The following is a 57,671-nucleotide window of genomic DNA, read 5'->3' as shown; positions in this document are numbered from 1 at the left end:
CCTAAAACTTTGCAAACATCTTCCATTAAAGGTACATATTTCAAAAAACAGGAATTGAGGAAGATATAATCTACTTTTACACCCCATTTTAATAAAAGCTCTTCAATGTTTCTATATTTGAAACAATAATAAAAACTTCTAAACGACTTTTTTGATACGATCAACCTCTTCTCCCCACGTCTTAAAAGAAGAAAAAAAGATCTTACCTCCCCCACTTTGATTTAAAACTTATATTTCATATCTATTTAACAAAGAAGACATGATCTTGTTCATATATTCAATACAGCCATTAGAATAATTTTTTTAAAGGATTTATCTTTATTAAGAACTGAAGATATTGAATTTGATGTTAAAAGTGTTCAAGCTTTACCACTTTTCTCATTATCCACCGACAATAATGCGATCGATACGAACAGCTTCAAAAACGCTTTTTGCAAAATTTTAAAGCATAAAAATACGCATCATCCACGAAACGATCGAGCTGTATATTGTACATATCTCCTCCTTTGCTTAACAGCAAAAGCTTTTAATCAACAGTCAATATCTCCCTGCCTTTCATGATTGATATCAGCGACCTCAAACGCCAGTACTTTACAGCATGATCGGATAATAAGGCTACTATTTTAAAAAGCTGATGACAAACACATCCCCAATATTTATAGTCAAAATAACACAAATAGATTCACAGTCCCATTATCAATTTTTTTGAAGCACTTAAGCTCCCCTATCAACCAGATAAAAAAATAAATCAACGTGATCCTTCCATACTTATTAAAACACATGATAGCATTATTAAAAGAAGCAATTAAAATTCTGCACCATCAATGGTTTAAATCCCGACAATAAAATAAAACTTTAAAAATTACATTTATTATTTTTAAAAAGATTTATTAAAAATGATAGCGCAAACCACCAGAGAAATGAACTCCAGAAAAACCAGCCTTGGTTAACCTATGCTGATAGCTAAGATCACTGTGAAGTGTAACTTTAGAAGAAAACTGCGCATTGATACCCAAACCTGTTTCTAAGGAAGACCCGAAAGAACCCAACTGGAAAACATCTTTAAAATGAACAAATTGTTCTTTATCAAAACAATGAGCAAGATGAATAGTGCTATAAAAAGAAATGATACGATCCTTTTCAGAGGCTGTAAATGTTTTACTTAAACGCCCACCAACACGCATAAACCATTGATCTATTTTTTTCATCTCAACATCAAATCCGTCAATATCAAGAAACTTATCAAATTGAAGATGTTGATAAATAAGCTGAAATTGCGGATCAAAAATAAGACCTTCACGTCCTATCATAGACACTTTACCAGCAGAAAAAGAAACGTTGAGAGGTTTTGCTTTTAATGTCGCCGTCTTACCCCAAACACGGCTATGCACATCCCCTTTAAACAAGCCATAAGATAAAAGACCGTCTACGTAAAAATCAGTGTAATGTTTCACACTAGCATATGCCGTAAATGACCATTTATTAAATGTACTCTTTTGACTTTGTTCCACATTATGAGGTTGTAAGGAAAGTTTTCCATAGGTTCCCATAATCCCAAAAGATGTCGTATTATGTGCACTCTCTACCGTTTTAAGCAAAAGATCTGTTTCTATAGCGTTATAATCAACATGTCCATCGTACCCATATTTAAGTGTAGAAAGATCTGAGACATAACGATAACGTCCACCATAACTCTGAACAGATAAAGCAAAATTCCCTTCAACTTTTAATAATTTACGAGGCATAGACCGCCTAACTTGCAACTGCTTTTGTTGATGACTAATATCCATGAGCCCAACATGAAACAAAGCATTTGGTACCAGAAGGTAAGTGGGAACCTGTGGAACAACCTCCCTGATCTTTAACTCAGAAGGGGGAATAGCAGACACCTCTAAAGCAGGCTGAATATATTTACTTTCAAGGCGGAAATCCCAAAAATCTCCATCTCCTTCAACCAATCTTTGAGAAGTTTGTGCATTTCCAAGAGCAGAAGCTGGACCATAAGCATGAAGATAATATTGGTAAGGCAAACCCTCTAATGCGATATAAGCACGATTTAACTGAAAAGAATCCTCTGCCGCTTTTCCAGAAACCTGAATAAGTGAAATACTATGAGCATTTTCACCGGTTGCTATCTCACCCTGATTTCCTGAAACAAATTGCACATAAACTGTCGTTTTTCCAGAAACATCACCATGTATCAAAAGCCGATCAGTTTTTTTATTATCGAGCAAACCATCACTACTGAGATGTGTATTGAGATAAATATCTGCCCTATCTTGCGCACTATAAACTTCTTTTTCTCCCTTCCCAATATAAAGTGTCTGATACTCCTGAAACATTGGAATCTCAAAAGCAATAAAACTATCAGAAACTTTCACAAATGAAATAGACGAACTTGTACGGTTTGCAACTTGCAAATCTATCCCTTTTCTTTTTGTCAAAAACCATTTTGATCCCCCTGTTAAATAAAGTTCAGCAATAGAATCATCGGCAACACGAGTCCCTCCTATCAATGAAGAGGAATCAGCCAAAATCGCTACAGTCCCCCCCTTTTCAGCTGTTAATAATAAATCACCAAAAATTTTTGTACCTTCTGTTACTCCAATATAACTACGACTTTTATTACTATGAATAGCTGTTCCGTCTGGAACCTCAAAAATTGTCCTTTTCAAAAAGACAAGTCCCTGTTCATACGCATCATTTTCCCCATCCCTCTCAAAATACATACCATGTTTGTTACCGATTGCTTTAATTGTTGAATCTTCAATATTAACCCGTGAAATTAAAATATTTCCTTCCCTGCCATTATTGGATGGTGTGTTAGAATCTTGTCCAACTGTTAAAACATGAACATCCGTAGAAATAATATTCGTATTTTTTACATAAACAGAACCATGATGTTTTACATTGAAAACTGTATGTGTAATTTTTTCATTTGTATTTTCTTTGTCTTCTGTTTTTTGATATTTTGAAGCAATGGTAACACCATCTAAAGTCGCACTACCCCCTCTCCCCACATAAAGCGCAGCAGCATCATTCACATCAATAAATCCACTTTTCATCTGAATACTCGCATCAGCCCTAACGAAAAGAGCACTCTCTTGACCGATACCCAAACCTTCCACTTTAATTTCTGTATCCGTTAACGTAACAGATGCTCCTAGATTCTCTGCATAAGCAGCAATCTGAGAAGCCTCAATTGTTCCACGATTAACCTCAATCATTCCACTATCAGCTTTAAGACCTATTGATACATTTTTAAAAGCTGAATCGCTCAAAACAATTTTGCCCCCTTGTGATACCAAAACACCATAAATATCTTCTATACCTGCAGTAGCTTCAACCTCTACACGCATTGCCTGAATAACTGTATTTGGCTCCTGCACTACTATAGCAGCAGGTAACATGAGAGACCGCCCCTCCCCATTCTTTTCTTTAACAGGTGCCGTGAATTTATATACTTTATCACTAATTGTATGCTTTGAACCATCACTGCATTCATAAGGTAATTTGTTTTTGTCACATGACAGTGATGTATATGAATGAGAATGTGCCTCAATATTTATATTTAACAAAAAAGAAAAAATAGCTGCTGTAAAAACGCACGAATACAAGTGATTGTTAGATACCTTGACTATCATTGTTTTTCAAAACTTTCTTTTTTCAACAAAAAAATGCTGGCAAAAAAATAAACCACAAATTAAACATAACAAGAATGAAACAAACAAAATTATTTTATTTTTTATGATAAATTACAGCATTAAATAATATGTTTTGTGTCTTATGTAAAGAAAGAACAAAAAGTTTAAAAATACCATTTAGGATGACAATCCCTTTAAAGAAGGCATCTCAAAAACCGCTGAAAACTGCAATTACAAAGTGCCGAAAAACCAATCTTTTAAAAAACGTGAAAAATGCGAACTTTGAAGAGATCCAATATTCAATTTATCTCACCACCGAAAAATTAAAATACAACAAAATGAGAATAACTTTTAAGATTAAACGATTAAAACGTTTTAATAAAACACAGCACAAATAAGATACAGTATACGCAATCTATAACCGCATTATTCCTTCAACCACAACAAAAAAACAAGAAATTGCACACTAATGTATAAGCTAATCTACATAATTTCTATATTAGAAATGCTAAACATCTAACAAAAAAATTTGAATTAATAAATGTAATATTTTAGATCTTTTGATAAAATCTAAATACAGTAAAACACTCACCATTCTGAAATTAAAAAACACCAAAATAAAATTTCATCAAAATCAGCTCTATGAAAGCTATCTGTTGATTATCGTTAAAGCAGATATTTTAGCAAAGCTATTATTTTCCATTCTTTATATTGAATAAATTTCTCTAAACAACAACTCACTATCCACCGCTATCATCATCTGACAACAACACTATTGCTAATCTCGTAGCTGATGAATATAACTACATTGGAGACAAAAGACCGATATTTCTCTCTTCTCCCGTTTAATATTTTTATTCAATTATTGCTTTAAAAATCAACGTTCTACTATTGGCGATCACTTATGCAAATCTTTTTTTATTTTCTGGCGCTTTTTATCATTTTCAAAACGTAACATCAAATCTCGCTCTTGTTTTGTCGAATTGGTTACACCAAAAGTATCATTGTCCATAACCTGCTGATACCCTGCTACCATTAAATTGACTAAAAATGAATCACTTCGCGGCGCTGATGAAAAATAGATTCCCTTTGAATCTTGTAATTTGTACCGATAACCTGCTTTAGTCATGCACTCATAAACTGCTGCAAAATCACTTGCACGCGAATCCATATTTTCAGAAGAAGCGTAGATTGGTTTCCAACCACATTTTGACAGTGCTTGTTGGACCATGGACTTATTGACACCGGGCTTTTCCCATAATTCTAATGTCGATGGGGGAGGTTTGCTAATACACCCAGCAGTGCTTAATAAAATTATAGCACTCAATAATTTCAATGTTTTTTTCATTCCCCCTCCTTCAATATTTACGATAGAAAGACTGATAAGTCTTCTAATATTTGCTCACACGCAAGATGACTCTTGTTAGCATATAGATATTGAAGAAACAATCCCACCCATCCCATGCAAAAACAAGAATGTAAGGATTTTTGATTACAGCAGTCTCAATACTTAAGGTTGACATTCAGGTTGTTCTTCATGCTCTTTACAATGAGGACTATTCAAACGCCTCTCTACACTTCGCTGAGGAATAACTGCATCAGGCTGACAAATTGGAAGATTTTCATATTTCTCACACCACTTCATTCTTCCCAATTTATCTTGAAAACCTGCTTGGATCATACATGCATTCACAGACTCCTCTGCATTGAATTTTTCATCCATACTTGTTTCTGTATCAAGACGACCATCAAGATGCTGTATTCCACATTCTAACAGGGCTTTTTTTATCTCAAGCTGATCTGCACCGGATTTTTCCCATGCATCTACAGCTGTTCGAGAAGGCTGCTCTGGGTAACATCCTGCCATAACAAATAAGGTTATCCCGCTTAATAATTTTAAAATCTGCTTCATTTTCCTATCCTTGAGTAATTTTGATATTACGAAACAATCTATAAACTATTATACATGCTGTTTTTTATTTCCAAAACAATGATGAACATTAGCAGCCTATATTATTTTATCTTTCCGAAGATTATGCCATAATTATTATAGCAAAAATACGGTAAAATTATTACTAAAACCATATTCTATCAACGATATGCTTATAATTATTATCAATATTTTGATTACAACCAAAATAGATATTTTATATCATTGCGCCAACAGTTGTGGTCCCCATAAATAATTAGCATTGACATGCTGAATTAAGCCATCCCCGCACGAGCGTGAGAAACATGAAGGTAGAAATTGTTATCGTCACAAACAACAAAACTTAAGGTTTGCATTCAGGTGCATTTTTATATTTTTTACAAAACGGGCTGTTCAAGCGCTTCTTGACACTGGGCCTCGGGATCACAGCGCCTGGACGACAAATGGGTAAGTTTTCGGCTCTAAAAGTATAACATGGCCCACCCGCTCTTGCTACTTCTTCATCTTTATAGCGAAAACCTGATTGAAGCATGCAAGCATAAATTGTTGCTTTTGCATTGATGCTCTGCTTTCTATTTTCTGGATCGACATCATAAGGTGTTGGCATGCCACATTCTAACAGGGCTTTTCCTATCTCAGTAAAATCTGCTCCTGGCTTTTCCCACGCACTCAAATACCCTCCAGGAGTTTTATTAAACTGACATCCGGCTATACTCAATAGAGTTATCGCACTTAATAATTTTAAAGTTTATTTCATTTTTTACTCCATAATCTAATTTAAGGCTTTTGTTCTAAATGAGATGTGCCATAAAACTTTTGGCATTTATAACCCACATCTCCAAGACAAGTATAGGAGCTTATGGGATTCATGATCACTCTCCACCATTCTGTCCACCAGTTGCTACCAGCAGGTATTGTCGCGTAGGTATAGCCATTACCGCCAATCCATCGGCTTACAAAGTCATATCTATGCCCATCAAAAAACCTGTTTCATGCGTCTGTGAATGGCTGCTATGATGGTCTGTCATGCCAACAATCGTCATACTTTCTCCCATTACATTGATATCTTGACCGGAAATCAGATGAGAAGCAGAAATCTTGGCTTCTCCTTGTGCGTCTAACACGATGTTGCCCGTCGCCCCAAGGATAGAGGAGACCGTTGTGGTATGCGATTAAGAACTATCGGACGATTTCTCATGCAAAAAGCCACTTGATGACGATTGTTTTTGCTGATCGTAGTGTTCTTGAGCACCTTTTATGGTAGTATTGAATAATTTTGCACCGCAATACAGTTGCGGAGTGCATTTTGTCCGCCTCCACTTGTGATAAAAATTACTCTCGTATCAATATTATAAAAAATAAGTTTGATCCTTGCTATTGTGAGCGCAATAACAATAAGAGTCGTAACACTGTCACACGTTCATTGTTCTCTTTAATTTACTCTTCTATGAGATTTTATTGTGATACCTTGCTGCTCTTTATTAAAGTTTTTGCAAATACAATCATACAATACCTCTAATGACTTTGTTATCCACTATTTTCTACCAACGCCAATCCTCTTTGAGAAAAAATACATAAAGAACTTTATCTTCGATTCTAAAAGCAATAGTATTTTTCTAAACAATAAAATTTAAACAACCAATTTTTTAAAGAGCTTAAAGAACAATTCTTACAATAACTTCTCTTGTGGAACAGAACTTCATTAATACGTTTAGAAAAAGATATCTGCCTATAATCTTGTATCTGGTAAAATCTATTTGCACTATTAGGCATTTTTACCTGAAAGACTTAATATTGATTGCAGGGCTCACCATCAAAAAATGCCTAATATTTATATGATTTGGTCGTTACCGTAAGCAATGGCTCACAAAACTTCCAAAGCAAAATAATAACGAGCAGATTTTTTCAATCTAGATTGTTCTAACCTTTAGAGAATAACAATCAAACACCTGTTTTCCTGATGACATCAGCTATTTGTTTTGAGCTTTATCTCTATTCACATTTTATTGCTGTTTCTTTTGCTTAAAATTATAAAGTTTAAGTGCATAGAAACAAATAATAAGCCAAGCAATCCAACTAAAACCTATAATTAAAACCGGTCGTGTCTCATCAAAATACCATAACAGAATAAAAATAAAAACCATAAATAAAATAGAAAAAATCGATCCTATTGGCCAAAATGGAATGGGAAATTTTAAACCATTCTGTGCTTCTTTAGGCATCTTAATTCGCATAAAAAATTGTGAAAGTAGAATCATCATCCAAACAAAAACTGTCGCAAATGTTGCCATTGCGGCAATAAGAAAAAAAAGCTTTTCATGGTAAAAATAATTAAGGACAGCACCAAGAAGAAAGATACCGAAGATCATCAAAATAACAAAAACTGGTATACCATTTTTTGATAAATATTGAAACTTTTTTAAAGCATAACCTTCCTGCGATAAACCATGGATCATACGACAAGCACCATACATTCCACTATTCATTGCTGAAATAGCCGCTGTAACAACAACAATATTTAAAATATTTGCTGCATACGAAATCCCAAGATTTTCAAAAATAGATACAAAAGGGCTATCCATAAGACCAATCTCATTCCAAGGATAAAGAGACATTAAAATAGCTAACGTCATGACGTAAAAAAGCAAAATACGAACTGGAGTAGAATTAATTGCCTTTGAAATCGTTTGATGAGGGTTTTGAACTTCCATGACTGCCATGCCAATAATTTCTATGCCACCAAAAGCAAAAACAACAACACTAAAGCAAGCTAAAAAACCAAACCAACCATTGGGAAAAAGTCCACCATTTTTCCATAAATTATGAACAGTAACGGTAGAAAAATTTGCACCTTCACCCCACCCAAAAAAAATAATTGCTATTCCTAAAATAATCATCGCAATGATAGCGATAACTTTAATAGAAGATAGCCAAAACTCTAGTTCACCATAGACTTCTACAGCAGCTAAATTAATACCTGTGATGATTAATGTAATACTCAGTGCCCATACCCAAGGAGCAACATCAGGATACCAAAACCCCATATAAGTCGCAAAAGCTGTAATATCAGCCAAACCAACAAGAATCATCTCAAATACGTATGTCCATCCCGTTAAAAAACCTGCTAATGGTGATATGTAATTTGCCGCATAACGAGCAAAAGAACCAGGTAAGGGATTATGAAGTATCATCTCTCCTAGAGCCCGCATAACCATAAAAATAGCTAAACCAGCAATACAATAGGCAATCAAAACACTGGGACCCGCAAGCTTAATTGCCTGTGCAGACCCATAAAAAAGACCTGTTCCAATAGCAGAGCCAAGAGCTAAAAAAATAACTTGGCGCTTACTCATCCCTCTTTTCAGTTTATTTATTGCCATTTCTTTCCTTACTTTTTGAAATGCTGACAATCCACACAACGATAACAGCTTTATGATAAATAAAGCCTCATGTTTCTTTCACAAATATATTTCAAAAAACATCGAAGACCAGCCCGTCAAACACTTTGTTCTAAACAATAAAAAATACTTTTATTGCGAATTACTCAGCTTTTATAGCCTGCAATTTCGTATTATTTTATTTAAATAAAGTGATAATGAATTTTTTTATAATTGTCATTTAATTCATTTCGTATTCTCTAGTTTTTTACAGAGAAAATTAATCTTAATGTAATCTAAACTTTTAGGCTTCTATTTCCGTGCACGGAAATAGAAGCCTAAAACTTCATAACAAACGCATTAACTATGCGTACAATTAATTTTTTGTTACTTTAAGAAAACTCTCTTTGAGCCCACAAAGCAAACTTTTTACGCCAATTGAATAGCTCAATCAATGATAATACGAATCTCGCAAGCCTTCAAAAGTATGAGAAATTGTATTTACAACCCATCTTTTAAGGACTCCAACTGTCTTAAAGATAAACTTTCCAATGGAAAAAAAATATGCGCTAAAAATAGAATCTTTGACTGTTGGCCTAATGATAGTATTCTCCTTATCTTCAGGATTTTGCCCTGAGATAGCAATAAAATCTTTGTTTTTCGCTAAAATCAGAGGCTCCTTCTCTTGGGCCACTATTGTAATGAAAACTTCCTCTGGAAAGCCACCTCTCCTACAATTTGCATGAATCTCAAGAATTTGAGAGAAAAAAATAACTGTTATTGATACACATAATCTAGCACTTTTAAACATTTCTTTCTCCTTTTTTATTTAAAATATCAAAAATGAAATATAAAATTCATAAAGTATTAACAAATAAGAAGAATCTACAATAATTTTTTTATTTTTACTTAATATAATACATATATTATAATTTGTACTTATAAAAATATAATATTACAACATATAATTTGTGAATATTATTTAACTTAGATTAAAATTTCTGATAGAAATCAGAAAGTATAGGTACTTTAAATTTATAGTTTCTATAAAATTATGATGCTAAATCAGATCCCTATAAAATAATAAAATATCTAGTTGACTATAAATAACATATATATACATAATTCATTAAATAATTCAAATATAGTATTGATCTTCTATATTTTCATATGAGAAAGTTTCAAAATTCAATATCCGCCCTTCATCATTGTCCTTAAAACAAATATTATTGAAAACTTAATGAAGGAAAAATTGTTTCTGGTAAAACAGATAATAAGTGCCCTTCACGCACAAGTATATGTGCTTGATGAAGATCTGGAGCCAGATAGCGATCTTCCTTAAGAGAAGCAACATTTTTGCGTAAACATTCCATAACAGATTGCAAAAAAGTACTTGTTTTTAAAGGTGCACGATATTCAATTCCTTGTGCTGCAACAAGCGTTTCAATGCCAATAAGTGTAAAAAGATTTTCGCTCATTACCAATAACCGACGAGCTCCATGACAAGCCATTGAAACATGATCTTCTTGATTGGCTGAAGTTGGGGTTGAATCAACGGAAGCAGGATGGGCCATTTGCTTATTTTCAGACATTAAAGCTGCCGCTGTTACTTCAGCAATCATAAAACCTGAATTAAGACCCGCATTATGCGCTAAAAAAGCTGGAAGTCCATAAGAAACTGCTGGATCAACCATAAGAGCAATACGCCGTTGAGAAATAGATCCTATTTCACATAAAGCAAGAGCAATCTGATCAGCAGCAAACGCTACAGGTTCAGCATGAAAATTCCCACCTGATACAACTTCACCATTCCTTAAAATCAATGGATTATCTGTAACAGCATTTGCTTCAATAATCAGTGTTTTTGCTGCTGCCAGCAAAATATCAAAACATGCCCCCATGACCTGTGGCTGGCAACGTATACAATAAGGATCTTGTACACGCTCATCACCCCGTAAATGTGCTGCACGAATTTCTGAATCCTCTACAAGCTTTTCTAATGTTTTCGATACGGCAATCTGCCCATAATGTCCTCGTAAAATATGAATATCAGGATGAAATGGCGCCGTTGATCCCATGATGGCATCTGTCGTCAAGGCCCCTGCCAACAATCCACCACACAATGCCCGATAACCTCGAAAAAGACCGGCAAGTGCAAGGGCTGTTGATGTTTGAGTCCCATTAATAAGAGCTAGACCTTCCTTTGCCTCTAAAATAATAGGGGACAATCCCGCTTTCTCTAATGCAACAGCTCCACTCATACGAATATTTTGAAAAAATGCTTCCCCTTCTCCCATCATAACAGCCGCCATGTGAGCAAGTGGAGCTAGATCACCTGAAGCACCAACAGACCCTTTTTCAGGGATGACAGGAATGACGCCCTTTGCAAGCATATTTTCCAGCAAATTTACCAATTCTAGACGAACTCCTGAAGCTCCTCTTCCTAAAGAGATAAGCTTTAAGCTCATTATCAAACGCACAATATTTTCAGCTAAAGGTTCTCCTACCCCACAACAATGGGACAAAATAAGATTTCTCTGTAAAACAGTAACATCGTCCGCATCAATTTTAATGGAAGCCAACTTCCCAAAACCAGTATTAATACCGTACACAGGCTCACTTCCAGCAGCAATTTCAGCAATGCGCAGTGCCCCTTTCTCGATAGCTAAATGCGTGTCATTATGAAGTTTACTCACTTCACCATTAAAATAAATAGCCGCAAGTTCACTAAGCGTCACCTCGCTCGGTTTCAGTATAATAGTCATAATTTACTTTCTTTTTTTATCAAAGTATAATGTTTAGCATTATTGATGCTTCTATAAAACAAAAAAACTATAACGACTCTTTAAAGCGAGAATACTTTTTTAAAGGTATTCCTTATAATGGAGTTATTATTCAAAAGTAGAATAGTTGACGATAAATGAAAATGAAATATTGACAAACACAACTAAGGTCATGGATTTCAAAAATAGATAACGCATTAATTTATAATTATAATCTAGCTTGATTCATATTAAATGAGAGAGCGGAATATCTTAAGACTCTCTCATTCCAAATCTGTGTATGTTGAATCAATCAACACCATTCGCTTGCACGTCATAAGCGAAATTGGCGTATAGATAAAACTGTAAAAAAAAGGACTACTCCTCTTATGAGCCGTGTCAAGAGCTGTCGCAACATTGGGAGATGACAAAGTGTGTGATAGTGCAGGCTTATTCTTTTATGACGCGTAAAGATGGAGAACTCAATAGATTTATCATTAAGCTATTCCTACTAAACTTATAAAAATCTTAGACAGATAGCTGTCACAATCTATCATGATTGCAAAAATTAAACTCTATAGAAAATGAAAAAACTTATTCAACACATCACAACAGAGAAGAAATTGAGCTTTTTTGCTACTTCTAAAATTGTATTTAAAGCGCCAGATTTAAACCTAAAAAGCACATCTTCAATAAAACCACACAAGACTCGCCCTAACCCGTTATTTAAAATAAAAATAAAAGAAGTTTTCTTATATCAAAAAATTTAATTAACATATTGTTTTTATATTATATCTTTAAAAAAGAGAAATGCTCCATATAACATATTTATATTTTACTTTTTTGTTATATTGAATCTGAATTTAGAGATAATTTCAAAATGAGTTGTTTTTTAAAGGTGCTTCCAAGCCATTACCTTTTTTACTACAAATTTCTGATTATGATAATTTTTATACTTTTTCAGTTGTTTTTGTCAAAATTTATTAAAAACACTCTCATTTAATAATAAAAAACAATCATAAAAACAAAGAATTATCAAATATTTCTATTCAATCTACCTCTTCTTATTTTATAAAATAATCTGTTGTTAAACTGCAGTAAAGAAAGCGCTTCAATACTATAATGCAGTGCATAAATTTTCTATTTAAACTCTCTCATATCAAGTGAACAATGAAAATCAGACGTAATAAGATGTCAACGTGAATGCTGAAGAAAAAAACCGTCCCCCTCAAAATCTGCCTTAATAAGGCGTTAATTTCCTGAATACCGCCTACTCTGATGTGCTAAAAGAGCAAAAGTAATCATCGATATCAGATTATCCCGCATACATATAGAGCTCACTTCGATACAAAAGCTCCAAATTGCCTTGCACTTCATATTTCTTTATCAATGAGACCAATTGCCGCAAATATTCTTCCCCATAGCAAGCAATAGCGCGTTGCGCTTGCGTTGAAGAGCGGCTCATTCCAATAAAAGCTTCAGATGGGATCATCATCGTCCAATTATGCGTATGAAAAAAAATCTTTTCTGGATCTACCCCAAAGCCATCACTCATTTCCTGTAAAAAATCAAAATTACGATAATAACGGGAATAGTTCGGACTCATTTTTTCTAACAATGTCTCATAAGCCTCTAGAAATTCGCTATGCTTGAAATCGCGATTATTTTGAATAACCGCCATGACACCATTGACTCGAAGTTGATCTGAAACAGAACAAAGCAACTTGGGACGATCCATCCACTGAAACGCTTGCGCTGCAATGACAAGATCAACCTCGCCAATTTGAGGCAATAGGTCTTCGGCACGGCCCTGATACCACTGCACCGTAGGAAATTTTTTTCGCCCCTGCTTAATCATATCTGCCGATACATCGATAGCATGATATTGGTGCTCATTTCCTAAAAATTTAACAATTCCCTCTAATGCGATGCCTGTCCCAGCACCCACATCCACAATGGACAAATGCTTTTTGTTCTTAAAAGAATGGAGCATGGTTTTAAATAAAGTGAGGGGGTAGCGAGGACGATAATGATCATAATCATTAGCCAATCCATCAAACTTTTCACTTTGCCGTTGAACACCTTCTATCACAGGATTTTCCGCCTCCTTCACAATTACTACCATACATAGTTAAAAAGCCTTTTTTGTCCAATCTATTAAACATAACTTCTAAAGGAGTGAAAATAAGAACTGCCCTTACCTTCTATCTTTCCATAAGATTGATACTTACATTTTTTCCTTTTCCAATTGTGATCTGCACGTTGTGAAATACGAAAATAATATCTTTTTCTGTAATAATAATTGATATAAATATTATTGAACTTTTATAAGATGACATCTATATTACCATTATTATTTTAATATCAACGAGTCACTTAAGCGTACCTAAAACGCAAAGAGATATCAATTTATTGATAAATACGCCTGTTTATAAAGTTCAAAATACTTTCCACCAAGAAAATAAACCCTATATAATACATAATAATACATAAAATATCTGTGGAGACATCTTTATGTTAAATGTACAAACTTCTTCAATTTCAATGTTTAAAATATTAAAACAATTTTCAATTGTGATTTTTTTGGCATGGTTAGTGCCATTTTTAAGTGGGTGCGGATTTAATACGATACCAACAAATGAAGAAAAAGCACATGCAGCATGGAGTGAAGTGCTCAATCAATATCAACGTCGTACAGATCTCATCCCCAATCTTGTAGAAACAGTTAAAGCTTACGCAGCTCATGAACAAAGCGTTTTCACAAATGTAATTGAAGCACGTGCTAAAGCAACGCAAGTCAACATTAATGCAGATATGTTGAATAATCCAGAAGTTATGCAGCAATATCTCAAAAATCAAGCAAATTTATCAAGTGCACTTTCGCGACTTATGGCTGTTGTTGAAAACTATCCGGATCTTAAAGCAAACCAGAACTTTCTTGCTCTTCAATCACAATTAGAAGGAACAGAAAACCGTATTTCCGTTGCGCGCCGCGATTATATTGAAACAGTACGTGCCTACAATACTGCACTCAAAACAATGCCGACGATGATTTGGGCAAAATTATGGTTTCGTGATGCTAAACCTATGCCAACTTTTACCATCGATACTGATAGCCAACAAACACCAAAGGTTAATTTTAATTAATGAAATCATTTCGATACTCTTTGCAACGTATTGTATTTCCACAATTATGGGCTTTTATCTGCTCTCTGTATTTAGTTGCTGCATTGGGAAGTATCGCTTGTTCGCAAATAAAATTTCCTCATTTAACAGGTTATGTTAATGATGTGGCTCATTTGCTCGATAATGCAACCAAGGAAAACTTGACAAAAAAACTGGCAGCACTCGAAGAGAAAACGGGAGATCAAATTGTTCTTGTGACACTCCCTACTCTTTCGGGCAATGATATAGAAACATACAGCAATTCTCTTTTTCGTACATGGGGATTAGGCCAAAAGAAGATCAATAATGGTGTATTACTGGTCATTGCACCGAATGAACGCACAGCACGTATCGAAGTAGGATATGGTTTGGAAGGAGAGCTAACAGACGCTCTTTCCTCTGTCATTATTAATAGCTTCATGATTCCTAATTTTCGCGAAGGAAATTATCAAAAAGGAATTGCTGAAGCAGTTGATGCAATTATCAAAGTTATTACAGAAAGTAATTCTGATTTTACTTTTCGTATCAAAGAAAAAGCTAAAATCGTTGAAGAACAACGTAAACAAGCTGAAAAAGAAGAAATGGTAATCAATGCAATTATGTTTTTAGCCTTTTTTATAATGTTTGGTCTTCCTATTCTTGCAATGATTTTTGGTAAAAAAGTGGGTCCACAAAAGTATCTCTGGCTGGGGATCATCTTCACACCTTGGTTTCTTAACTTAAGTGCCGGTGGCAGATATCCTGGTGGAAGGTTCGGTGGTCCTCGAGGTGGAGGGGGCTTTAGGGGTGGTGGTGGATCATCAGGTGGGGGCGGTGCAACAGGAAGATGGTAAAAGGAACGTGGATTTTTAAGCGTAGCAAATCTTCTTAAGATAAAATTTATGAACGTATTCTCTTTTATTCAACAATTCTATACCTTACTCTGTAATCACTTTTATTGATTACAATATAAACTCAAACATCAAGATAAATATTACCAATGACATTTGAATTGAAACATACGGATCGTAATCACTTATCACATCATTTTAATGCAATTCTAGGAAATCCACCCGTTGAATGGAAGATAAGTGATCATCTAGTTGAGTATCCTGAAGCTCTGCGTTATATGCAAGAACGTGTAGAAAAAATTCTTGCAAAAACCGCGCATGAACAAGTTTGGCTTCTTGAACACCCTTCCCTTTATACAGCGGGGACGAGTGCAAATAAAAAAGATCTTTTGGCGCCTAATTTATTCCCTGTTTATGAAGCAGGACGTGGAGGTGAATTTACATATCACGGTCCAGGACAGCGTATTGCTTATATCATGCTTGATCTTAAACGCCGAAAACAAGACATTCGTGCTTTCATTAGTGCATTAGAAGAATGGATCATACAGATGCTTGCAAACTTTAATATTAAAGGCGAACGCAGAGAAGATCGCGTTGGTGTCTGGGTTAAACAATCTCATTGCCCATCAAAACAAAATGATCTTTCTTCCGAAGATAAAATTGCAGCTATTGGCATTCGAGTGCGAAAATGGATAAGTTTTCATGGAGTTTCTATCAATGTTAATCCTAATTTAGCCCATTATTCAGGAATTGTTCCTTGTGGAATTACAAACCACGGTGTAACGAGCTTTCTTGATCTAGGTTGCCCTGTAGCAATGCATGATATTGATATCGCTCTCAAACACGCTTTTGAACAAATTTTTGGTCCAACAATTGATGTTTTCTAAGTGCATTGATTTTTAAATAAAAAACAGGCATAAAATTATTTTAATAAATATTTTATTTTATGAGGTAGATAGTTAAACGCTATGAGCGATAACAAAAAGGATCTTTTTAGTGTTTTAAATAAAGCCCAATCTCGGGTAAATACAAAAGAAAACACTCTGCAGCCTCCAATGAAATCAAAAGCGATGATTTCAAGAAAAAGTGCAAAAGATACGCAAGAAGATGACTATAATGCCCTCTCTATTCGAGTTCTTGAGGGTTTAGAGCCCGTGCGTTTACGCCCTGGAATGTATATTGGTGGAACAGACAGTAAAGCGCTTCATCATTTATTTGCCGAAATTATTGATAACGCGATGGATGAAGCTGTTGCGGGTTATGCAGATTCTATTGAGGTCTCATTAGATAGGAACGGTTATATAACCGTTACAGATAATGGACGCGGTATTCCTGTCGAAAATCATCCTCAAATGCCTGAGAAATCTACTCTTGAAGTTATTATGACACAACTCCACTCCGGGGGAAAATTTGATGGAAAGGCTTATCAAACTGCAGGTGGACTTCATGGAGTAGGAATTTCTGTCGTCAATGCTCTTTCTGATGATATGGAAGTTGAAGTTGCACGAGAACGAAAACTGTACCGCCAACGTTTCTCACGCGGTATTCCTCAATCTGGATTGGAAGATCTGGGAGATGTTTATAATCGTCGTGGTACGCGCGTTCGTTTTCATCCTGATCATGAAATTTTTGGTGAAAAAGCAGCTTTTGATCCAGAAAAAATCTATAAGATGACATGCTCCAAAGCCTATCTTTTTGGTGGCGTAAAAATTCGCTGGACTTGTGATCCCGTCATACTTGAAGGCGCAAAAAATATTCCTGAAAAAGCTGTTTTTCATTTTCCCAATGGGCTTAAAGACTATTTACTTGCGTCACTAAAAGATGAATATCGAGTAACGTCAGAAATTTTTTCTGGCAAAACACAACACAATAATGGCCATGGCTCCGTTGAATGGGCTATCGCTTGGCATGGTGGTGATTCTTGTGTGCAATCTTACTGCAATACGATTCCTACAGGAGAAGGCGGAACGCACGAAATAGGATTACGTCAAGCTCTTTTGCGTGGATTGAAATCCTACGCTGAGTTAATAGGAAACAAGCGCGCAGCGATTATTACGTCTGACGATATTATGATTTCAACAGCCGCAATACTTTCAGTCTTTATCAGTAACCCTGAATTTGTTGGACAAACAAAAGATCGATTAGCAACCATTGAAGCACAGCGTATCGTTGAGAATGCAATCCGCGATCCTTTTGATCATTGGTTAGCAAATTCCCCGCAAGAAGCAACAAAACTTCTCGATTGGGTTATTGAACGTGCTGAAGAACGTGTTAGACGACGCCAAGATAGAGAAATAAGTCGAAAAACTGCTGTCCGCAAATTACGTCTGCCCGGTAAACTTGCAGATTGTAGCCAGAACCATGCTGTGGGTGCTGAACTATTCATTGTTGAAGGGGATTCTGCAGGAGGATCTGCTAAACAAGCAAGAAATAGAGCAAACCAAGCAATTTTACCTCTTCGTGGTAAAATCTTAAATGTCGCCAGTGCTGCACATGAAAAAATGAACTCAAGCCAAACAATTAGCGATCTTATCCTTGCTCTTGGATGTGGAACACGCTCCAAGTATCGTGAAAAAGATCTTAGATATGAACGTATTATCATCATGACAGATGCTGATGTTGATGGTGCTCATATTGCGTCACTGCTCATTACCTTCTTCTTTCAAGAAATGCCTGACCTTATTCATCAGGGACATTTATATCTCGCCGTCCCTCCCCTTTATAGAATATCGCAAGGAGGAAAAGTTGCTTATGCTCGTGACGACATTCATAAGGATGAATTGCTCAAAACTGAATTTACTGGAAAAGCTAAAATAGAAATCGGGCGTTTTAAAGGGCTGGGTGAAATGCGCGCAGAACAACTTAAAGAAACGACTATGCATCCTCAAAAACGTACATTGCTTCGTGTTTCTATTGATGCCGTGGAAATGCAAGAAACGAAAAAGACTGTAGAAAGTCTCATGGGAACAAAACCAGAAGCACGATTTCGTTTCATACAAGAAAATTCTACTTTTGCTTCTAATCTAGACATCTAATGTAAAAAATATCCCTTTCAAACCACTGCGGCTGCGTCAATCACGCGCAGCTGCGGATTGATCGTTCCATTCCAATAATTCAAACTAAGATGACCAGCTAAATGAATCATTTCACCAATATTTTCAAAAAGAAAATCACCAAGCGATGTCCCTACAGCACGAAAAGCAATTCCTTGCAGTTTTTTTCCTTCAACATTAGATACAATGAGGCGAAGATGTCCTTTACCAACTTCAGATAGATTCACCAGTCGATGAGAGGGAAGAACAAAAACAGGTGTTGCATTCCCTGCCCCAAATGGCCCTGCTTTTTCAAGCAATTCAAACAGCGCTTCATTAACACCAGAAGCAGAAAGAGAACCATCTATACTAAGAGATTTTTTTGCACGCAACTGTGAAACCATTAAAGAAACTTTTTCTTCTAGCCATTTTCGAAAAATTTCAATTTTTATTGATTGAATTGTAATTCCTGCTGCCATACTATGTCCCCCTCCTTTTTCTAATAAATTTAATGTAACAGCTTCACGAACGAGTGCTCCTAAATCTATACCATTAATTGAGCGTCCCGACCCTACGCCATTTCCATCTTCTTTCAAAGCAATAGCAAAAACAGGACAAAAAAAACGCTCTTTGAGACGGGAAGCAAGAATACCAATAATTCCCGGATGCCATTCTTTATGTGAAATTACAAGCGATAATGGTATTTCTTGATCTTGATAAAGAGAAGTAATGTAAGATTCCGCTTGTGCTAATTGAATGTTCTCCATTTCTTGGCGTTCTTGATTAAGCCGATCTAATTGTTCTGCTATTCTGTCCGCTTCATCTTTATTCTCACAGCTAAGCAAACGTGCTCCCAAAGCTTGATCACCAATGCGCCCTCCTGCATTAATTCTAGGGCCTAACAAAAAACCTAAGTGAAAACTATTAAGCGGCTCCCCTATTCGTGCAACCTTTGTTAAAGCTGTTATTCCTAGATTATGCATAGAACGAGCAACTTGAAGCCCTTTTATCACAAAAGCACGGTTAACCCCCTGTAATGGAACGACATCACATATGGTTGCCAATGCAACAAGATCAAGCATACTTAAAAGATCAGGCAGCTGCCCTTGGAATTGTTTTTTCCGCAGCAAATGATGAACCCAAGCTAACGTAACAAAAACAACGCCAGCTGCACATAAATGCCCCTGTTTAGAAAAATCATCAGGGCGATTAGGATTGACAAGAGCAACGGCTTCTTGATGAATCTCTGACATTTGATGATGATCTAAAATCACAACATCAGCACCAGCAAGCCTCGCTGCTTTTACGGCATCAGGACTGTTTGCGCCACAATCAACAGTGATAATTAACCGAGCGCCTTCTTGCACAAGCATCCTCATTGCTTGTTCATTCGGACCATAGCCTTCAACAATACGATCAGGAATATAAATTTTGACTTCAATACCAAAATAACGAAAAAAACGCGCTATGAGTGCCGATGAACAAGCACCATCAACATCATAATCACCAAAAACAGCAACCTGTTCTTGATTGAGAAGAGCCTTAACAATACGCTCTGCAGCGCATTGCATATCCCTAAAACTTTCTGGATCAGGCATAAGCGTACGTAATGTTGGATTAATAAAAGCAACAGCCTCAGCTTCATCCACATCTCTTGCTGAAAGTACTCGAGCTAACTGATCTGGAAAGCCAAATTTTTGAGAAATAGCGCGCGCATTATTTATCCCTTGAACATCAAGGGCATCTAACCAAGCTTGACCACAAGCAGAAGATTCAACATTGAGAAAATAACGAGACCACTGCATTATTTCTTATATTATAATGAAGAACAATAAAATACAATCATGCGTTAAAGATAAAATAGTTTTTTGCAACATTCATTTTAAGTTTAAATGGTCTACAAACTTCTTTTAATGGGGTATTATAATACCTTTCTCATAACATGTTGTTTTATAAAGTTTTTATTTTCTCTTGACGTCAATCAAAAGACATTATATCAGAGCAAGTAGTATGCGTTAAATATTTCGCTATGGTAACAATTTTCAACGCAAAACAGTAAAAATTCCCTTATATTAAAAGGGTTCTAATAAAGGATACTTCTATGGCAACTTTTTCACAAAAGCCAACTGAAGTGGTGAAAAAATGGGTTATTATTGACGCAGAAAACCTTGTTTTGGGTCGTCTTGCCACATTTGTTGCTAACCGCTTACGTGGCAAACATAAAGCTACATTTACTCCACATGTTGATGATGGTGACAACGTTATTGTCATTAATGCAGATAAAATAGCTCTCACTGGCAAAAAATATACGGATAAAAAATATTATTGGCATACCGGCTATATTGGTGGAATCAAACAACGTACAGCACGTCAACTTCTTGAGGGGCGTTTTCCCGAACGCGTTATTGAAAAAGCAGTAGAGCGCATGATTCCTCGAGGGCCTCTTGGTCGCCGTCAATTGAAGAATCTACGTGTTTACGCTGGAAGCCAACATCCACATGAAGCACAACAGCCTGAATCTCTTGACGTTGGTGCTTTAAACCGCAAAAACAAAAGGATTGCTTGATTATGGCTGAAATTAATTCTCTTTCTGAGCTTAGCATAGTAACAAGTATTACAGAAACACATGAAAATGTTGTTCCTGTCCACGTGCAAAAGCTTGATTCACAAGGACGTGCTTATGCAACAGGAAAGCGTAAAGACGCTGTTGCACGCGTATGGATTAAACCAGGTTCTGGAAAAATCACAATCAACAATAAGGAATTTGACAAATATTTCGCTCGTCCTGTTCTTAGAATGATTCTTCGTCAACCAATTGTTGCAACAAATAGGGATACCCAGTTTGATATTATTGCAACCGTTGCAGGCGGTGGTCTTTCCGGACAAGCCGGTGCAGTGCGCCATGGCATTTCCAAAGCTTTAACCTATTATGAACCAGAACTTCGCTCAATCTTGAAAAAAGGTGGTTTTCTTACCCGTGATAGCCGCGTTGTTGAACGTAAAAAATACGGTAAAGCAAAAGCACGTCGTTCTTTCCAATTCTCAAAGCGTTAATTTCAATTTTTGTACAATGCATAAAGCCTCGGACAAAACCGAGGCTTTTTCCCCTACTAAAACAGACTTTTAGATGAATGTAGGAACAAATCTATACCGATTAGAAAAAACAAAAATGCAAAACAACCTCCTCTCTTAAGATAAAAGGCAAGAAAATAAACCGAAAAATCTCGAAACTTCAGTTTCAATTTTTAAAATCTGTTTTACTAACTTGAATATATCCACGTGCTAAAGCAGAAAAATATTTGCACGAAAACTTTAGCAATTTTATAAGCTTTTCAATATTTTTTTCTATCATCACTTAACAAGCTTTAGTCCACAAAATGTTTTACCATTGTGATAAAATGAGGAACAGAAATAGGCTTTGACATATATTCTTCACATCCACTGGCACGAATTCGCTCCTCATCGCCTTTCATAGCAAAAGCTGTTACAGCAACAACAGGGATTGATCGAAGTTCTTCATCTTCTTTTAATTGTTTAATAACATCTATTCCAGAGACCTCTGGCAACTGGATATCCACAAGGATAAGAGATGGCATTGATGAACGCGCCAAATCTAATGCCATAAGACCATTACGCGTTTCAACAGTTTCATAACCACTCGCTTCTACAAGATCACGGAATAACTTCATATTAAGCTCATTATCTTCCACGATCATGACTTTTTTTGACATTCGTATAACTCCACCCTTCTCAAATAAAATAGAGAAATAGAAATGAATCCACATTCTCTTTGCTTAAGATAAAATGATAAAATGAATTGTAAACCACAAAGAGATTAAAAGATTCCAATAAAAGCATTTTTTACAAATGTTTGTAAGACGCATCGCTATACTTATTCAGTTCATCAGCATAAAATCCACAATAACCATAAGTATTGTATTACCCTATATTTTTGAGTGAATACGCACCGTTTATGAATATCTCAATTCCAGCATATGCATTTTCATCATAGAAAAAATATCAAATACAAACTTAGCTCAAATGCGTATTTTGAAGAGAAAAAATTTAATTAACTTTAAAAAGCAGCTGATTATTTAAATTTAATGTCCCCTATACTGCCATCCCCCAACAATATCTTAATGATATTAAAGGATAAATTTACCATATTATTAAAAGTAAAAAATAAATAAACCGTGATTAAACATCACGGTTTATTTAATATAAAATATTCAACAACAGAATAATTCAAAGTTCATCAAGGAATTATCTTTTAATTCAAAGCCCATGCACTATAAGCAAAAGCATCGAATGCTCTTCCACCTGTCTCTCTGTTAGGACTCGGCGGTTTTCTAGTAAAGAAATATACAAGATATGCGATTAAACCAAAAATCGCTGCCTCCATCCCCATTAAACCCGCGACTTTTTGGACATTTTTCTCAGCCCCTTGTCCTCCAAACTGGCTAATAATCATATCAACAGCTTTAATAACTCTATTTTCCTGTGTCATTACAGAAATGAAACCAGCATTTTGAAATCTATCATTTAAAGAATCAGCATTGGCTCCTAAAACCTGTGAAAAGAAAATAGCTACTGCAACAAAACATACTATACAATGCTTGAATATTTTCATCATAAACACCTATTACAATATTTAATAAAATAAATTTTCTTTACCGCCCCCTCTAAATAGAAAACATTACATCATCTATCGATAAAGTATATTTATCTTCTAATAACAAAAAATATAATACAAAATTTAATTAACAGTTTTATTTTAATTGTTAATTTTATATTATATTACATTTACAATATATCCGTTACATGTTTATTTTAATATTGTCAATTATTTTATTCGTGTTTTAATAATGTATAATTTAATGGCAAAAATGTATTAAAATAAAATTATTTTATTGTTTTTATTATAATTTTATCTTTATTATCATAAATATTATTAGATATTATAACATAAAAATATCAATATATTGTTTTTTAGTTACACGTAATGTTTTTTATTTTTTGTATAATATAGTAAGATAAGTATTTTTAAAATTTACAAAAAACAAAAAAATATTTTATTGAAATATTCTGTTAAAATAATTTTTTCTTAGTATAGATTGAGAAGAAATAGTTTTCCCAGCAAAAATTAGCGTAAGTATCAACTTAGCTCTTTGATTGAAAAAGCTAAATTAAGTAAGATAAGGGATAACTTTGGTGAACGCGGCAAATCTAATGCCATAAGGCCATTACACATTTCAAAGATTTCACAGCCATTCGTTTCTACAAGAACGTGGAATAATTTTAATAAAGTTCATTGTCTTTCAAGATTCTAACTTTCTAACATTAATATAATTCTACGACTTAGAGAAATAGAAATAAATACACATTCTTTCTAACCAAGATAAAATGATTAAAAATTTTAAACCTCAAAAAGACTATATTATGTCCAATAAAGTATTTCTGTAATAATATTAAAAAAAGAGTACAGCCTAAAAACTTAAAGCTTAATGGGCATATTAATAAATATAAAAATAGCTAAACCGTGATTAGAAATCACGGTTTATTAATTATAAAAGATTCAAAAATAGAATAATTTAAAATTCATCAAATCAACATTTTTAATTAAGAGCCCATGCACTTCGAGTAAAAGCAGTGAATGCTTTTTCACCTGCGCTTTTTCTAGGATCCGGTGGCTTTCTAGTAAAGAAATATACAAGAAATGCGATTAAACCAAAAATCGCTGGCTCCATTCCTATCAAACCAGCCACCTTTTGGACATCTTTTTCTCTGCTTTGTTCCGAAAATTGACTAATAATCGCCTTAACAGTTTTAATAACTCTATTATCTTGTTTCATTACAGAAATAAAATCAGCGTTTTGAAATCTACCATTTAAAGAATCGGCATTGGCTCCTAAAACTTGTGAAAAGAAAATAGCTACTGCAACAACACATGATATACAATGTTTAAATATTCTCATTATAATAACCTATTACAATATTTAATAAAACCTTACTCTCTAAATAGAAAACATCACAACATCTACCGATGATTCATATTTTCCTACTGAGAAGAGAATGATAATATAATACAAAAATAATTATCATTTTGTATTATATTTTTATTCTTTCCATATTTAATTTGTTTTGTCAATTATTCTATTTTTGTTTTAAGCTGACTGATTAGATGATAAAATTTTATTACAATAATATGATTATATTATTGTTTAAATTGTATTTTTTCTTCAAAACTATTGATTTTCTTAATCACAACATTTTTAAATCACAACATAAAAAATATTACTAAATTGTCTTTTTTTATTACACATAATGGATTTTTATATTGCTAGCATACAGTAAGCTAATTTTTTTTTCTTATTGTATGTTGAGAGGAAATAGCTAACCGAGTAAAAATTTAGCGTAAACAAAAATTTCGCTCTTTGATTAGAAAAGCTAAACGAGATAAGATAAGAGATAATATTGATGAAACCGCCAACTTTAATCCATAAAGCCATTAAACATTTCAACGATTTTACGACAATTCGTTTCTACAGAATCGCAGAATAACTTCAGTTTAAGCTCATTATCTTCCACGATCATTACTTTTTGATATTAATAGTGCTCCACGCATTCAAAATAAAATAGAGAAATAAATAATGAATACAAATTCTCTCTATAACCAAGGTTAAAAAGATAAAAAATGTAAACTATAAAGAAACAAAATAACACCTAATAAAAGCATTTTTGCAAATATTTGTAATGCTCAGCATTATGTTTTTCAGTTTATCAAAATGAACTCCACAATAATCGTAAAATTATATTATTCTATATTTTTGAATCGATATGTAAAATTCATAGGTATCTAATGAATACCAATAAACTCACAAGTATTTTCATCGTAGCAAAGCTATCAATCACAAAAATTAACTCAAATACACATTTTGAAGAGAAAAAACTTACGTAACTTTGATATGCATAGATTTTTTTATCTGTAAGCAATCGGTAGTTTATATACCCAATTAAAAATTTATTCTTGTGATCTTATATTGTCTCAAACGCTTTTGTTATACATCAATACGAGCGATGCAATAACAAATCAAAATAGAACTTACTTATGTAATTTTAAACAAAACTTTAAAATGGACCACACATGTTGTTAATGCATTGTTAAATGCAAAAACAATCACAAAACTGGAAAATAAAAAACTCATTATAAATGCTAATAACTTAACAGAATTTATTTTTTTGCTTTATATAATTTTTCAAAAAATTTGATAAGAAAATATGAGTGATACGCGAAAAAGTTCTCAATCTTTTCAATCTCTATATCAAAAATCACATTATTCTCATCACTGATAATCAAAAACATATGATCGTTATCAGTTATTTTACAACATCAAATTAAAGCATTATTTTTGTTTATTGAAAAAGAAGCTATCTGGATTTCTCTTTATTTTTTGGGCCAAATCTAAAAACATAACTTTATTAATAACATATCTCATAATCTCTATAGAAAGATACTTAAATAAAGAATACTATAAAAAATAAAATGAATATTATTGATGATTTTTTATAATATCAGTTTTAATATGCGCTTTAGAAGCATAATATAATTTAAATAAATTTATTAATAATATTAATAGTATTTAAAGTATCTATAACACTTAAAATTTCTGAACTAAAATATATAGACTTATAAATAATACACCATTAAAAGATATTCTAACAATATTTCTTAGACATATTTTTCATTAACATATCTACAAAATTATTATGATTTTAGAGATATATTGCAGATATTCTATAAATTACCGTACACAATTATAAAAATGATGCACAACTCTAAAAGCCCCCTACTAGAGCACCATTTATAGTGCTGCCTACTGCTTCTCTTAGTATAGCTCCCTCCGCAGCAGCAGCTACGATTAACAGGAACTATACCATCTATTTTCTATTGCAACTGCACCCACTATACTTACGATTCCTCCAAGCACAGCACCTCCAACTGTCCCAACAGGCGCCACTATCATTGCTCCTGTTTGTCCTGTAGATTTTATTGCATCCCAATAATAACCCGAAGGACGGCATGAATTACCTGAAGCACGTGATGAGCTTGAACTCTCCTTTTTCTTTTATAGAAAAACGCATCATATCGATACAATTAAATTTGATTATTACGCGTTTTAGACAATTGTCAAACCTAATTTTAAATTAAAATAAAATAAAAACACCGTACAAAAAAATAATATTCGCAAATACTATTAAAATATAACACATTAATTTTTCTTTTTCTTAACAAAGTCATAACTTAAAATGAGTTATGCATAAGAAAAATTAAGAGCCTTCTCTTGATTTACTCGCACAACAAAGAAATATATTTATTACGTTATTGAAATTAATCTTATTGCTATCGTTTTACAGCTACTTGACTTGGTGAATACTTTTATTTTTCAAGCAATTATTGATGGAATTTTGCCTACTCAGCATGCTGAAAGTCTCTATGTGATTGTTGTCTTGATAATTGCTATCATGTTGTTTAGCACAACTCTTAGCTTTCTATCGGGCAACTTAAAAGCTTTATTCTATCAATTTTCTTATTGTTTACGCAAAAACTCATCCACGTAATAATATATTGAATGCACCAACAAAATCCGCACGAATAACCACATTCTACGCATATAAAAATTACACACTTTGACAATTTTTTAGCACTATAACCGAAAAATAACACATCTGGCTCGTATTATGAATGATACTAAATTGTATGCCATCTTACCATTGGCTTTTGTCATCAAGCTGCCATCTAAAATCGAACAGTTTAAACCTCTGATTTCTATTTCACGCTCCTTGCCAGTAACTGTGGGAATGCGGCCTATATTATTGTTCAATCTTATCTAACAATAAAAAAATCCTCATGTGAAAATTCTACATGCCTTATATCGCCAGAATAAATAACGATAATTTATGGTACAATAGAATTATTCACTCAATTTTTTTATTTTTATAATCATGCTGACTTTCATTTCATCCCCCTAATCCATTAAATTTACGCATTGTTTTCTTATAACTTATGAAAGTCATGACCATGGAAAGAAAAGCGCTCAACAGAACATATCCAATATTCCATTCGCCTTTACCAAGCAACAATGACACAGGCAAGGAAGCAGAAAAAGCCATGGGAAGCATAAACAAAAGCCATTTTACGATGCTTAAAGGATAAATTCCTATTGGCACAAATGAAAGCTCGTAAATCATTTCATGAAAATATTCGACAGGCATCTTACGGCTAATAATAAATGTTACAAAATTAAACATCATGAAAAAACAAATATTGACAATAAAAACACAAAATATTGCAACAATAAAAGAGATCCATCTTAGCTTAAGATCGGATATATTCGGTAATGATACAAATAAATAGGCACTAACATAAAGAACAAAGAGCTTGATCAGATTAAGAGGTTTACACCAACCAAACAACATCAATAACCAAATTGAAACGGGCTTTATCAAGTATGGTTCAATTTTACCATCCGCTACTTTTTCAAAAAACGTTTCAATAGAATTAGTAAAAATATTCAAAAATATTCCAAGTAAAACAAAGACAACAAAGATAAAATGGATTTCATCTCTGCTATAGTTACCGATCTTTCCTGAAAAAGCAGATATTCTATCAATAAATATGAATTGAATAAAATAATAGCATAGAGAAAGAATAAACTCCCCAGCCAAATTCTTACCATAAACAATCTGTCGGCGGATATTCAAACTGATAAAATGAAGGATTATTTTCATCTCAACCACCCGCTCCATTATATGCTTTCATCCCTTTATTCCAAGCAATATAAATTAAGAATAAAAAACACAAAATATAAGTAAAACTTCCGAAAATAAACTGCTGAAACAACGCTAAATTTTGCGTCGCGAAAAACTCGGCAGAAGCTGATATCATGAAACGATAAGGATTAAATTGCATAAGCGGAATAAGCCACACCGGCCAAAAAGATGGTGGTAAAAGAACACCACCAAGAAGCGTTGAACTGAGAATACTGAAAGAGAGTAATATATTGTACTCAATCACCCAAAAGCTTAATAGGGCAATTCCAAAAGAGAGTAAAAAACAAAGCAATTGTGATAGAATAACAACCAGAAAAAAGAACAGAAAAGCGATGACCAATCCCAGAATATTTTCATAGGATAAAACAAGCTTAACAACAAAAAGAGCCAATAACGGGATGCTATATAATACACTCTCCCCTAAAAAAGTAAAAAGCATTTGTGTCATATAACTAAAGGGCTTTGTAATATATACTTCTAATTGACCTTCTTTAACATGATGAGAGAAAAACTTAATCACATTATAACCATTATTTAAGCGACCTAGGACTAAAGCAAAAGCATAATAATACATCATATCATAAAAGCTAAAGCCATTGATGGTGTTGCCCGTATCAGAGAAAAGTGCATTCCATAATAGAAGTTGAATAACAAATGGCGAAAGTGTCCCAATGATAATATCGGTAAAAAACATTGCTCTATCACTTAGAACAGTGAGTAATCCATTCTTGGCAAAAAGAAACATACCAAAGCAGTGGTTAGATAAATTCTTTAAATTTAACACGGAGCATCTCTTCAAGCGAGGGAGTGGATACAGAGAACGTACAGTTCAATTCGGTTGTAATTTCGCGTACAAAACGCGCAAAATCCTCACGGGGCAGCGAAACCTCCAGCGAGCATTTTTCAGCGTTAAAGTGCTTATCTTTTAAAGGAGTAGATAATTTCAACGCAATCTCATCAATTTTTTCTACAACAGCTGAAGGTGCAGCCATGTGTTCACAAAAAAGTGTCATTCTCACCAAAGAAGGAATGACATTTTTAAGCGCATGAAGATTACCATGAAACTGTTTCTTTCCTTTATGCAAAAGAATAATATCATCGACGTATCCATCAATATCTCCCATATCATGACTTGTAATGATATACCCAGTGCCACGCTCCTTTTTCAGTTTTTTAAGAAGCTCCCTGATTTCATGCTTAGCTGTAATATCAAGACCAATACTTGGCTCATCGAGAAACAACAGTTTAGGTCTAAAGGAGAGATTAAATGCCAATTCACTTTTCACTCTCTCACCCAGACTAAGCATCCGCACTGGCTTATCCATAATATGCTCAAGACCCAGCAACTCAGCGATCTCTTTAAGATCACGGGTAAAAGAGGCGCATTCAAGACCATATAATGGTTGAACCATATCCAGACTGTAGCGTAAGGGCAAATCCCACCATAAACAATTCTTGTGACCAAAGACCACACCCAAAGACTTGAACAGATTTTTCTTCGCTTTATAAGGATCAACACCAAGGACTTTAACACATCCCTCATCAGCGTATTGTATACCAGAAAGTATTTTAATCAGTGTCGATTTACCCGCTCCGTTAGGGCCAAGAATTGCTAACGATTGCCCTGAAAAGAGGGTGAAACTCATATCTTTTAACACATGATGATTTGTATAAACCGGCTTGAAGAGAGAAAACACCTTGTTTTTAAAACCAATTCCTCTGTCAATGTTGCGATATATTTTTGAGACGTTATTAACGTCAATCAATAATGATCCCATCAGTCACTCCTAATTTCAATTTATCCCCCTTTTGAATGTTCCCATAATAAATATCTGTTTTGTTCACTAGAAAAAACAAAAGTGTTCAAGCCCTCCCTAGAGCAATAAAACGCGTCTGACGTTTTATCTCCAATTTTTTGTCTAGATATTTTTTCAATGTGATGAGTTCACTTCAATGAAGCATTAAGATACTGAAAAATTATTTCTTCTTTTATGAAAGATAGTCTTCTGGATAAACTAAGTAAGTAGAAAAAATTGCTCATTGAAAGGAGAACTTTGCTAAGAAGGCTTCATTGTGTAAGCAAAGATACAAAGCATAAATCTATACTATAAGCATATCAAACCACATTTATAACAGAACAAACTTCCTTGACAACAGGATTTTTTTGAGAGTCTACTTTTCCTCAGCATTACTATAAAATGCCTCCATTATTCCCCATAAAAAAACTAAAATCGCTTTCTCTATTTTAGTAAATATCTTTCAGATTTTATCTAACTCATCTCCCTCAACAGACACGCCTTCCCAATATGACCTCTATAGATAATTCAAAGGAGCAGCTTCATAAACTCAGATTATTAAACGATACACCATATCCAAAAAATAACAATACAATCAATATGGATAAAGAGCTGTAGAAAGAAAGCCATGATATTCGAAAATTTCATCACTCAAAAACATAATTTTCTCATAGCGATTGACTTATCAAAAACTTCCTTCAAATGATGCCCTATTCATCTTATCAAATTTATAGACAAAATTTTATATCAATCAAAAAAAACAAATGAAGTTTGTTTAGTCGGTTTCAGCATCACTCTCATTAAAAGACAAAAGATTAAAACTTTGAACCATATGAGGTGGTAAAGGTGCAACAATGTCCAATATTCCTCCTGAAGGATGAGGAATACGAATACGACGTGCATGAAGATGAAGACGATTTTGAATTCCTCCTGGTAATGTCCAATTACTATCAGAAAAAAAATACTTTGTATCGCCAATGATAGGATGATCCATATGGGCAGCATGCACACGAAGCTGATGTGTTCTCCCTGTATAGGGTTCCATTTCAAGCCACGAAAGAGCCCGCCCTCGTGTATCTAAAACGCGATAGTAGGAAACCGCATGATGTGAATCTGGCTCCCCATGTTCACAAACACGCATTTTGTCACCTTGTGCAGTCATTTCCTTAACCATCCACGTTGAAATTTTGTCCTGCTTTTTTTTAGGCACACCACGAACCAACGCCCAATAAGTCTTTTTTGTTTCTCGCGCTCTAAAAGCAGCTGTTAAGGACTGAGCAGCTCCCCTTGATCGTGCAACAATAAGCACCCCCGACGTCTCACGATCAAGACGATGAACCAAACGCGGCTTTTCACCTTTTTTATTGCGCCATACCTCAAGCATACTATCCATATGACGTGTTAAACCAGAGCCTCCTTGTACAGCCAACCCAGCGGGTTTATTAAAAACAAATACCTTTGGATCTTCATAAAGCAGCATTTTTTTCAAAACGGTCCCATCATCCTGCCCACGAAGTGTTTTATCCGTTATTGAAAAATTTTCCTTGTCATTAATAGGGAGAGGTGGAATACGAACAGCTTGCCCTATACAAAGACGCGTATCGGCTTTAACACGTCCACCATCAACCCGTATCTGACCAGAACGCAACAATTTTTGCAAAGCTCCAAAACCAAGTCCTGGATAATGCACTTTAAACCAGCGATCTAAGCGCATTCCATTTTCATCTGCCTCAACTTTTTTTATTTCTATGCCTGCCATGAAAATTCCCTTACCTGATAATTTTATTGATCTATTTTTGCGCCTTTATAAACACAAAAATTCATATTTTAGTTGGTTTTATCACACCATATTACAGTTAGTATCCAAAATTGCCTTTTCTTAACGTCCAAATTTTATTAGCTAAAAACTAAGCGTTGTAAAAATCAACAGCCTTTACGCTTAATAGCGAATGGAGATAATTAACCGTGTCCTTATTTAAAACCTATGCACGTGTTCTCACTTACCTAAATAGAGAAAAAAATGCATCCCTTTTAATCTGTACCGCTAATGTTATGTTAGCTATTATCACTATTGCAGAACCTATTTTATTCGGACGTGTTATTGATTCTATTTCAGAAAAATCAGCTATCATTCCTACTCTTACCATTTGGGTTTGTTTTGGACTTTCACATATTATTGCTTATGTCCTTGTTGCTCGCGGTGCTGACCGCTTAGCCCATAGACGCCGCTTAACGGTTTTAACGGAATCTTTCGAACGTATCATTGCCATGCCTTTAATTTGGCATCAACAACGTGGAACTTCCAACGCACTCCATACACTTTTGCGCGCAATAGATTCCATGTCAACCATATGGCTTGATTTTATGCGCCAACACCTCTCAACGCTTGTCGCCTTATTGGTTCTCATCCCCATAGCGTTTAATATGAATTGGCGTCTTTCAATAGTCTTGGTTGTGCTTGCCATCACCTACGTATTAATTGCACGTTTAGTGATGCGAAAAACAAAAGATGGACAAGCCGCTGTGGAATGCTACCACCACAACCTTTTTAAACATGTCAGTGATTCAATCTCTAATGTTTCCATTGTACAAAGTTATAACCGAATAAAAGAAGAAGCTTCTATACTGCATCAACATACAAATGCTCTGCTTAAAGCACAAAATCCTGTTCTCAATTGGTGGGCGCTCGCCAGTGGCTTAAATCGAATGGCTTCAACAATTTCAATCGTTTGTGTTCTCCTCCTTGGAGCTTTTTTTGTTGCAAAAGATCAATTACGAGTAGGTGAAGTCGTTGCTTTTGTTGGATTTGCACAACTCATGATTAGCCGCCTAGACCAAATGAGCAATTTTATTAATTGTGCAATATCCTCACAAGCAAAACTGCAAGAATTTTTTGAAATGGAAGACTCAACCTTTCATATCAACAAACCGCAAAATCTTCCTTCCCTCAAAAATGTTAAAGGCGCCATACAATTTCATCACGTGACCTATAAATTCCCCAATTCTTCTCAAGGTGTTTTTGATATTTCCTTTGAGGTTAAAGCAGGACAAACTGTTGCAATTGTAGGGCCAACAGGGGCTGGAAAAACAACATTGATCAATCTGTTGCAGCGCGTATACGACCCTACCCTTGGGCATATCTCCATTGATGGAATAAATATATGCTCGATCAATCGCGAATCTTTACGCAAATCTCTAGCAACAGTATTTCAAGACTCGGGTCTTTTCAACCGTACTATTCATGACAATATTTCAATAGGAAAAGCGAGCGCAACGAATGAAGAACTTTATGAAGCAGCAAAAATAGCAGAAGCTCACGATTTTATTCTAAAAAAAGCTGATTGTTATAACACAATGGTGGGCGAACGAGGATCTCAATTATCCGGTGGAGAAAAACAGCGACTAGCAATTGCACGCGCTGTTCTAAAAAATGCCCCTATTCTCATTCTAGATGAAGCAACAAGCGCTCTTGATGTTGAAACAGAAGCACGTGTCAAAGATGCTCTCGATTGCATAAGCCATAACCGCACTACTTTTATTATAGCACATCGCCTCTCAACAGTACGCAATGCTGATGTGATACTCTTTCTGGATCATGGTCACTTAATGGAAAAAGGAAACTTTCAAGAATTGATCGATAAAGGGGGACGTTTCTCTAATTTTTTAAAGGCAAGTGGTTTAACAATCAAACCACCAGAAAGAGAAGGAGAAAATGTTATCCCCTTACATGAAGCCATAGCATCATAAAATTGATACTCTTTTTCAAGCAAAAAAATCCTCCTCAAGATAACAAGAGTTCTTATATATGATACAAGTAAAAAGATTTCTAAAAATGCCACAATCCATTTTAGGTATTTAAGAAAAATATTAAAACAGTCTAGTATTTTCTCTGCTATTGCAATTTTACTAGATTAGAACAAAAATATTTTCCTCTATCTGTGCATATTGACGAGTATACATTCTCATTTAGGGAAAATGTAAAGGTAAAAATAATTTCCAGTTTTACCGTCTTCTTTTAACTCAGCTTTACAAATTTCAAAACGAACTAAAGAAATATCTTTTAAATAATGAATATTATGTATTGCTTTGCACTTTTGTTTATCACGTTCTTTATAGTCCTCTCATAAAGAACAGAACATCACTGTTTTGCACATTCATATGACTTTTTTAAGAAACATTTTTCAATGCTCTTAAGCCCATTTCACAACGACATTCGTAAGTGGTTTTGATTAATTTAACATACACAGAATTTGAAATAATAAAATCCTACGAATATTCGTAGCTCTTATTCAAAAGATAAAACGATAAATTATCATTATAACTCAATGTATTAAAGCAATTTTATCATAAATAAATTAAATATTAATCTAAATCTTTAGATTTATGTGATATTCTTTTGATTTATATTGATAATTCATTACTTTATAACTTGAAATAAAGATTTATAAAGATAGGAGAATATTCTTTTCAAAACCTTTTAATAATAAACCAAAAACTGTGTACATAACAAGCAAAATGAAAACAATAGCTCTAAGATATAACAACTCTTTTATAAGCCTTTTCAAGGAAAGAGATTTTATTCATTTGAAAGCTAATAAAATAATGACAGCTTATAACTTTATAAGGATAATCGTATGCAATAAATTTTGTATTTTTCCTTTCATAAAAAGAGATGTTTCTTCAAAAAATCTATAAGAGCAACATAATAACTAGTCTCCCTAGTAAAAGAATACACAGCAAAGCATGAAGTGCTGCATAATCTATCTTATCTTAAAAAGATGACTCCTGAAACGCTTGGACATTATAAAGCCAAATGAAAAAGTGATGATAAAGATAAACACTGTTTTTATCTTTACAATTGTATTTTTCCCCAATTACGCTGTATCTGCATTTCAGAAATACACCAGACAGATATTCATGATACATAGATACCAACCCAATATAACAATGTAAAAAATACCTATGCAGAATGATTTCATTCTTTAATTTTTTCAAGAAAATCTTTTAGTGCCGCAAATGCCTCATCAGCTTTGTTCCCCTCAGGACCACCAGCCTGCGCCATATCAGGACGGCCACCTCCACCTTTACCACCAAGCATACCTGAAAGAATACGAACGAGATCAACAGCATTTAACTTATCCGTTAAATCATCCGTAACGCCGACAACAGCACTCCCTTTTCCATCTTCTGAGACACTAATAAAAGCAACCACTCCAGATCCGATTTGTTTTTTCTCAGAATCGACGAGCGCCTTAAGATCCCGTGGTAAAATATTTTTAACAACGCGTCCGGTAAAAGAAAGCCCATTGATGATGGTAATATCACCTTGGCTCCTTTCTGTTATTCCACCACTCAACATCATTTTCTTGCGTACATCATTCAATTCTTTTTCAAGTTTACGACGATCATCAAGCAAAATTCGCACCCGTTCTTCCACGCCAGCAGAAGAAGTTTTTAAAAGATCAGCAACTTCATGAATACGTTCATCTTGGCGGCTAAGATAAAGACGTGCTTCTTTGCCTGTTAAAGCTTCAATACGCCGCACTCCAGCTGAAACAGAACTTTCAGAAACAATATGAATCAAACCGATATCACCTGTTCGCTCCACATGTGTACCTCCACAAAGCTCAATTGACCAACGCTTTTTTAATCCTCCCTTTTCAAATGGCTCCCCCATAGAAACAACGCGAACTTCATCACCATATTTTTCACCAAACAATGCCATAGCTCCTTCAGAAATGGCATCATCTACAGCCATGAGGCGCGTTATCACTCTACTATTTTGCAAAATAATCTCATTGGCTAAATCTTCTATTTTTTTCAACTCTTCTGGTGAAACGGATTTTGGATGTGAAAAATCAAAACGCAACCGATCTGGCGATACAAGAGAGCCCTTTTGTGTAACATGGTCCCCCAATGTTTGTCGTAAAGCTTCGTGTAACAAATGAGTAGCAGAGTGATTCGCGCGAATTTTCTTACGACGAACAATATCAACCGTTAATTCTACACAATCAGACCTCGATGCCTGACCAGATTTCACCTCCCCAATATGGATAAAAACACCATCACCCTTTCTTTGGGTATCATGCACCTTAAAAATAAAATTTTCACCAGAAATGATACCGCTATCACCAATTTGCCCACCAGATTCACCATAAAAAGGTGTCTGATTAACAACAAGCATAGCTTTCTGATCTGAAGAAATATGATCAACAATTTTACCATCACACACAAGAGCTGTAAGAATACCTTTCGCTGTCTCAGTTTCATAACCTAAAAACTCTGTGGCCCCCACTTGATCACGAACAGAAAACCAGATTTTCTCTGTTACAGCTTCTCCAGAACCAGACCAATTGGCACGTGCTTCCTCTTTTTGGCGTTCCATCGCTTTATCAAAAGCACCAACGTCAACAGATATTCCGCGACGACGAAGAACATCTTGCGTCAAATCAAGCGGAAAACCATAGGTATCATAGAGCTTGAAAGCAACTTCACCATTCAAATAGTCCCCTTCTTTAAGATCGGTACTTGCTTCGTTCAACAAACCAAGTCCTCGTTCAAGCGTTTTACGAAAACGTATTTCTTCTAACCTTAAAGTTTCTGAAATCAAAGATTCAGCACGCACCAACTCAGGATAAGCTTGTCCCATTTCGCGATTTAAAGCAGGCAAAAGTCGCCACATTAAGGGCTCTTTAGCACCAAGAAGATGCGCATGACGCATAGCACGACGCATAATACGACGTAAAACATATCCTCTTCCTTCATTAGAAGGAAGCACACCATCAGCAATCAAAAATGCCGATGAGCGAAGATGATCAGCAATGACACGATGGCTGGCAATAAAATCACCCTTTGCCTCAATCCCTGTAATTTCTTCTGATGCAGCAATTAATGCACGAAAAAGATCAATGTCATAATTATCATGAACGCCCTGTAAAACAGCAGCAATACGCTCTAATCCCATGCCTGTATCAATAGAAGGGTGAGGTAAGTTAACACGTTTTTCCTTGGAAACTTGCTCATACTGCATAAAAACAAGATTCCAAATCTCAATAAAGCGATCACCATCTTCTTCCATACTTCCAGGAGGACCGCCCCAGATTTCATCACCATGATCATAAAAAATCTCCGAACAAGGCCCACAAGGGCCTGTTTCTCCCATCGACCAAAAATTATCAGCTGTCGCAATACGGACAATTTTTTCATCTGGAAGACCTGAAATTTTACGCCACAGTTCAGCAGCAACATCATCACTCTGATAAACTGTCACCAACAATTTATCTTTTGGCAGGCAAAATTCCTTTGTTAAAAGATTCCATGATAAAAAAATGGCTTCTTCTTTGAAATAATCACCGAAAGAAAAATTACCCATCATTTCAAAAAATGTATGATGGCGCGCCGTATATCCAACATTATCAAGATCATTATGCTTTCCACCCGCACGAACACATTTTTGTGCCGTTGTTGCCTGCGTATAAGAAGGTTGTTCAAGTCCAGTAAAAACATTTTTAAACTGCACCATCCCTGCATTTGTAAACATAAGTGTAGGATCATTCCGCGGAACAAGCGGACTAGAAGAAAGAACTTTATGCCCATTACGATGAAAATAATCCAAAAATATTGACCGAATATTATTAACACTATTCATGTTGACACCTGCTCAATACAGTACAAAACCATAAAAGAAAAATCCCCCTCATTAAATTCTCTTCGCCACGCATGGAGTCAATTTAATCAAAAATGGAATATTTGTTTTAAAAAATTGAGAAAAAAATGACTGCGTATTTAAAAACTCAAACAAAAAAACAGAAAAATCTGAAAGGGAAAAAATTATAGACGAAAAAAACACTCCATCAAATGGCTTCATCACTTTCTATATTTTCTGACCCTGCATTTTCTAACAGTTCAATCGCAATCAAACCAGCATTTTGGCGCAAAGCTGCTTCAATCTCTGTAGCTATTTCCACATGTTCACGTAAAAACTGCTTTGCATTCTCACGCCCCTGTCCTAAACGCTGAGAATTATAAGAAAACCATGCACCAGATTTTTCCACAACACCAACCTTGACACCCAAATCAATCAATTCACCTACTTTGGAAATACCTTCACCATAAATAATATCAAACTCAACCTGCTTAAATGGAGGTGCCAATTTATTTTTCACCACTTTAACGCGCGTCTGATTACCAACGATTGAATCCCTATCTTTAATGGATCCAATGCGACGAATATCTAAACGAACAGAAGCATAAAACTTTAAAGCGTTTCCACCCGTTGTCGTTTCAGGAGAACCAAACATCACACCAATTTTCATGCGAATTTGATTAATAAAAACAACCATACAGTTAGAGCGAAAAATTGCTGCGGTTAATTTTCGTAACGCTTTACTCATTAACCGAGCTTGCAATCCGGGCAAAGCATCACCCATTTCACCGTCAATTTCTGCTCGCGGAGTTAAAGCTGCGACAGAATCCACAACAAGCACATCAACTGCACCAGAACGAACCAACGTTTCTGTAATTTCCAATGCCTGTTCACCGGTATCTGGCTGAGAAATGAACAAGTTTTCTAAATCAACACCAAGCTTACGCGCATAAATAGGATCAAGCGCATGCTCTGCATCAATAAAAGCACAAATCCCACCACCTTTCTGTGCCTCAGCAATAGCATGGAGAGCCAATGTTGTTTTCCCAGAACTTTCTGGTCCATAAATCTCAACAATACGCCCCTTCGGTAATCCACCAATCCCTAAAGCAATATCCAAGGATAACGACCCTGTTGGAATTGTTTCAATTTCAACAACCTGCTCTTTTTGCCCAAGACGCATAATCGAGCCTTTACCAAAAGAACGTTCAATTTGTGAGAGAGCAGCATCGAGAGCTTTTGTTTTATCCACGATTATATCCTTGACCGAATTCATAATAACCTAAAAATTTAGTGTACACTGTACTTTTAATTTAACTAAAGGCTTGAGTTTAGATTTTCACAGACTATTTCCATTCCTATCTCCACATTATGCCCATAAACATTCATGACCATCACAATAAAGAATTGGCATTGCTTATCTTATGACACATAATAAACTCTAATAAAGTAATATCTCTATGGGAGCATAGTTAACATATTTATATCTCTCTAGAAAAGGAACAATTTAATTTTAAACACAATGTTCTACAGCCCTTCTGCTTATCCCTTTGATTAAATACTTGAGAGACTAAGAATTCTCCTGCTATTGATCACAAAAAAACGCATCATCAATCAACCTCATACCCTATTGCATCGAAGAACAAAACGCCATTGTGTTGCATATTCATACACTTGATTTAAGAAACATCTCTCAAAACTTCTAAGCTCGTTTTGTGACAACACCTATGAATGTGGTATACTACAAAACCCTTTAGGCGCCACCATCTTTACTCTATGGAAGGAGAAAGCCGGCACCCATCACACTATTTATCATCCCCCAATGTTGCAACAGTTCTCGGCACTTGAGACAATTCATAAGAAGGATTTTTAGTCCTTTCTTGTACAGTTTTTATCACACGGTAATCCTGCTTGTAACATGCAAGTAAATGATTTGATTGATTCAACAAATAACAGACTTGGGATGAGAGAAATTTACGGTATTTGAAACTTTCATTCAACTTACGAAACAGTCTATTATTATAAGTCAATATATTATTTAATAAAACCAAAAAAAATAAAGCAGCTTAAAAGTTGAATGATATATTTAAATTTGAAAAACTATGTACTTTCGAAGATATCAAAAAAAATCTCTACAAGCAATGCAATAAATGTTTAAAATATAAGCTAAATTTCTCATACAATAACATAAGAGATCAATAAAAAACGTATTTCAACTCAAATTTTATTTTGATCTTTACGTTTTTTGCGCAACTGTTGCCACCACTCAAGACGTTTCACAATTTCACGCTCAAAACCACGCTCAACTGGTTTATAATAACTCTGACGCCCAAGTTTTTCGGGAAAATATTCTTGTCCTGAAAAAGCGTCTGGTTCATCATGGTCATAACAATAACCACTTCCATACCCTTCTTCCTTCATAAATTTCGTAGGAGCATTAAGAATATGCTTAGGAGGTGATAAAGAGCCATTTTTGCGCGCACAACGCAGTGCTGCTTTATACGCGAGATATGCTGCATTTGACTTTGGCGCAGTTGCAACATAAAGACATGCTTGCGCCAAAGCCAACTCTCCTTCTGGTGATCCTAAATAATCATAAGCATCTTTTGCTGCATTACAAATGACAAGAGCTTGAGGATCCGCCAAACCAATATCTTCAACAGCCATACGAACCAATCTTCGCCCAATATAGAGAGGATCTTCACCAGCATCCAACATACGTGCCAAATAATAAAGCGCAGCATCAGGATCAGATCCACGAACGGATTTATGCAACGCTGAAATGAGATTATAATGCCCATCTCGTCCTTTATCATAAATGGGCGCACGACGCTGAATAACTTTTTGCAAAGCAACAACATCAAGAATCTCTCCCAATGGAGCAATAGACCAAACTTCCTCTGCCAATGTTAACGCTACCCGCGCATCACCATCAGACATCTCTATCAAAACGTCTCTGGCATCATTATCCAAGGGAAGAGTTTTTCCCTCCACTTCTTCAGCACGCTTCAAAAGCATGTCCAAACTTTCATGATCATGAGAAAGAAATGTTAAAACACGTGCACGCGAAAGAAGGGCAGCATTCAGTTCAAAAGAAGGATTTTCGGTTGTTGCACCTATAAGTACCACAGTACCCTCTTCCATCACAGAAAGAAAACTATCCTGCTGAGCACGATTAAACCGATGAATTTCATCAACAAAGAGAAGTGTTTTATCCCCAGATATAAAACGCCTCTGCGCAACTTCAAAAATCTTTTTAAGTTCAGAAACTCCTGTAAAAATAGCAGAAACCTGTTCAAACGCGAAATTTGTTTCAAGGGCTAACAAACGTGCAACGGTCGTTTTTCCCGTCCCTGGAGGTCCCCAAAAAATCATCGATCCAATTGAGCCAGTTGCCGCCATACGTGAAAGCAAACCATCCTCTCCAATCAAATGCTTTTGTCCCACAACATCATTGAGAGAACAAGGGCGCATTCTTTCTGCAAGTGGCTGATTTTTATTAACTTGAAAATCAAACGACGAAGTAAAAAAATCTTTCTTCAAAAAAAACCTCAACGAATAAATTGGCGAATATACATACCATCACGTTCATATTCCAATTGCCACATATTTGAGCGACCTTGCATAAGAACCTTTTTCAACTGATGAACTGTTTGAATTTTATGGCCATTTACAACACGTAGAATATCTCCTGACTGAAAAATTCCAGCTGCATTGCTCATTTCCTCAAGATTGGTAATCACAACCCCTTTTGCAGATATAGGAAGATGAAAACGTCGACTATTTTGCGGTGTTAAATCTAACACCTCAGCACCAGCAAGAGGACTGTCACCCGTAATTTTTTCAGATTTTAAAAATGCAGTTTCTGATATTGATGAAACTGTTATTTGTGTTTTTAAAGTTTTTCCACTTCGTAAATATTCCAAGGCAAGACTATGCTCAACGTCAGCTGTCATCAAACGATAACCAAGACTATCTGGACTGTCAACGCGTACCCCCTGCACACTCAAAATAACATCACCTACTTTCAATCCAGCTTTTTCAGCAGGACTATCTTTGATAACTTCAATAATCAGAGCACCATAGGGACGTTCTAAACCTAAACCACCAGCAATATCAGGTGTAACATTTTGAAAAGAAGCCCCAATATAAGGCGGCACAAAATATTTTCCACCGCGTTTAACAGTATTAAGCATTACTTTTACAAGATTAACTGGAATAGCAAAACCAATCCCTACCGAACCACCGGAACGCGAATAAATAGCCGTATTAATTCCGATTAACTGACCTTTCATATCAATTAAAGCGCCACCAGAATTCCCTGGATTAATGGCTGCGTCTGTTTGAATAAAAAAGTCAAAATCAGAAATCCCAACACGTGTACGCGCTTGCGCTGAAACAATACCACTTGTAACTGTTTGACCAACACCAAAAGGATTACCAATAGCCAGAACAAGATCACCAACTTCAACAGCATCAGAATTTCCCAAAGAAAGAACAGGAAATTGAGCATCTTTTTCCTCAACTTCAAGAATTGCAATATCAGTCGCTTCATCTTTGAGCACAACCTTACTCTCAAACTCCCGCCCATCAGAAAAAGCCACTTTAATTTCGCTTGCATCTTTAATGACGTGGTAATTTGTAACAATCAAACCACGTGCATCAACAATCACCCCTGATCCTAATGACGATTGCTTACGAACAGGAAATTTATTTTGAAAACGACCAAAAAATTGCTCAAAAAATGGATCGCCTTCAAAAGGTGATCGTGCTCTAATTTGTCGAGCTGCATAAATATTTACAACAGATGGAACTGTCTTTTTAACTAAAGGAGAAAATGAAAGAGTGATTTCTGTTTGTGTTTGAGGAACATGAGCATATACATGATCAAATGATATCTGCATCATAATTGCAAAAAAAATCCGCACCCAAAAAGAATACCTCATAATCCACTCCTTATAAAATCAGCACATTCTGTTGAAGATTAATAGAATAAAAAAACGCATCCCCGCAAATTAAGGATCTCTATTAATATTTCATAATAGAGAATAAAAACAACCTATTTGAACAATAAATATTATAAAAATAAGATAATTCAATACTCTATAATTTTCTCTCTGCACCTATTTCTCAACTAAAATAAACTTAAAAATACTCACAAAAAAACCGCCCAAAACAAGGCGGCCTTTAAAAATCCAACAGAATAAAAAAACTCTACGAAGATGTTCCCTTTTCATTCTCAGAAGCCTCCATGCGAGCACGATCCCCAGCACCCTTCGCTTCAACATCACGATCAACAAACTCTATAACAGCCATGGGTGCATTATCACCGGTACGAAACCCCGCTTTCATAATACGCAAATACCCACCGTTGCGTGATGCATAACGTGGCGCAAGCGTATCAAATAATTTTGCAACCTTTCCCGCATCACGAAGTGCTGCAATTGCTTGCCGACGCGCATGCAAACCACCACGCTTACCAAGAGTAACGAGTTTTTCAACAATAGGACGAATTTCTTTAGCCTTTGGAAGCGTTGTCACAATCTGCTCATGCTCGATCAACGAAGTTGCCATATTTGCAAACATCGCTTTACGGTGACTGGCAGTACGATTCAACTTGCGTCCTGACTTACTATGGCGCATAAGCCCTCTCCTTAAATTCTAATTTTAATATTGATCTTCATAACGTTTTGCAAGATCATCAATGTTCTCAGGCGGCCACGCAGGAATTTCCATTCCAAGATGTAAACCCATACACGCCAAAACTTCTTTAATCTCATTCAACGATTTGCGACCAAAATTCGGTGTCCGAAGCATTTCAGATTCTGTTTTTTGAATCAGATCACCAATATAGACAATATTATCATTCTTAAGACAATTTGCCGAACGAACTGAAAGTTCTAATTCATCCACTTTTTTGAGAAGTGCAGGATTAAAAGAAAGCTCAGAATCAACCTCTTCAATAGGCTCCTTCTGTGGCTCTTCAAAGTTAATAAATAACGATAATTGATCCTGAAGAATGCGTGCTGCAAAAGCAACAGCATCCTCTCCATTAACAGCACCATTCGTTTCAATCGTTAAGGTCAATTTATCATAATCCAAAACTTGACCTTCACGCGTATTTTCCACTTTATAAGAAACTTTACGAATTGGTGAATAAAGACTATCAATTGGAATAAGCCCTATACGTGCATCATCAACACAATTACGATCAGATGGAACATAACCCTTTCCTGTGTTGACAATAAATTCCATACGAATCTCAGCATCTTCATCAAGAGTACAAATAACATGATCTGGATTTAGAATTTCCATATCCCCGACTGTACTGATATCTCCCGCTTTCACGACACCAGGCCCCTCTTTATAAACGACGACACGTTTAGGCCCTTCTTCTTCCATACGAAGCGCAATTTCTTTTATATTCAGAATAATATCCGTAACATCCTCACGCACACCTGGAATCGATGAAAATTCATGCAAGACACCGTCAATCTGCACAGCAGTAATAGCAGCACCACGAAGCGAAGATAACAACACGCGACGAAGCGCATTTCCTAAGGTTAAACCAAAACCACGCTCAAGAGGCTCAGCAATCACACTTATAATATTTGGATTATCATGTGCACATGATTCAACCTTATTGGGTTTAATAAGTTCCTGCCAGTTTTTCTGGATCATATTTTTATTCCCGTTCTTTAGTTCCGTTACCATTCAATCGTAACGACCAATGTGAACATCAGAGAAATCTCCGACAACAAAAAACAACACCCAATTAAACACGCCGCCTTTTCCGTGGACGACATCCATTATGAGGAATTGGTGTTACATCGCGAATAGAAGTAATGACAAAACCAACAGATTGCAATGCACGTAGAGCAGATTCACGCCCTGATCCAGGCCCACAAACTTCGACTTCCAAAGAACGCATACCATGCTCTTGCGCTTTTCTTGCACAATCCTCCGCAGCAACTTGAGCAGCAAAAGGTGTCGATTTACGCGCACCTTTAAACCCCTGAGCCCCAGCAGATGACCAAGCAATTGCATTACCCTGAGCATCAGTAATAGTAATCATTGTGTTATTAAATGTTGAATTAATATGCACAACACCCGATGAAATATTCTTACGTTCGCGACGACGAACACGTGTGGCTTCCTTGGCCATAATTTCCCTTTCAACGATCTCATCACTGCCGTAACATCAGCAGCTCCACCTTTTTTTCCTTGTCAAACAAATCAAACAAGAAAAAAGAATATATAAAAACCTTCCACAAAGGCCCTTATTTCTTCTTACCAGCAATTGCCTTAGCCGGACCTTTACGCGTACGGGCATTCGTATGTGTACGCTGTCCTCGGACAGGCAAAGACCGGCGATGACGCAATCCTCGATAACAACCAAGGTCCATCAAACGCTTAACATTCATAGCAACCTCACGACGAAGATCACCTTCAACTTGATAGCCCTGATCTATAGCCTCACGAATCTGCAGCACCTCAGCATCTGAAAGCTCATGCACACGACGCCCCAAAGGAATGCCAACTCTTTCAATAATTTCTTGAGCAAATTTTGGTCCAATCCCGTGGATATATTGAAGCGCAATAATTACACGCTTATTTGTCGGGATATTGACGCCAGCAATACGAGCCACGCCTACTCTCCTTAGTTATTTTGACAAATTGTTATAAAATACCTGATATACCTTACAGAAAAAAATAGACTCAGAAAAAAATTCTTCCGAATCCTCTTATTTCACTAAAATAAATTAAATTTACTTCTGATAGATTTCATCTCAAAAGTCAACTCTTTTCATTTATTTCTAAAAAAAATCTCATGAAAGAAAACTTCTAATCATACGTGTCACTTCAGCAACACCAATCATTCCATCAACAACTTTCAACATTCCCCTCTCTGAATAAAACTTTGATAAGGGAGCTGTTTTTTCACGATATTCCACTAATCTTTTTGCAAAAGCAACAGGATTGTCATCTAAACGAACCTGTCCACCAGCCGCTATTGTTTCCTCAACACGCTTCTTCATACGTTCAATCAACACGTCTTCATCAACACACAACTCAATAACAGCATTAAGCCGCGTATTTTTTGAATCCAGTATCTGTTGCAACGCTTCCGCCTGCCCCACAGTTCGCGGATATCCATCCAAAACAAAACCGTTTACACAATCAGCTTCATCAATCCGATCTGATACGATTTGGTTAACAATACTATCAGGAACCAAAGCACCAGAACTTATAATAGCTTTAGCTTTTTTACCAATCTCCGTTTCTTTGGCAATCACCTCACGCAACATATCCCCTGTTGATAAATGAGGAATGTTATATTCCTCAGTCAACATTTTTGCTTGCGTACCTTTTCCTGCTCCAGGAGGACCTAAAAGAATAACTCTCATCGATTCCTTCTACCTCCACGAAGTTTTGATTTTTTTATCAACCCTTCATATTGGTGGGCAACAAGATGCCCCTGAATTTGAGCAACCGTATCAAGTGTAACAGTAACAACAATCAACAAGGATGTTCCCCCAAGATAAAAAGGAACCTGTAATGCAGATATCATAAATTCAGGTAACAAACAAACCAAGATAATATAAACAGCGCCCACAACAGTAATACGCGTCAAAACGTAATCAATATATTCGGCTGTACGCTCACCTGGACGAATCCCTGGAATAAAACCAGAATGTTTTTTCAATTGATCTGCAGTATCACTTGGATTAAACACAATAGCTGTATAAAAAAAGCAAAAAAACGCCATTAAAAATGCATAAACAATCATATAAAGTGGCTGTCCATGACCAAGAGCATAAGAAATCTCCTGAACCCATTGTGGCATTTTATCAGAAAAATTATTAATAGTGGCAGGCAATAATAATAAAGATGAAGCAAAAATAGGTGGAATAACACCAGCAGTATTCAACTTTAAAGGAAGATGCGACATATCTCCTTGAAACATTTGATTACCGACCTGACGTTTCGGATATTGGATAAGAATTCGCCGTTGTGCACGCTCTATAAAAACAATAAGCCCAATAACCAAAACAGCAATAAGAACGATTCCTATTAAAAGAAAAGTTGATAAATCAGCCTGACTATGAGCTGTCAAAAGCTGAGCAAAAGTAGAAGGAAAGTTGGCTACAATCCCTGTAAAAATGATAAGAGAAACCCCATTACCAACACCACGTGACGTAATTTGCTCGCCAAGCCACATAAGAAACATCGTTCCGCCAACAAGTGTAATAACAGAAGAAAAACGAAACATAAGACCTGGTTCTAAAACAATTTGAAGCCCCGACCCTATACCGCTTTCAAGCGCAACCGCAATACCAAAAGCTTGTAGAATTGCCAATACGACTGTTACATAACGCGTATATTGATTGATAATCTTACGACCTAAATCCCCTTCTTTTTTAAGAGTCTCCAAAGAAGGAATAATAGATGTTAACAATTGCACAATAATAGATGCCGATATATAAGGCATGATACCCAGCGCAAAAATAGCCATACGCCCAACGGCACCTCCAGCAAACATATTAAAGAGTCCTAATACACCAGACGCGTGATGTTCAAATGTTTGCCGCAAAGCATCGATATTGATACCTGGAAGAGAGATGTAAGTGCCAAAACGATATACAAGAAGCGCCAACAGAGTAAACCAGATGCGTTTCTTTAATTCAGTTGCACGCGAAAAGGTACCGAAGTTTATATTGGAAGCAAATTGCTCTGCTGCTGATGCCATAAAACGTCTCCACTTTACACTCCAGTTCTTTAAATCACAGAAGTATAATCCTAAAATTCACATACGCATACACAAATAAATGCAGAACTTAAACAAGTCTCCACAAAAGATCCCACAAAACAAATATAATTCTTCTTTAGGTCTCTATTCATATTAAAAAAATTATCGAGCAATATCAGGAAAAATGACCTGACCACCCACTTTTTCAATCTTAACACGAGCAGCTTGTGAAGCACCAGAAACATGAAAGGTAATCTTAGCCTTCAAATCACCATCAGAAAGAAGACGAACCCCATCTTTTTCACGACGAATAATACCAGACTCTTTCAAAGCAATCATATCAACAGGCTTTTCAATATTCAACTTACCCGCATCAACTGCCAACTGAATACGTCCTAGTGAAACTTCATTGTAGGTTTTGGCAAAGAAATTTCTAAATCCACGTTTTGGCAAACGACGATAGATAGGCATTTGCCCACCTTCAAAACCATTAAGGGAAACACCAGAACGTGACTTTTGCCCTTTTACACCACGACCACCAGTCTTACCCATACCGGAACCAATGCCACGCCCAACACGCTTACGATTTTTTATTGCGCCTTCGCAATCACGCAGTTCATTGAGTTTCATATATAATACTCCCGCAACCCTTAACCTTCATCTATAACGCGAACAAGATGCCGAACCCGAGCAATCATACCCCGCACACAAAGTGTATCATCTAAAACGCGCCGACGACGCATTTTATTTAGTCCAAGCCCCTTTAAGGTTGCACGCTGAATCTGTGAGTTTCGAATAGGGCTTCCAATTTGCTCCACCGTCACAGTTTTATTACTCTGAGATTTTTTCTGAACCATTTCCTAATTCCTTTTCTGATAATCTCAGAAACTACCCTTCTAGGTCGACTAAATGGCGACGACGCGCCTGCAAAGTCGAATATTTTATACCACGTTGAGCAGCAATATCTCTAGGATGCATTTGATGTTTCAATGCATCAAATGTTGCACGAACCATGTTATAAGGATTCGACGATCCTAGCGATTTTGCAACGACATCCTGCATACCAAGAGCTTCAAAAATAGCACGCATCGGTCCCCCAGCAATAATACCAGTACCAGCAGAAGCCGAACGTAGCAAAACACGCCCAGCTCCGTGACGACCTTCAAGATCATGATGCAATGTACGCCCAGACCGAAGTGGAACATAAATCATCCCACGCTTTGCAGATTCCGTTGCTTTACGAACGGCTTCGGGAACTTCGCGGGCTTTACCATGTCCAAAACCCACACGTCCTTTTTGATCTCCAACGACAACAAGAGCAGCAAAACCAAAACGCCGACCACCTTTTACAACTTTAGCAACACGATTGATATGAACGAGCCTATCGACAAATTCATTATCGCGTTCTTCTCTATCACCACGTTCTTTTTGTGCCATTCCTCATTCCTTTTTCTTTTCCGGAAGCACGATAACAAAGTCCCTCACCAAACTGGAAGAACTTAAACGAAAAACTCTAAACTCTCCTTACTCATTCATAAATAAGAAATTTTAGAAATTCAAACCACCTTCACGAGCAGCCTCAGCTAAAGCTTTGACGCGACCATGGTACACATACGCTCCACGATCAAAAACCACCTCATTAACACCCGCTTTCTTCGCACGCTCAGCAATTAACTTACCAACAGCAAAAGCTGCCTTTTTATCAGCACCACTCTTTAACGACTTTTTTAAATCACTTTCAAGAGTAGAGGCTGAAACAAGTGTACATCCCCGCAAATCATCGATAACTTGAGCATAAATGTTCTGATTTGAACGATAAACACTAAGCCGAAGACGATCATGAGAAACCATTTTAATTCTACGACGAACACGCCTTGCACGACGTTGGATAATGTCCTTAGATGAAACCATAATACAAAATCCTTATTTCTTTTTACCTTCTTTACGGAAGATACGTTCATCTGCATGCTTAACACCCTTACCTTTATAAGGTTCAGGCCTACGATACTCCCGAATCTCCGCTGCAACTTGTCCAACTTGCTGTTTATCAATTCCAGAAACAACAATTTCTGTTGGCTTAGGAACAGTCACAGTAACACCCGACGGAACTTTATAAACCACATCATGCGAAAAGCCCAGAGATAGTTGAACATCCTTACCCTGCAAAGCAGCACGATAACCAACCCCATTAATCTCCAACCTCTTTTCAAAACCATCTTTCACACCACAAAAAATGTTCTCAATCATTGAGCGCGACATTCCCCATTTAGAACGCGCATCTTTTGACTGATCCCGCGGCATAACTGATATGATATTTTCCTCAAGTTTGACTAAGACTTCATCATTGACGACGTAACTCAGCTCACCTTTTGGACCTTTTGCCTTAACCAGCTGACCTTCAACAGTAGCAGTAACTCCAGAAGGAATTGAAATGGGTTTCTTTCCAATACGAGACATTGTTCTAACCTACTTTTTCTTCCGTTTTCTTGACATAACTTAGAAAACACGACAAAGGAGTTCTCCACCAACATTCTGTTCACGCGCCTCATGATCTGCCATGACGCCTTTAGGAGTCGATAAAATCGAAATACCGAGGCCATTAGCCACCTGTGGAAGTGACTTAGCAGAAACATACACACGACGCCCTGGCTTTGATACACGTGCAATCTCACGAATAGCAGCCAGCCCTTCAAAATACTTCAATTCGATTTCAATCTCAGCTTTCCCATCACCTAAATCAATTTGATTATATCCGCGAATATAACCTTCCGACTGAAGAACATCAAGAACGTGCGCACGAAGCTTCGAAGCTGGAGTAACTACTTTACCTTTTTTACGACCAAGTGCATTACGAATACGTGTTAACATATCACCAAGAGGATCTGACATAGACATTAAATAATCTCCTCTTACCAACTAGATTTTACAATACCAGGAATATAGCCAATAGAGCCAAGCTCACGCAACGCAATTCGCGACATTTTTAATTTACGATAATAAGCCCGCGGACGACCTGAAACCTCACAGCGATTACGAATACGAACTTTCGAAGAATTACGCGGTAACTCTGCCAACTGAACAGAAGCTTTAAAACGTTCTTCAAGAGAAACCTTCTGATCCATAACTATTGCTTTCAAACGTGCACGACGGGCAGCATAACGCTTTACCATCACCTCACGACGCTTATTTTTTTCAACGGCACTTACTTTGGCCATAATTTCACCTCACTATGTTTGCCGTTACGAACGAAAAGGAAAATTAAAAGCACGCAATAATTCACGAGCCTCATCATCCGTTTTTGCTGTCGTACAAACAATAATATCCATGCCCCAAATTTGATCAACTTTATCATAGTTGATTTCTGGAAACACAATGTGTTCTTTAATACCCATAGCAAAATTGCCACGACCATCAAAACTCTTTGGATTTAAACCACGAAAGTCACGAACCCGCGGAAGAGCAATCGTAACAAGACGATCTAAAAACTCAAACATACGATCTTTACGCAATGTAACTTTAGCCCCAAGAGGCATTCCTTCACGAACCTTAAAGGTCGCAATAGAATTACGCGCACGCGTAACAACAGCCTTCTGACCCGTTATTAGCCCTAAATCCTCAGCAGCAAGGGAAGGCTTCTTCGAATCAGCAGTTGCTTCACCTATGCCCATATTTATTACAACTTTATCAATCCGCGGAATTTGCATCGCATTTCTGTAATTAAACTTCTCTTGAAGCGCTTTACGAATCACTTCAAAATAATGCGCTTTCATACGCGGTACTTGTCTTTCCTCAGCCATTAATCAACTCTCCCGAACGCTTGGCAAAACGCACCTTATTACCATCTGCATTCATACGAAAGCCTACACGTGTAGGCTTACCATCTTTAGGATCAGCAATCGCCAAATTAGACAGATGAATCGGAGCTTCTTTAGAAATAATTCCAGCCTCTTGCTTCTGCGTTTGACGTTGATGACGTTTAATCATATTAATCCCACGAACAAAAGCCTTATTCTCTTTTGGACTAACCTTAATTACTTCACCACTACATCCTTTATCCTTACCGGACAAAACAACAACTTTATCACCTTTTCGAATCTTCTGCATAACATTTACTCCTTATAGAACTTCAGGAGCAAGCGAGATGATCTTCATATGATTCCTACCACGCAATTCGCGGGGAACAGGTCCAAAGATACGAGTACCAATCGGCTCTTTTTTATTATCCACTAAAACCGCAGCATTACTATCAAAACGAATGACACTACCATCTGCGCGACGAATATCCTTAGCAGTACGAACCACAACAGCTTTCATAACATCACCTTTTTTAACACGGCCACGAGGAATTGCATCCTTAACCGAAACAACAATAATGTCACCGACCGAAGCATATTTCCGCTTTGAACCGCCTAACACCTTGATGCACATGACACGACGCGCTCCAGAATTATCAGCAACGTCGAGATTTGTTTGCATCTGAATCATGACTGGCCACCTTCTCTTAACACATATATCCGATTGTACCTTTTATACACTCGGATTTGCCTGCCAAATAACGATAAATTCATCGCCTTCAAATTTATCAATGATAAAAACACTGTTAAATTCTAAAACAATAAACTTAACCCATTACGCTACATTGTCTTTTACAACAATCCAACATTTATCTTTCGAAATTGGTCTAGATTCTTGAATAGAAACTTGATCCCCAATCTTGAATTGGTTGTTTTCGTCATGCGCTTTATAATTTTTAGACTGCCGAACAGTCTTCTTAAGAAGCGGATGAGAATAACGGCGTTCAACTTTGACAACAACAGTCTTATCACTTTTGTCGCTAATAACAACACCCTGCAAAACGCGTTTAGGCATCTCTTATTTCCTTAAACCTTAGTTTCACTTATCTTTTGACGAAGAAAAGTTTTAATACGCGCAATATCACGACGAACTTGTCTAACACGCGCAGTCTTTTCTAATTGACCTGTTGCTTTTTGAAAACGCAAATTAAATTGCTCTTTCTTTAACTTAGCCAATTCATCTTTCATTTGGTCGAGCGTTTGCGCCCGTAATTCTGTGGCTCTCATCGCTTAACCTCATTATTCAGCAATACGCTGGATGAAACGCGTTTTTATAGGCAACTTTGCAGCACCCAACCTTAGCGCTTCACGTGCAACATCTTCCGGAACTCCATCAAGCTCAAACATGACGCGCCCAGGAGCAACACGTGCAGCCCAATAATCAACACTTCCCTTACCTTTACCCATACGAACTTCAGTCGGTTTAGATGTAACCGGAAGATCTGGAAAAATGCGAATCCACACACGACCAGAACGCTTCATATAACGTGTAATCGCACGACGCGCCGCTTCAATTTGACGAGCAGTAACCCGCTCCGGCTCAACAGCCTTCAAACCGTAGGCACCGAAATTCAAATCCGTACCACCCTTCGCAGAACCGTGAATACGGCCTTTGAACTGTTTACGGAACTTTGTGCGCTTTGGCTGCAACATTGTTCTCTACTCCAAATTTTAGTTCAATCTCAAAAACTAAGCATTTTCGCGGCGACGATTCGATGAAGAACCAGATTGATCAGCTTCCGTAGCACGACGTTCTGAAGCCATCGGATCATGCTCAAGAATCTCACCCTTAAAGACCCAAACTTTAATACCACAAATACCATAAGCGGTCTTAGCTTCTGCTGTACCGTAATCAACATCAGAACGCAAGGTATGAAGTGGAACACGACCTTCACGATACCATTCCATACGAGCAATTTCAGCACCACCAAGACGGCCAGAACAATTGATACGAATACCTTCCGCACCAAGACGCATAGCAGACTGAACAGCACGCTTCATTGCACGACGAAAAGCAACACGACGCTCTAACTGTTGAGCAATTGATTGTGCAATAATTGTCGCATCAATCTCCGGTTTACGAATCTCCACAATATTCAATGAAGTTTCAGCATCCGTCATTTCTGAAAGCTTACGACGAAGCTTTTCGATATCAGCACCCTTTTTACCAATAATCAAACCAGGACGTGCAGAATGAATCGTAATACGACACTTCTTATGAGGACGCTCAATAACAACCTTAGAAATAGCCGCCTGTTTAAGCTCCTCAAGCACATATGAACGAATTTTCAAATCTTCATGAAGAAGGCGCCCATATTCACCACTATCAGCATACCAACGAGAGTCCCAAGTCCGATTAACACCAAGACGAAGTCCTATTGGATTGATCTTCTGCCCCATTACGCGGCCTCCACTTTTTCGGTAACTTCACGAACAATAACAGTAAGATGCGAAAATGGACGCTCAATTCTACTAGCACGCCCTCGACCACGAACATGAAAGCGCTTCATCACTATCGACTTACCAACATAAGCTTCCGCCACAACAAGCGAATCAATATCAAGATCGTGGTTATTTTCTGCATTTGCAATTGCTGATTCAAGCGTTTTTTTCACAGTAGCAGCAATACGCTTGCGTGAAAACATCAAATCAGCGAGCGCTACATTAACTCTTTTACCACGAATCATTGCAGCAACTAAATTAAGCTTCTGCGGACTAACACGAATTGTCCGCGTGACAGCTCTTGCTTCATTATCTTTAAGCTGGCGCGAAACTTTAGCTTTTCCCATTCCTACTTCCTCTTCGCTTTTTTATCGGCACCATGACCATAATAAGTCCGGGTAGGAGCGAACTCACCAAACTTATGCCCAACCATCTCTTCAGAAACAGAAACAGGAATATGCTTATTACCGTTGTAAACACCAAAAGTTAAACCAACAAATTGCGGTAAAATAGTAGAGCGACGACTCCATATTTTTATAACTTCATTGCGCCCACTTGCACGTACCTTCTCTGCTTTACCAAGAAGATAGCCGTCAACAAACGGACCTTTCCACACTGAACGAACCACTTCAGACTACCTTTCTCATTTCTTGCGTTGATGACGCGTACGCATAATAAATTTATCAGTGGCTTTATTGGAGCGCGTACGCTTACCTTTCGTAGGTTTACCCCAAGGAGATACTGGATGGCGCCCCCCCGATGTACGACCTTCACCACCACCGTGCGGATGATCAACGGGGTTCATAGCAACACCACGAACATGTGGACGTTTACCACGCCAACGTGACCGACCCGCCTTACCATCATTAATATTCCCATGATCAGGATTTGAAACAGCGCCAACAGTTGCAAAACAGCTACTCGGAACCAAACGCTGTTCACCAGAATTTAAACGAAGAATAGCCATACCATGATCTCGTCCAACCAACTGCGCATAAGCACCTGCTGAACGCGCAATCTGCCCTCCTTTTCCTGGCTTCATCTCAACATTATGAATAATGGTGCCTACAGGCATATTACCAAGAGGCATAGCATTACCTGGTTTAACATCCACATTTAAACCAGCCATAACAGAATCACCAACACCAAGACGCTGTGGCGCAAGAATATAACTCAATTGCCCATCCTCATAGCGGATTAAAGCAATAAAAGCGGTACGATTAGGATCGTATTCTAAACGCTCAACCTTTGCTGAAACATCACGTTTAAGACGCTTAAAGTCGACAAACCGATAACTACGTTTATGTCCACCACCCTGAAAACGAGCAGTAACACGACCGCGATTATTACGTCCACCCTTTGAAGACAAACCTTCAGTTAACATCTTTATAGGTTTTCCCTTATAAAGACAAGAACGTTCCACAATAACAAGCTGACGCTGCCCAGGTGTAGTTGGATTAAATTGCTTAAGTGCCATTATTCCTATCTCCGAGCCTCTTAAAGACCTGTCGAAACGTCGATAGTCTGACCACTGGCCAGAGTTACGATCGCTTTTTTGACATCACTCTGCCGACCAACTATACCTTTGAAACGCTTCACTTTACCCTTACGGACTATCGTGTTAACTGCTTTAACTTTTACGCTAAAAAGCGCTTCAATAGCAGCCTTAATCTCAGGCTTCGTCGCTTTCGGCGCGACATTAAAAGCAACTTGATTATATTCAGAAATCATAGTCGCCTTTTCAGTAATAACTGGACTAATAATTATATCATAATGGCGAAGATCTGTCATTTAAAACGCTCCTCAAGAGCCTCAACAGCTGCTTTTGATAAAACAAGTTTGCTGCGACGCAAAATATCATAAACATTAATTCCCTGAATAGGCAAAATGTCAATATTAGGGATATTAGAGGCTGCACGAAAAAAGTTAATATCAATCTCTTTACCACCAATCAAGAGAGCGTTATTAAATCCAAGCTTAGAAAAATGAGAAACAAGCATCTTCGTTTTAGCATCCTTAACAGTCAACTCATCCACAATAATCAAATCTTTTGCTTTTAATTTTGCAGATAAAGCAAGACGCAACCCAAGAGCACGAATCTTTTTAGGAAGATCATGCGCATGGCTGCGAACCACTGGTCCATGTGCCTTACCCCCACCTCTAAACTGCGGTGCACGTGCAGATGAATGTCGAGCACGCCCAGTTCCTTTCTGTTTAAACATTTTTGCCCCTGTTCGCGACACATCAGAACGACCTTGGGATTGATGACTTCCCTGCTGACGACGTGCAAGCTGCCAACGAACAACACGTTGCAAAATATCCTCACGCGGAACAAGATCAAAAATAGCTTCAGAAACCTTTAATTTGCCAGCTTCATTACCATCAAGAGTTTTAATTACAAGATCCATTATTAGGCTCCCTCAACTTCAGAGGTTTCCGTCACCGGAGTAACCATTTCCGCTTTCTCCTTCACAAGACGGCGAATACCGGCAGGCTTTGGAGCATTATCAGGAAGACGCTTCTTCACAGCATCCCGTATCAAAATCCAAGAACCTTTAGAACCAGAAACAGCACCACGCACTAAAATTAAACCACGCTCACTATCTGTGGAAATAACTTCAATATTCTGTGTTGTTACACGCACTTGCCCCATATGGCCGGCCATTTTTTTGCCTTTAAAAACTTTACCAGGATCTTGGCACTGCCCCGTAGAACCATGAGCACGATGTGTGATCGAATTACCATGGGAAGCACGATGCCCACCAAAGTTATGTCGTTTCATAACACCAGCAAACCCCTTACCAATACTGGTACCAGTCACATCAACTCTTTGTCCTGGAACAAAATGTTCCACTGTAATCTCAGTACCAACATCAAGAAGATTGTCGGGACTCACACGAAACTCTGCTATTTTGGCTTTAGGCTCAACAGAAGCCTTAGCAAAATGTCCACGAAGAGCTTGTGAAGTATTCTTAACCTTAGCAAAGCCTACACCTAATTGAACAGCAGTATAACCATTCTTTTCAACTGTACGCTGAGCAACGACTTGACAATTCTCCAAACGAAGTACCGTCACCGGCACATGCTCACCAGCATCATTATAAATACGGGTCATGCCCAGCTTCTGTGCTATTACACCTGAACGCATCGGGTCTGTTCCTTCTGTCCTCAAACCTCAGAGCTTAATTTCTACATCCACACCAGCAGAAAGATCGAGCTTCATAAGCGCATCCACTGTTTGCGGCGTTGGATCAACAATGTCAAGAAGACGCTTATGTGTTCGCATCTCAAACTGCTCACGACTTTTCTTATCGATATGCGGTCCACGATTGACCGTAAACTTCTCAATCCGCGTCGGAAGCGGAATGGGACCACGGACATTTGCACCGGTACGTTTAGCAGTCGATACAATCTCACGCGTCGACGTATCAAGAATTCTATGATCAAACGCTTTCAAGCGAATGCGAATATTCTGACTGTTCATGCTCTTTATTTCCCTGTTATACAAAGTGCATTAATAATTAAAGCACTCAACAAGCATTATTTATTCAATGATCTTAGAGACGATACCGGCACCAACAGTACGACCACCTTCACGAATAGCAAAACGAA

General features: G+C 36.7%; 54 protein-coding genes and 2 pseudogenes. 7 read left to right on the top strand and 49 right to left on the bottom strand.

Annotated elements, in window-relative coordinates; all coding sequences use genetic code 11:
- Window positions 1-890 precede the first annotated feature (890 nt).
- The 9 genes and pseudogenes from ACFILA_RS02400 to ACFILA_RS02360 form a co-directional block, all read right to left on the bottom strand.
- Window positions 891-3,644, bottom strand: coding sequence for an autotransporter outer membrane beta-barrel domain-containing protein (locus ACFILA_RS02400; RefSeq protein ID WP_375660580.1), 2,754 nt, complete (start codon window positions 3,642-3,644; stop codon window positions 891-893).
- An 898-nt stretch (window positions 3,645-4,542) separates the two neighbouring features.
- On the bottom strand, window positions 4,543-4,992 hold the full coding sequence (locus ACFILA_RS02395; RefSeq protein ID WP_375660579.1) for a hypothetical protein: 450 nt from the start codon (window positions 4,990-4,992) through the stop codon (window positions 4,543-4,545).
- A gap of 162 nt (window positions 4,993-5,154) precedes the next feature.
- Window positions 5,155-5,556 (bottom strand): hypothetical protein, encoded by a 402-nt coding sequence (locus ACFILA_RS02390; protein ID WP_375660578.1) that lies wholly within the window; start codon window positions 5,554-5,556, stop codon window positions 5,155-5,157.
- A gap of 361 nt (window positions 5,557-5,917) precedes the next feature.
- Complete coding sequence (locus tag ACFILA_RS02385; protein WP_375660577.1) at window positions 5,918-6,292, bottom strand: hypothetical protein; 375 nt, start codon at window positions 6,290-6,292, stop codon at window positions 5,918-5,920.
- Between the two features lie 253 nt (window positions 6,293-6,545).
- Window positions 6,546-6,836: pseudogene (locus ACFILA_RS02380) on the bottom strand (hypothetical protein); the annotation flags it as partial.
- 741 nt (window positions 6,837-7,577) lie between these two features.
- A complete protein-coding gene (locus ACFILA_RS02375) occupies window positions 7,578-8,954 on the bottom strand; it encodes an amino acid permease (RefSeq protein WP_375660576.1) in 1,377 nt (458 codons plus the stop codon).
- Window positions 8,955-9,402: 448 nt separating this feature from the next.
- Window positions 9,403-9,762: a hypothetical protein gene (locus ACFILA_RS02370; RefSeq protein WP_375660575.1), complete on the bottom strand. Its 360-nt coding sequence runs from the start codon at window positions 9,760-9,762 to the stop codon at window positions 9,403-9,405.
- A 415-nt stretch (window positions 9,763-10,177) separates the two neighbouring features.
- A complete protein-coding gene (gene hutH, locus ACFILA_RS02365) occupies window positions 10,178-11,716 on the bottom strand; it encodes a histidine ammonia-lyase (protein WP_273791578.1) in 1,539 nt (512 codons plus the stop codon).
- 1,312 nt (window positions 11,717-13,028) lie between these two features.
- Window positions 13,029-13,838 carry a class I SAM-dependent methyltransferase gene (locus ACFILA_RS02360; protein ID WP_375660574.1) on the bottom strand — a complete coding sequence of 270 codons (810 nt, stop codon included), beginning with the start codon at window positions 13,836-13,838 and terminating at the stop codon, window positions 13,029-13,031.
- A 389-nt stretch (window positions 13,839-14,227) separates the two neighbouring features.
- On the opposite strand from ACFILA_RS02360, the gene ACFILA_RS02355 reads away from it, so the two are divergent.
- From ACFILA_RS02355 to parE, 4 genes are all read left to right on the top strand, one after another.
- Entirely contained in the window at window positions 14,228-14,860 is a 633-nt protein-coding gene (locus ACFILA_RS02355; RefSeq protein WP_273724085.1) for a LemA family protein, read from the top strand.
- Window positions 14,860-15,711, top strand: a complete 852-nt coding sequence (locus ACFILA_RS02350; protein WP_273791580.1) for a YgcG family protein — start codon at window positions 14,860-14,862, stop codon at window positions 15,709-15,711. The genes ACFILA_RS02355 and ACFILA_RS02350 overlap by 1 nt, the downstream gene beginning before the upstream one ends.
- 146 nt (window positions 15,712-15,857) lie before the next feature.
- Window positions 15,858-16,595 (top strand): lipoyl(octanoyl) transferase LipB, encoded by a 738-nt coding sequence (gene lipB, locus ACFILA_RS02345; RefSeq protein ID WP_375660573.1) that lies wholly within the window; start codon window positions 15,858-15,860, stop codon window positions 16,593-16,595.
- A gap of 81 nt (window positions 16,596-16,676) precedes the next feature.
- Window positions 16,677-18,743: a DNA topoisomerase IV subunit B gene (gene parE, locus ACFILA_RS02340; RefSeq protein ID WP_375660572.1), complete on the top strand. Its 2,067-nt coding sequence runs from the start codon at window positions 16,677-16,679 to the stop codon at window positions 18,741-18,743.
- Between the two features lie 17 nt (window positions 18,744-18,760).
- Here the strand turns inward: parE and recJ are convergent, their stop codons facing one another.
- On the bottom strand, window positions 18,761-20,545 hold the full coding sequence (gene recJ / locus ACFILA_RS02335) for a single-stranded-DNA-specific exonuclease RecJ (RefSeq protein WP_375660571.1): 1,785 nt from the start codon (window positions 20,543-20,545) through the stop codon (window positions 18,761-18,763).
- 296 nt (window positions 20,546-20,841) lie between these two features.
- Between recJ and rplM the strand changes: the two genes are divergently transcribed.
- Together rplM and rpsI are read left to right on the top strand one after the other, a co-directional pair.
- Window positions 20,842-21,306 carry a 50S ribosomal protein L13 gene (gene rplM, locus ACFILA_RS02330; protein ID WP_015856544.1) on the top strand — a complete coding sequence of 155 codons (465 nt, stop codon included), beginning with the start codon at window positions 20,842-20,844 and terminating at the stop codon, window positions 21,304-21,306.
- 2 nt (window positions 21,307-21,308) lie between these two features.
- Window positions 21,309-21,794 carry a 30S ribosomal protein S9 gene (gene rpsI, locus ACFILA_RS02325; RefSeq protein WP_015856545.1) on the top strand — a complete coding sequence of 162 codons (486 nt, stop codon included), beginning with the start codon at window positions 21,309-21,311 and terminating at the stop codon, window positions 21,792-21,794.
- Window positions 21,795-22,105: 311 nt separating this feature from the next.
- On the opposite strand, the gene ACFILA_RS02320 is transcribed toward rpsI, so the two are convergent.
- The 7 genes from ACFILA_RS02320 to ACFILA_RS02290 form a co-directional block, all read right to left on the bottom strand.
- Complete coding sequence (locus ACFILA_RS02320) at window positions 22,106-22,471, bottom strand: response regulator (protein ID WP_005773308.1); 366 nt, start codon at window positions 22,469-22,471, stop codon at window positions 22,106-22,108.
- A 539-nt stretch (window positions 22,472-23,010) separates the two neighbouring features.
- Window positions 23,011-23,370, bottom strand: a complete 360-nt coding sequence (locus tag ACFILA_RS02315; protein ID WP_273791584.1) for a hypothetical protein — start codon at window positions 23,368-23,370, stop codon at window positions 23,011-23,013.
- Between the two features lie 985 nt (window positions 23,371-24,355).
- The gene (locus tag ACFILA_RS02310; protein WP_375660570.1) at window positions 24,356-24,715 is read right to left on the bottom strand and encodes a hypothetical protein; all 360 of its coding nucleotides are present in this window, start codon (window positions 24,713-24,715) and stop codon (window positions 24,356-24,358) included.
- A 3,043-nt stretch (window positions 24,716-27,758) separates the two neighbouring features.
- The gene (locus tag ACFILA_RS02305; RefSeq protein WP_375660569.1) at window positions 27,759-28,547 is read right to left on the bottom strand and encodes an ABC-2 family transporter protein; all 789 of its coding nucleotides are present in this window, start codon (window positions 28,545-28,547) and stop codon (window positions 27,759-27,761) included.
- The gene (locus ACFILA_RS02300) at window positions 28,531-29,316 is read right to left on the bottom strand and encodes an ABC-2 family transporter protein (RefSeq protein ID WP_375660568.1); all 786 of its coding nucleotides are present in this window, start codon (window positions 29,314-29,316) and stop codon (window positions 28,531-28,533) included. Before ACFILA_RS02300 ends, ACFILA_RS02305 begins: the two co-directional genes overlap by 17 nt.
- A gap of 13 nt (window positions 29,317-29,329) precedes the next feature.
- Window positions 29,330-30,349: an ATP-binding cassette domain-containing protein gene (locus ACFILA_RS02295; protein WP_375660567.1), complete on the bottom strand. Its 1,020-nt coding sequence runs from the start codon at window positions 30,347-30,349 to the stop codon at window positions 29,330-29,332.
- A 793-nt stretch (window positions 30,350-31,142) separates the two neighbouring features.
- On the bottom strand, window positions 31,143-32,126 hold the full coding sequence (locus ACFILA_RS02290) for an RluA family pseudouridine synthase (RefSeq protein ID WP_375660566.1): 984 nt from the start codon (window positions 32,124-32,126) through the stop codon (window positions 31,143-31,145).
- Window positions 32,127-32,332: 206 nt separating this feature from the next.
- On the opposite strand from ACFILA_RS02290, the gene ACFILA_RS02285 reads away from it, so the two are divergent.
- Complete coding sequence (locus tag ACFILA_RS02285; protein WP_375660565.1) at window positions 32,333-34,114, top strand: glucan ABC transporter ATP-binding protein/ permease; 1,782 nt, start codon at window positions 32,333-32,335, stop codon at window positions 34,112-34,114.
- A gap of 1,228 nt (window positions 34,115-35,342) precedes the next feature.
- Here ACFILA_RS02285 and alaS read toward each other — a convergent pair.
- The 32 genes and pseudogenes from alaS to ACFILA_RS02125 all read right to left on the bottom strand — a co-directional run.
- A complete protein-coding gene (alaS, locus tag ACFILA_RS02280; RefSeq protein ID WP_375660564.1) occupies window positions 35,343-38,015 on the bottom strand; it encodes an alanine--tRNA ligase in 2,673 nt (890 codons plus the stop codon).
- A gap of 205 nt (window positions 38,016-38,220) precedes the next feature.
- Entirely contained in the window at window positions 38,221-39,264 is a 1,044-nt protein-coding gene (gene recA, locus ACFILA_RS02275) for a recombinase RecA (RefSeq protein WP_273791424.1), read from the bottom strand.
- Between the two features lie 965 nt (window positions 39,265-40,229).
- On the bottom strand, window positions 40,230-41,555 hold the full coding sequence (locus tag ACFILA_RS02270) for a replication-associated recombination protein A (RefSeq protein WP_375643221.1): 1,326 nt from the start codon (window positions 41,553-41,555) through the stop codon (window positions 40,230-40,232).
- Between the two features lie 8 nt (window positions 41,556-41,563).
- The gene (locus ACFILA_RS02265; protein ID WP_273791422.1) at window positions 41,564-42,958 is read right to left on the bottom strand and encodes a DegQ family serine endoprotease; all 1,395 of its coding nucleotides are present in this window, start codon (window positions 42,956-42,958) and stop codon (window positions 41,564-41,566) included.
- Window positions 42,959-43,226: 268 nt separating this feature from the next.
- Window positions 43,227-43,655 (bottom strand): 50S ribosomal protein L17, encoded by a 429-nt coding sequence (gene rplQ, locus ACFILA_RS02260; RefSeq protein WP_273791421.1) that lies wholly within the window; start codon window positions 43,653-43,655, stop codon window positions 43,227-43,229.
- 24 nt (window positions 43,656-43,679) lie between these two features.
- Window positions 43,680-44,693, bottom strand: a complete 1,014-nt coding sequence (locus ACFILA_RS02255) for a DNA-directed RNA polymerase subunit alpha (protein WP_273791420.1) — start codon at window positions 44,691-44,693, stop codon at window positions 43,680-43,682.
- A 94-nt stretch (window positions 44,694-44,787) separates the two neighbouring features.
- Window positions 44,788-45,177 carry a 30S ribosomal protein S11 gene (rpsK, locus tag ACFILA_RS02250; RefSeq protein WP_007347762.1) on the bottom strand — a complete coding sequence of 130 codons (390 nt, stop codon included), beginning with the start codon at window positions 45,175-45,177 and terminating at the stop codon, window positions 44,788-44,790.
- A gap of 115 nt (window positions 45,178-45,292) precedes the next feature.
- Window positions 45,293-45,661 (bottom strand): 30S ribosomal protein S13, encoded by a 369-nt coding sequence (rpsM, locus tag ACFILA_RS02245; protein WP_026500557.1) that lies wholly within the window; start codon window positions 45,659-45,661, stop codon window positions 45,293-45,295.
- A 180-nt stretch (window positions 45,662-45,841) separates the two neighbouring features.
- The gene (locus tag ACFILA_RS02240) at window positions 45,842-46,420 is read right to left on the bottom strand and encodes an adenylate kinase (RefSeq protein ID WP_375631284.1); all 579 of its coding nucleotides are present in this window, start codon (window positions 46,418-46,420) and stop codon (window positions 45,842-45,844) included.
- Entirely contained in the window at window positions 46,417-47,763 is a 1,347-nt protein-coding gene (gene secY / locus ACFILA_RS02235; protein WP_273791418.1) for a preprotein translocase subunit SecY, read from the bottom strand. The genes ACFILA_RS02240 and secY overlap by 4 nt, the downstream gene beginning before the upstream one ends.
- Window positions 47,764-47,925: 162 nt before the next feature.
- A complete protein-coding gene (gene rplO, locus ACFILA_RS02230) occupies window positions 47,926-48,393 on the bottom strand; it encodes a 50S ribosomal protein L15 (protein ID WP_273791417.1) in 468 nt (155 codons plus the stop codon).
- Between the two features lie 20 nt (window positions 48,394-48,413).
- Complete coding sequence (gene rpmD, locus ACFILA_RS02225) at window positions 48,414-48,620, bottom strand: 50S ribosomal protein L30 (protein WP_375631283.1); 207 nt, start codon at window positions 48,618-48,620, stop codon at window positions 48,414-48,416.
- 31 nt (window positions 48,621-48,651) lie between these two features.
- Window positions 48,652-49,200, bottom strand: a complete 549-nt coding sequence (gene rpsE / locus ACFILA_RS02220; RefSeq protein WP_273791415.1) for a 30S ribosomal protein S5 — start codon at window positions 49,198-49,200, stop codon at window positions 48,652-48,654.
- 111 nt (window positions 49,201-49,311) lie between these two features.
- On the bottom strand, window positions 49,312-49,674 hold the full coding sequence (gene rplR, locus ACFILA_RS02215) for a 50S ribosomal protein L18 (protein ID WP_375660563.1): 363 nt from the start codon (window positions 49,672-49,674) through the stop codon (window positions 49,312-49,314).
- A gap of 12 nt (window positions 49,675-49,686) precedes the next feature.
- Complete coding sequence (gene rplF / locus ACFILA_RS02210; RefSeq protein ID WP_273791413.1) at window positions 49,687-50,220, bottom strand: 50S ribosomal protein L6; 534 nt, start codon at window positions 50,218-50,220, stop codon at window positions 49,687-49,689.
- A 39-nt stretch (window positions 50,221-50,259) separates the two neighbouring features.
- Window positions 50,260-50,658, bottom strand: coding sequence for a 30S ribosomal protein S8 (rpsH, locus tag ACFILA_RS02205; RefSeq protein WP_375637438.1), 399 nt, complete (start codon window positions 50,656-50,658; stop codon window positions 50,260-50,262).
- A 14-nt stretch (window positions 50,659-50,672) separates the two neighbouring features.
- Window positions 50,673-50,978, bottom strand: a complete 306-nt coding sequence (gene rpsN / locus ACFILA_RS02200) for a 30S ribosomal protein S14 (protein WP_273791412.1) — start codon at window positions 50,976-50,978, stop codon at window positions 50,673-50,675.
- 24 nt (window positions 50,979-51,002) lie between these two features.
- Window positions 51,003-51,560, bottom strand: a complete 558-nt coding sequence (gene rplE, locus ACFILA_RS02195) for a 50S ribosomal protein L5 (protein WP_273791411.1) — start codon at window positions 51,558-51,560, stop codon at window positions 51,003-51,005.
- A complete protein-coding gene (rplX, locus tag ACFILA_RS02190) occupies window positions 51,553-51,867 on the bottom strand; it encodes a 50S ribosomal protein L24 (protein ID WP_015856579.1) in 315 nt (104 codons plus the stop codon). Before rplX ends, rplE begins: the two co-directional genes overlap by 8 nt.
- A 12-nt stretch (window positions 51,868-51,879) precedes the next feature.
- Window positions 51,880-52,248 carry a 50S ribosomal protein L14 gene (rplN, locus tag ACFILA_RS02185; RefSeq protein ID WP_004855715.1) on the bottom strand — a complete coding sequence of 123 codons (369 nt, stop codon included), beginning with the start codon at window positions 52,246-52,248 and terminating at the stop codon, window positions 51,880-51,882.
- Between the two features lie 144 nt (window positions 52,249-52,392).
- A complete protein-coding gene (gene rpsQ / locus ACFILA_RS02180; protein WP_012231991.1) occupies window positions 52,393-52,632 on the bottom strand; it encodes a 30S ribosomal protein S17 in 240 nt (79 codons plus the stop codon).
- An 11-nt stretch (window positions 52,633-52,643) separates the two neighbouring features.
- Window positions 52,644-52,844 carry a 50S ribosomal protein L29 gene (gene rpmC, locus ACFILA_RS02175; RefSeq protein ID WP_273791410.1) on the bottom strand — a complete coding sequence of 67 codons (201 nt, stop codon included), beginning with the start codon at window positions 52,842-52,844 and terminating at the stop codon, window positions 52,644-52,646.
- Between the two features lie 12 nt (window positions 52,845-52,856).
- Complete coding sequence (gene rplP, locus ACFILA_RS02170) at window positions 52,857-53,270, bottom strand: 50S ribosomal protein L16 (RefSeq protein ID WP_273791409.1); 414 nt, start codon at window positions 53,268-53,270, stop codon at window positions 52,857-52,859.
- A 36-nt stretch (window positions 53,271-53,306) separates the two neighbouring features.
- Window positions 53,307-54,017, bottom strand: a complete 711-nt coding sequence (gene rpsC, locus ACFILA_RS02165) for a 30S ribosomal protein S3 (RefSeq protein ID WP_273791408.1) — start codon at window positions 54,015-54,017, stop codon at window positions 53,307-53,309.
- A complete protein-coding gene (gene rplV / locus ACFILA_RS02160; RefSeq protein WP_273791407.1) occupies window positions 54,017-54,406 on the bottom strand; it encodes a 50S ribosomal protein L22 in 390 nt (129 codons plus the stop codon). Before rplV ends, rpsC begins: the two co-directional genes overlap by 1 nt.
- Window positions 54,407-54,408: 2 nt before the next feature.
- Complete coding sequence (gene rpsS, locus ACFILA_RS02155) at window positions 54,409-54,687, bottom strand: 30S ribosomal protein S19 (protein ID WP_004855734.1); 279 nt, start codon at window positions 54,685-54,687, stop codon at window positions 54,409-54,411.
- 15 nt (window positions 54,688-54,702) lie between these two features.
- Window positions 54,703-55,536 carry a 50S ribosomal protein L2 gene (gene rplB / locus ACFILA_RS02150; RefSeq protein ID WP_273791406.1) on the bottom strand — a complete coding sequence of 278 codons (834 nt, stop codon included), beginning with the start codon at window positions 55,534-55,536 and terminating at the stop codon, window positions 54,703-54,705.
- Window positions 55,537-55,556: 20 nt separating this feature from the next.
- Window positions 55,557-55,850, bottom strand: a complete 294-nt coding sequence (locus ACFILA_RS02145; protein ID WP_273723987.1) for a 50S ribosomal protein L23 — start codon at window positions 55,848-55,850, stop codon at window positions 55,557-55,559.
- Entirely contained in the window at window positions 55,847-56,467 is a 621-nt protein-coding gene (rplD, locus tag ACFILA_RS02140) for a 50S ribosomal protein L4 (protein ID WP_273791405.1), read from the bottom strand. Before rplD ends, ACFILA_RS02145 begins: the two co-directional genes overlap by 4 nt.
- 2 nt (window positions 56,468-56,469) lie before the next feature.
- Window positions 56,470-57,207 (bottom strand): 50S ribosomal protein L3, encoded by a 738-nt coding sequence (gene rplC, locus ACFILA_RS02135; RefSeq protein ID WP_273791404.1) that lies wholly within the window; start codon window positions 57,205-57,207, stop codon window positions 56,470-56,472.
- A gap of 27 nt (window positions 57,208-57,234) precedes the next feature.
- Window positions 57,235-57,543 (bottom strand): 30S ribosomal protein S10, encoded by a 309-nt coding sequence (rpsJ, locus tag ACFILA_RS02130; RefSeq protein ID WP_005773267.1) that lies wholly within the window; start codon window positions 57,541-57,543, stop codon window positions 57,235-57,237.
- A gap of 60 nt (window positions 57,544-57,603) precedes the next feature.
- Window positions 57,604-57,671 (bottom strand): annotated as a pseudogene (locus ACFILA_RS02125) (elongation factor Tu); the annotation flags it as partial.

The organism is Bartonella sp. CL71SXKL (assembly GCF_042194935.1).
Lineage (GTDB): Bacteria > Pseudomonadota > Alphaproteobacteria > Rhizobiales > Rhizobiaceae > Bartonella.
This window is presented reverse-complemented; position numbering and strand designations above follow the sequence as displayed.

What these genes read in the sequence shown, in the direction of transcription:
- ACFILA_RS02400 (WP_375660580.1), bottom strand. Translation starts at nt 3,644, where the DNA reads ATGATAGTCAAGGTATCTAACAATCACTTGTATTCGTGCGTTTTTACA.
- ACFILA_RS02395 (WP_375660579.1), bottom strand. Translation starts at nt 4,992, where the DNA reads ATGAAAAAAACATTGAAATTATTGAGTGCTATAATTTTATTAAGCACT.
- ACFILA_RS02390 (WP_375660578.1), bottom strand. Translation starts at nt 5,556, where the DNA reads ATGAAGCAGATTTTAAAATTATTAAGCGGGATAACCTTATTTGTTATG.
- ACFILA_RS02375 (WP_375660576.1), bottom strand. Translation starts at nt 8,954, where the DNA reads ATGGCAATAAATAAACTGAAAAGAGGGATGAGTAAGCGCCAAGTTATT.
- ACFILA_RS02370 (WP_375660575.1), bottom strand. Translation starts at nt 9,762, where the DNA reads ATGTTTAAAAGTGCTAGATTATGTGTATCAATAACAGTTATTTTTTTC.
- hutH (WP_273791578.1), bottom strand. Translation starts at nt 11,716, where the DNA reads ATGACTATTATACTGAAACCGAGCGAGGTGACGCTTAGTGAACTTGCG.
- ACFILA_RS02360 (WP_375660574.1), bottom strand. Translation starts at nt 13,838, where the DNA reads ATGGTAGTAATTGTGAAGGAGGCGGAAAATCCTGTGATAGAAGGTGTT.
- ACFILA_RS02355 (WP_273724085.1), top strand. Translation starts at nt 14,228, where the DNA reads ATGTTAAATGTACAAACTTCTTCAATTTCAATGTTTAAAATATTAAAA.
- ACFILA_RS02350 (WP_273791580.1), top strand. Translation starts at nt 14,860, where the DNA reads ATGAAATCATTTCGATACTCTTTGCAACGTATTGTATTTCCACAATTA.
- lipB (WP_375660573.1), top strand. Translation starts at nt 15,858, where the DNA reads ATGACATTTGAATTGAAACATACGGATCGTAATCACTTATCACATCAT.
- parE (WP_375660572.1), top strand. Translation starts at nt 16,677, where the DNA reads ATGAGCGATAACAAAAAGGATCTTTTTAGTGTTTTAAATAAAGCCCAA.
- recJ (WP_375660571.1), bottom strand. Translation starts at nt 20,545, where the DNA reads ATGCAGTGGTCTCGTTATTTTCTCAATGTTGAATCTTCTGCTTGTGGT.
- rplM (WP_015856544.1), top strand. Translation starts at nt 20,842, where the DNA reads ATGGCAACTTTTTCACAAAAGCCAACTGAAGTGGTGAAAAAATGGGTT.
- rpsI (WP_015856545.1), top strand. Translation starts at nt 21,309, where the DNA reads ATGGCTGAAATTAATTCTCTTTCTGAGCTTAGCATAGTAACAAGTATT.
- ACFILA_RS02320 (WP_005773308.1), bottom strand. Translation starts at nt 22,471, where the DNA reads ATGTCAAAAAAAGTCATGATCGTGGAAGATAATGAGCTTAATATGAAG.
- ACFILA_RS02315 (WP_273791584.1), bottom strand. Translation starts at nt 23,370, where the DNA reads ATGAAAATATTCAAGCATTGTATAGTATGTTTTGTTGCAGTAGCTATT.
- ACFILA_RS02310 (WP_375660570.1), bottom strand. Translation starts at nt 24,715, where the DNA reads ATGAGAATATTTAAACATTGTATATCATGTGTTGTTGCAGTAGCTATT.
- ACFILA_RS02305 (WP_375660569.1), bottom strand. Translation starts at nt 28,547, where the DNA reads ATGGAGCGGGTGGTTGAGATGAAAATAATCCTTCATTTTATCAGTTTG.
- ACFILA_RS02300 (WP_375660568.1), bottom strand. Translation starts at nt 29,316, where the DNA reads ATGTTTCTTTTTGCCAAGAATGGATTACTCACTGTTCTAAGTGATAGA.
- ACFILA_RS02295 (WP_375660567.1), bottom strand. Translation starts at nt 30,349, where the DNA reads ATGGGATCATTATTGATTGACGTTAATAACGTCTCAAAAATATATCGC.
- ACFILA_RS02290 (WP_375660566.1), bottom strand. Translation starts at nt 32,126, where the DNA reads ATGGCAGGCATAGAAATAAAAAAAGTTGAGGCAGATGAAAATGGAATG.
- alaS (WP_375660564.1), bottom strand. Translation starts at nt 38,015, where the DNA reads ATGAATAGTGTTAATAATATTCGGTCAATATTTTTGGATTATTTTCAT.
- ACFILA_RS02265 (WP_273791422.1), bottom strand. Translation starts at nt 42,958, where the DNA reads ATGAGGTATTCTTTTTGGGTGCGGATTTTTTTTGCAATTATGATGCAG.
- rplQ (WP_273791421.1), bottom strand. Translation starts at nt 43,655, where the DNA reads ATGCGCCATAGTAAGTCAGGACGCAAGTTGAATCGTACTGCCAGTCAC.
- ACFILA_RS02255 (WP_273791420.1), bottom strand. Translation starts at nt 44,693, where the DNA reads ATGATCCAGAAAAACTGGCAGGAACTTATTAAACCCAATAAGGTTGAA.
- rpsK (WP_007347762.1), bottom strand. Translation starts at nt 45,177, where the DNA reads ATGGCCAAGGAAGCCACACGTGTTCGTCGTCGCGAACGTAAGAATATT.
- ACFILA_RS02240 (WP_375631284.1), bottom strand. Translation starts at nt 46,420, where the DNA reads ATGAGAGTTATTCTTTTAGGTCCTCCTGGAGCAGGAAAAGGTACGCAA.
- secY (WP_273791418.1), bottom strand. Translation starts at nt 47,763, where the DNA reads ATGGCATCAGCAGCAGAGCAATTTGCTTCCAATATAAACTTCGGTACC.
- rplO (WP_273791417.1), bottom strand. Translation starts at nt 48,393, where the DNA reads ATGAAACTCAATGAACTGCGTGATTGCGAAGGCGCAATAAAAAATCGT.
- rpmD (WP_375631283.1), bottom strand. Translation starts at nt 48,620, where the DNA reads ATGGTTCAGAAAAAATCTCAGAGTAATAAAACTGTGACGGTGGAGCAA.
- rpsE (WP_273791415.1), bottom strand. Translation starts at nt 49,200, where the DNA reads ATGGCACAAAAAGAACGTGGTGATAGAGAAGAACGCGATAATGAATTT.
- rplR (WP_375660563.1), bottom strand. Translation starts at nt 49,674, where the DNA reads ATGGTTTCATCTAAGGACATTATCCAACGTCGTGCAAGGCGTGTTCGT.
- rplF (WP_273791413.1), bottom strand. Translation starts at nt 50,220, where the DNA reads ATGTCTCGTATTGGAAAGAAACCCATTTCAATTCCTTCTGGAGTTACT.
- rpsH (WP_375637438.1), bottom strand. Translation starts at nt 50,658, where the DNA reads ATGTCTATGTCAGATCCTCTTGGTGATATGTTAACACGTATTCGTAAT.
- rpsN (WP_273791412.1), bottom strand. Translation starts at nt 50,978, where the DNA reads ATGGCCAAAGTAAGTGCCGTTGAAAAAAATAAGCGTCGTGAGGTGATG.
- rplE (WP_273791411.1), bottom strand. Translation starts at nt 51,560, where the DNA reads ATGGCTGAGGAAAGACAAGTACCGCGTATGAAAGCGCATTATTTTGAA.
- rplX (WP_015856579.1), bottom strand. Translation starts at nt 51,867, where the DNA reads ATGCAGAAGATTCGAAAAGGTGATAAAGTTGTTGTTTTGTCCGGTAAG.
- rplN (WP_004855715.1), bottom strand. Translation starts at nt 52,248, where the DNA reads ATGATTCAGATGCAAACAAATCTCGACGTTGCTGATAATTCTGGAGCG.
- rpsQ (WP_012231991.1), bottom strand. Translation starts at nt 52,632, where the DNA reads ATGCCTAAACGCGTTTTGCAGGGTGTTGTTATTAGCGACAAAAGTGAT.
- rpmC (WP_273791410.1), bottom strand. Translation starts at nt 52,844, where the DNA reads ATGAGAGCCACAGAATTACGGGCGCAAACGCTCGACCAAATGAAAGAT.
- rplP (WP_273791409.1), bottom strand. Translation starts at nt 53,270, where the DNA reads ATGTTGCAGCCAAAGCGCACAAAGTTCCGTAAACAGTTCAAAGGCCGT.
- rpsC (WP_273791408.1), bottom strand. Translation starts at nt 54,017, where the DNA reads ATGGGGCAGAAGATCAATCCAATAGGACTTCGTCTTGGTGTTAATCGG.
- rplV (WP_273791407.1), bottom strand. Translation starts at nt 54,406, where the DNA reads ATGGGAAAAGCTAAAGTTTCGCGCCAGCTTAAAGATAATGAAGCAAGA.
- rplB (WP_273791406.1), bottom strand. Translation starts at nt 55,536, where the DNA reads ATGGCACTTAAGCAATTTAATCCAACTACACCTGGGCAGCGTCAGCTT.
- ACFILA_RS02145 (WP_273723987.1), bottom strand. Translation starts at nt 55,850, where the DNA reads ATGACAGATCTTCGCCATTATGATATAATTATTAGTCCAGTTATTACT.
- rplD (WP_273791405.1), bottom strand. Translation starts at nt 56,467, where the DNA reads ATGGATCTTGTAATTAAAACTCTTGATGGTAATGAAGCTGGCAAATTA.
- rplC (WP_273791404.1), bottom strand. Translation starts at nt 57,207, where the DNA reads ATGCGTTCAGGTGTAATAGCACAGAAGCTGGGCATGACCCGTATTTAT.
- rpsJ (WP_005773267.1), bottom strand. Translation starts at nt 57,543, where the DNA reads ATGAACAGTCAGAATATTCGCATTCGCTTGAAAGCGTTTGATCATAGA.